Below are 57,671 nucleotides of genomic sequence, written 5' to 3'. Positions count from 1 at the left end.
GTCTGTCCAAAGAATGTATAAAATCTACCTTTTCAATAATATCTTTTACCTTTCTCGTCTGAAGACTACCAATAAAATGCCAGTTTACTTGTTCCTTAAAAGAATTGTATTTTTCCATAAATCCTTCTTGACGATTTTCCCCAAGATTAACAATCCCAGCATCAATTACTTCCTTTGTTCTATCAATTGTAACATATTTCGTTACTGCAATAATGGTAATTTCATCAGGTTGACGATTTACTTTTTGACAAGATTCTTCAATAATAGCATTAATTTCTGCCAAATTTGTTGAGACATCCATTATTACGTATTTCTCCTCCTTACAGTTTAACAACAATAACCAATAAAACCTAACATTCGACCAGTTTTACCATTATCTCTTCGGTGAGAGAAAAAAAGATTATTATCTCTAAACGTGCAATATTTTGTTACATCTATATTACTACGAATTATACCAGATTGTACAAGGATTTCGACATTTAGCTGTTTTAAATCTAATAAATAATGATTATTATTCGTTGGTTCCGTTACTTGATTTCGAAAATCATCAGGAATTTGCTCAAAGACAAAATGATCAATTTCATAATTGGAATAAGTTATGCAAGGTCCTACAACAACAAGGATATCCTCTAGATTAGAGCCAAGTTTTACAAATTGTTTTGTCATTTCCTCAGCTATTCTTTTCACACTTCCTTGCCAACCAGCATGTGCAATACCAATATATTCTGTATGGGGATCAAAGAAAAATAGTGGGACACAATCAGCAAAAAATGCTGTACAGAGTATTCCTTTTTCTTTCGTAATTAATCCATCAATTCCTTTAATAGAAGAATCAATTGTTATCGAACCTCTTCCAGCATCAGCCACATGAACATGATACACTTTATTACTATGTATTTGCTCTGCTGCAACCCACTTATCTAATGGAATAGTCAACGTTTCTGCTAATTTTCTTCGATTTGCAATAACATCTTTATAATCATCAGAAACATGCAGTCCAAAGTTATTCGATTCAAAATCACCTTTACTATTCCCACCATTTCTAGTGGTAAATCCAACTTGTAAATTGGGATTTAACTCTTTCCACTTATTAATTAGAAGTAAATCATTTACATTCAACTGTAAAATATCCTCCAACGATTGTTCCTCCTACGAATTGGTCTATTCAATATATAATTTAGGTCCATCTACATCTTTTACTAAAATTACATCTGATCCAATTGTTACAATTTGCTCCCAATATATCATTAATTCCTCTGGTTTTCCAAAAAAACCACCTTTTTTATCTTTGCCATAAATAACGAGCGCAATAATTCTGCCACGGTCTGGATCAATCTCTAAATCAGAGATGTGACCAAGTCTCCTACCATCATTAACAACGATTACTTCTTTCACTTGTAATTCTGATAATAATATCATTACGGCTCACCTACCCTTATTATCCATATATATGCTTATCTATTAAGGATAATTCAGACCAGTTTAAATCAAAATTTCCTAACCATGTTATCCTTTCAAAGGGCAAAAAGAAAGAGAATAAGCATTCTATGCCTATTCTCTTTCTTGCTATTCAAACATCTGCTTATTCATTTGGCTAATTGCTGCTTTTTCAAGTCTTGAAACTTGAGCCTGTGAAATTCCAATTTCATCTGCAACTTCCATTTGTGTTTTCCCTTGGAAAAAACGCTTATTCAAAATCATTTTTTCCCTTTCATTTAGTCGAACCATTCCTTCTTTTAAAGACAACTTGTCAACCCAGGAATCATCTTTATCCTTATCATCACTAATTTGATCTACTACATATATAGGGTCTCCACCATCATTATATATCGGTTCGAATAATGATACTGGATCTTGAATAGCATCCATTGCAAACACAACATCAGAATGCGGAACACCCATCTCTTTGGCAATTTCTGCTGGTGTAGGCTCTTTCGAAGTTTTATTTATTAATTTTTCTCTTACTTGCAATGCCTTATATGCAATATCCCTTAACGAACGTGATACTCGAATTGGATTATTGTCACGTAAATACCTACGTATTTCACCAATAATCATCGGTACTGCATAGGTGGAAAATCTAACATTATGGCTTAAATCAAAATTATCAATGGATTTCATTAGTCCAATACAACCGACTTGAAATAGGTCATCTACATATTCTCCTCGATTGTTAAATCGTTGAATAACACTTAATACTAATCGTAAATTTCCATTTACTAATTCTTCTCTTGCAGATATATCGCCACCTTGCATTCTTACAAATAATTCCCGCATTTCTTCATTTGTTAAAACGGGTAATTTTGATGTATCGACACCACATATTACTACTTTATGTCTAGTCATTCTATACCCTCCCATTGGAGATGCTGTTCATGGTCAGTATCTCCTAGGAAGGAAAAATTTATGCAACACTCATTAGGAATTTAAGGAGTAATATTTATTAAAAAGCTATTTAAATACATGCTACACCATTTTATTAAATTCTTTTTTTAATCGACGAATTATTTTCTTCTCTAAGCGAGAAATGTAAGATTGCGATATTCCTAACATATCTGCAACGTCTTTTTGCGTTTTTTCTTCTTCTCCAACTAATCCAAATCGAAGCTCCATTATCTGTTTTTCCCGAGCATTAAGTTGGGATAATGCATTTTGTAATAGATGCTTATCTACTTTTGTTTCTAAGTTTTTTGTAATGATGTCTTCCTCTGTACCTAAAACATCTGATAATAATAGTTCGTTACCATCCCAATCAATGTTCAATGGTTCATCAAATGAGATCTCTGATTTTAATTTATTATTTCTTCTCAAATACATTAATATTTCATTCTCAATACATCTCGATGCATATGTAGCAAGTTTAATTTTCTTTTCTGGGTTAAATGTATTAACAGCTTTAATTAAACCTATTGTACCTATACTTATCAAATCTTCAATATTAATTCCTGTATTTTCAAATTTACGTGCAATATACACTACTAATCTTAAATTTCTTTCAATCAATACCGATCTTGCAGCACTATCCCCTTTTGTTAGAAGTACTAATAGTTTACTTTCTTCTTCTTTTGATAAAGGGGGTGGTAGAGCTTCACTTCCACCAATATAATAAATCTCATCCGATTTTATTCCTAATTTTATTAGTAACTTATACCACCAAACTTTTATTTTTAACATCATTTTTTTCATTCCTATCGCTCCTTTTTTAGACAGCTAATTAATATAGTTAAGTATTTTGAAAATATAGTTTTGAACGTACCATATGTGAATCGTTTTCCATTAAGCTGAGTGTATTGTTGCTAGTTGAATAATTTGTGGATGAAGGAGACAGTGATATCGATTGTCCTTTGTTAACTCAGCAAACTGTATTCCGATTAATATTTTTGTAGAGATAATTCTTTGTTCGCCATAGAAAATTTCTATTTTATCTGGTTTAATGCTAAACAAGAAATTACTTTTCCCCTCCACCCCTTGAAAAGGAACTATTTGAATTAAGTCCACCCAATTAGTAGGGATGTCATCAATATTAAAGTGATTATAGGCCTGTTTTAAACTCTGCCATTCCTTGCTAGTAAACCATTGTTGTAAAAATTCCTCATCACAGATAACAACAGGCCGTTTCGTTAAAGGGTCAACTAACTGATTACCACTATCAATGTATCCTGTTGTAGAGTAACTTTGGTTATTAATTGTAATGTTAACGTTATATATTTCGTTGTATCGAATCTTTTCTATTGCGTGCTTGTCCATACGATTCTTCGTAAACCAAAATACAATCGGAAATCCAATTACAACAAATACCCAACTTATCGGATCACCATAACCTGTGTTAAAAGATAAAAATCCTACAGGTGATAGGGCAATTGGATTCTGTAGCAAGTAATGTAGTGCAAATAACCCACCTCCGATGGCAAATGAAACAAAATAAAAGATGAACCATTGTTTTAACATCCGGTTTACTGTTTTAAAGCGGAATGTTATAAGGATAATGAGAATAGAATATATTAACTTACCAATTACAGTTGTTAAGTATGAGTTTGGAAAATATAAAGTTAGCGGGACAATTAATGATGCAAAGAAAGCACCAAATATCAATCTACTTTTTGATGTAGCTTCTCTACATAGGGCTTGTGTTAACATTAATAGCATGAAATCAAGAAGAAAGTTCAACACCCATACTGCATCAAGGTAGATAGTCATTCTATTCTTCCTTTCTAGTACATTGCAAATCTGTATTTATATGCATGGAAGGAATTCACTCCTTGCTATGTAAGTAATTGTTAGAACTGATATAAACTATAAAATGAAGTATATACTAGTTATCAAGCGAAGTCTGTCACTTCTTGTATGCAAAAATATGCTAATTTCAACTAGTTATGTCGAGGAAAAATTAGAAGGAAAAAAGGTAATAGTAGAAAGTTTAATTAAAGAATAAAACATAAGCAAACAAAAAAACGTACAGTCTACTTTCGACTATACGTTTTTATATGTTCTCTTAACGATTGCGATTTCTATTTCTTAAAAATGTTGGTATATCTAAAATATCTTCTTCTTGTTTAGGGCGAGAAGTTTGTGTGTGTTGTTCTCTAGTATTAATATCTTCATTTACTCTTGTTGCAGCATGTTGAGTATGTCCAACAACAGGGCGTCTTGCAGTTGGTTGTTCTACCTTTTTACTTTCGTCAAAACCAGTAGCAATTACCGTTACGACAATTTCATCTTTTAAATCTTCATTAATAACGGAACCAAAGATTACGTTCACTTCTTCATCGGCAGCATTCGTCACTAAATCAGCTGCTTCTTGTACTTCGTATAGACTCAAGTTTGTACCACCAGTAATATTCATCAAGATACCATGAGCACCATCGATTGAAGTTTCCAATAAAGGAGAAGAAATAGCTTTTTTTGCAGCCTCAGTAGCACGATTTTCACCTGTTGCTACTCCAATACCCATTAATGCGGAACCTTTATTAAACATAATTGTTTTAACATCGGCAAAGTCAACATTAATTAGTCCTGGCTTCGCAATTAGATCAGAGATACCTTGTACACCTTGTCGTAAAACATTATCTGCTTCTCTAAATGCTTCAAGCATTGGCGTGTTTTTGTCAACAATCTCTAATAAGCGATCATTCGGGATGACGATTAGTGTATCTACACTATTTTTTAATGCTTCAATGCCTGAGATTGCTTGAGTAGATCTTCTGCGTCCTTCGAATGAGAATGGACGTGTTACAACACCTACAGTAAGTGCACCTAAGTCTTTTGCAATTTGAGCGATTACTGGTGCAGCTCCAGTACCAGTTCCACCACCCATACCAGCAGTAACAAAAATCATATCTGCACCTTGAAGAATTTCTTCAAGTTGCTCTTTACTTTCTTCAGCAGCTTTTTTTCCTACTTCTGGATTAGCACCTGCACCTAATCCTCTCGTAAGTTTACCGCCAATCTGAATCTTTGTTTCAGCTTTTGATAAATTTAATGCTTGGGCATCCGTATTTGCAGCAATAAATTCTACACCCTCAACTCCATGCTCAATCATCCGGTTGACAGCGTTATTTCCACCGCCACCAACACCAATAACTTTTATAGTAGCTAATTGGTCAATACTCGTATCAAACTCTAACATTTTCGTTCCTCCTATATGCAAAATACAAGATTTCTAGAAGCTAATTTTCCGAGTGGGAACGCTGATTAATCGAAGAAATACTTGAATAAATTAGCAATTCCAGATTCTTTTTTATCTTTTTCAGTTCCAGTAGTTTTTGTTGGTTGTTTTTTTATCCGTTTAGGCTTTTGTTCTTCCATTGTTGCGGTTATTGCAGGAGAAAATTCCTTGCCTTGAATTTTAGCATTATGATAAGCGAATTGTAATATTCCAACTCCTGCAGTAAATTGAGACTCTCTAACACCAATATAATCTGGTATAGCATTTCTCACATTAGCTTGAAAAACATCTCTAGCAAGTTCTAAAGCACCAGGCATTTTCATCGTGCCACCAGTCAGAACATATCCACCTGGTAATTCATGGTAACCCATTCTGCGGATTTCTCTTTCTGCATAAGCATAAATTTCTTCAAGCCTTGCTTCAATCATATCTGCAATTTGAAGTTGATTAAACGTCTGTTTCGCATTGCTACCTATTGTAGACGCCTCAAAAACTTCATCTTCCTGTGCATCATTATAAAAAGCATGACCATGATTTAATTTAATATCTTCTGCTTCTTCCGTTGTTGTACGAAGCCCAATAGATAGGTCCTTAGTAATATTGTCCCCTCCTAAAGGGACAACACTTGTTGAAACGATATGGTCATTTTCAAAGATGGATACCGTTGTACAGCCGCCACCAACGTCAATTAATGCAACTCCAAGTTCTTTTTCATCTTTTGATAAAGCAACTGTACCTGAAGCTAGGGGCTGTAGACAAATATCAGTGACATTCAAGTTAGCTCGCTCTACACATTTTAAAATATTATGTAATACAGTTTTCGAACAAGTAATGATTGTACCTTCCATTTCTAGTCGGACACCAATCATCCCTCGAGGGTCAGTAATCTCGTCTAGGCCATCCACAATAAATTGCTTAGGAATGACATCAATAATTTCTCTTTCAGGAGGAATTGAAATTACTTGTGCCCCATCGATTACACGTTTAACATCTTCATTTGTAATTTCACGATTTTCACTTTGAACAGCTACAACACCATGACATGGCTGAAGTTGAATATGATTTCCACTAATTCCAACTACTACACTATCAATTTGCATACCTACCATACGCTCTGCCTGTTCAACCGCACTACGTATAGAATGTACTGTTTGATCTATGTCAACGATAGCACCTTTTTTCATGCCATTTGATTTTGCTGTTCCAACACCAATAATGTTTAAGGAATCATTTAATACTTCACCAATAATTACTTTAATTTTTGTCGTACCTATATCAAGACTGACAAGTATGTCATTGTTGTTCAACAAAGGCACCTCCAATTTCAAAAGCATCGAAGAAAATGATAAATTTTCTTTATGCACAATATTATTTTCTCTAACTATCTATTACTATACTATAATCTACTATTTTAAAGGATTTTTTAGAAAAAAGAAATATATATTAGTTATTTCTTTACAAATATCACATTTAGCTTAGTAGTAACGGTAAAAACACCGATTTAGATACTAATAAAATGACTATTCAATGTCTTCATTTTCTTGATTGTACGATGCTTCTAGTTCTTCTTCTGTCATCTCTTCATTGAACGGTTTAAAATAAGCTCCAATTCCTATGTGGATAATCCCTTCCTTACTTGGATCTAATTGAGCTGCAATAGAGGGATATACTGTCATTTTTTCTGAGAAATCACGGATAGAAGATTCAACCATATTACCATCGCTCATGTAAAGAGTTATTGTATTTTGATTCTTTTCCGTAGGATTCCAGTGAAGTTCAGAAATAATGTTAAATATTCCTTTTGGGAGTTTTGAAAGTTCCTTAGAGATTTCAATCAACTTCTCTTCGTCTGTGAAATTAACTAGTAATGGCGCATCTCCATCTAGATATTCTTTACTACTTTCAGTAAACAAACTGCCATTTGCTAGTATTGGATAATACGCTTGACCTTTTTTTATGTAACCAATTCGCTTATGTTCCGTAATATGAATTGCTACTGTAGAAGGTAATTTTGTTTCAATTTCAACAGTATCAATTATCGGAACTTCTTCGAGAGCTTGTACAATTTCTTCCTTCTTGATTGTCCAAATGTTTGTATTTTGATGAAGGCCAGATCGATTGATAAGTTCTTCATCTTCATAGAATGAGTTACCATTTACAATAATAGATTTCACATGACTTAGTGGTGATTGAAGATAGACAATGATAGATATTAAGAAGAAAAAAATAGATAAATAGAAAATGAGACGTCTATTCGCCTTTTTTTTGCGGGCTTGTTTCAATTTAGGAATTCGATCCTCTATCGAAACAATTTTTTCTTTCGTCATTCTATTTCTTCCTTTTTAAAAAATTCACATAGTAAAACGGCATACCAGATGCCGTTTCAACTGAGTTATTTTTAATTATACCATATCATGCACAAAAACATATAGTACACAAGCAAAATGTTTAATGATTAATTTTTACCAAATTTAACACATTTTTATTAGAGATTACTAGATTCTACTACTCTTACTAATATTTAGTAATATTCCGACCGAACATAAAGTTAATGTTAGTGACGAACCACCATAGCTCAAGAATGGTAATGTTATACCTGTAACCGGTATCAACCCAATTACAACACTTATATTTATCATCACTTGTACGGTTAACATAGACACAATACCAAGTGCTAGGAACCGACCAAATAAATCAGCTGCTTCAATGGCAACCCGAATGCCTCGCCAAAATAACAAAACAAATAAAAGTAATAGTAATGTACCACCAATAAAGCCTAATTCTTCTCCCAATATCGCAAAAATAAAATCTGTCTGTGGTTCAGGTAAATAAAAATACTTCTGTAAACTATTACCTAACCCAACACCCATTAATCCACCTGGTCCAATAGCGTATAAAGATTGGATAATTTGAAATCCATCACCAAGCGGATCTTCCCAAGGGTTAAGAAAAGCAGTAATTCTACTTATCCGATATGGAGCAGAAGCAATTAAAAATACAAACCCAACTATCCCTAACAACCCTAATCCTACAAAATGAGATATCCTTGCTCCTGAAACAAAAATCATAATCATACATGTTAATACTAGCACCATACCCGTTCCTAAATCTGGTTGTAGCATAATTAATCCGAAAGCCGTAAAAATAAGCAGTAGTGCAGGTAGAAACCCTTTTCGAAATGATGTTATATACTTTTGATTTGTTGATAAGTAAACAGATAAAAAAATGATTAGTCCTAACTTCATAAACTCAGATGGCTGGATACTAAACGCTCCTACACCGATCCAACTTTGGGCTCCACCACGCGTTAATCCAACACCTGGAATTAATACTAGTAGTAGCAAGCTAAAACAAACAAATAAGATTATTTTGGAGTACTTGGCCCAATTGCTATAAGGTATGTACATAAAAAATAACATCCCTACTACTCCAACACCCGCAAAAAGCAGCTGTCGTTTCACAAAGTATAGTGAATCTGCATATTTATACTCCGCCCATATATATGAAGAACTATAAACCATTACGATCCCTATAAGTAATAACATAATTATTATCGTAAATAAAAAATAATCTGGCTTGTCCTTTAAGGAAGCTTGCTTGTTAAACAAAAAAAACACCCCTTCTTACAACAGTAAATTAGGGGCGTTAATCTATATTAATTTAGTAATCTTCTACATTACAAGCCCCTACTTTATTGTATGCACGGCCTGTACAAACATGTCTCCTCTTTCTTCAAAAGTCTTATATTGATCCCAACTAGCACATGCAGGGGATAATAATATAACATCACCTGGAAGTGAAGTGTCATATGCTTTGTATACTGCATCAGTTACATTCTCTGCTTCTATAACAGAATTAATGCCTGCTTTCTTCCCAATTGTTTTTAATTTTTCAGCTGTTTCACCAAACACAACCATACTTTTAACATGATTTAAATAAGGAACTAAATCATCAAATTCATTCCCACGATCTAATCCACCAGCAAGTAGTATTGTCGGCTGATGAAATGAAGATAATGCTTTTTGTGTAGCTAAAATATTCGTTGCTTTTGAATCATTATAAAAAGAACGTTCATTAACAGTAGCAACAAATTGTAAACGATGGGAAACCCCTGTAAAAGTGGACAAAACCTTGTAAATCCCTTCATTATTTGCACCGGTTAATTTTGCAGCACTAACAGCAGCCAGAATATTTTCTAGATTATGGGATCCTACTAATACGATATCATCTAGATCCATAATTTTCTCTTCTTTAAAATAAATTGATTTACTATCAGCCCATGCACCATCTTTTTGTTTACTCGTAATAGAAAACGGTATTTTTAATGATTTCGCTGTCTGGATAAGCTTCGTAACATGTTCGTCTTCAGCATTGTAGATTAAGTAATCATCTTGCTGTTGATTAAGAAAAATATTAGCTTTTGCTTGGTAGTAATTATCAACAGTCTTATGATAATCAAGATGGGCCTCAGATAGGTTTAATAACACTGCTACTTTTGGTCTAAAACTTTCAATACCCATTAGTTGGAACGATGAAAGTTCGACAACCATCTTTTCATCTTCCTTTAATTCTCTGGCTACTTCTGTTGCAACAATTCCAATGTTTCCTGCAAGTTGGACAGAAAGGTTGCTCTGTTTTATCATCTCGTATATTAATGTTGTAGTTGTTGTTTTCCCATTGGAACCTGTTATTCCAATAATATCAGCAGAAGTTAATTTACTAGCTAATTCAATTTCTGTAATAATTGGAATATCCCTTTTCATCGCTTCAATTAAGATAAAATTTTCATATGGAATTCCAGGATTTTTTACAATTAAATCGATATCATCTAGAACTTCTAGTGGATGTGATCCTACGACAACTTCTGCTCCTAGACCACGCAAATATAAAACTTCTTCATCATCTTCGGACGCTTTTAAATCATTGATACGAACGTTTTTATTATTTTCAAGTAGAATTTTTGCTGCAGCAGTTCCACTTTTTGCAAGTCCTAAGACAAGCACATGAGAATAAGGAAAATCATCTAATTTATTCAACTTAGCCACACCTCAATGTATATACCAAGAGCAGCAAAAATAAGTCCTACAGTCCAAAAAGTAGTTACTACACGCCACTCAGACCAACCAACTAACTCATAGTGATGATGTAATGGACTCATTTTAAATACCCTCTTACCGGTAGTTTTAAATGATATAACTTGGATAATTACAGATAGAGTCTCCATTACAAACACCCCACCTATAATTACGAGTAAAATTTCTAACTTAGTTAATATGGCTACTGTGGCTATCGCACCACCAAGTGCTAATGAACCAGTATCCCCCATGAACACTTTTGCTGGATGAGCATTAAATACTAAAAATCCTAATAAAGCACCTACAACCGCTAATGAAAAAATAGCAACCTCAACTTGAGGTGTACCATACCATGCAAGGATACCAAATGCTCCAAAGGCGATGGCAGCAGTCCCTGCTAGCAAACCATCTAGGCCATCAGTTAAATTTACAGCATTCGATCCCCCTACTAGCATAAATATGATTAGTAATGCATATCCAATTCCTAAATCCCATTGAATGTCTGTTCCTGGGATTTGAATGTATGTTGGGAATCCTTGATTCTTTAGTATGATAAAAATAATAATTGCAATTACAAGTTGACCAAGTAATTTCTGTTTAGAAGTTAATCCGAGATTTCTTTTTAAAGCAACTTTTATAAAATCATCTAAAAATCCTAATAATCCATAACCTAATAATACGAACAATAATAGCCATAATTCATAGCCTATTGATCCATTTACAAGCTTACTAGCCATAATAATCGAAGTTATGACAATACTACCTATTATCATTACTCCACCCATTGTAGGCGTTCCTGATTTCTTCAGATGAGATTTCGGTCCTTCTTCTCGTATACTTTGTCCAAACTTTAAACGTCTTAAAAACGGAATTAAAATTGGTGACAAAAGGACGGTAACAAGAAATGCTATCGCTATTGTTATAATTAAACTAGTAATATTCATATATATCCTCCTCCAATACAAACCGTCCAAAATATTATTGTTCTTATAATAGTTTTCTCTAGAAAGTTGTATAGAATTTAAATAGTCAATTTTCATTTTATATTTCAGACCAAATCAAAGTTAGCTTATAATCTAGAGGGGAGCACCCTCTAGATTTAGCTCCACATTATTGTAATTGTCTAATGACTGTTTCTAATTCCATTCCCCTAGAACCCTTAAATAAGATCAAGGTTTGATTGTTTAAATAATCTTGTAATTCGTTTGGAACATCTTCCTTATTCTCTATATGTTTAACCGTCATATTAGGAAACTTTCCCTTAACTGCATCTGAGATAGCCTTCGAATCGTTTCCAACAGTATAAAGAACTGAAATTTGTTCATTAATTACGTTTGCTACATTTGCATGTAATTTTTTAGATTGATCACCTAATTCATATATATCCCCTAAGACAACTACTTTTGTCTCGAAACCATCCATTTGTTTTACAACTTCAACAGCAGCCATCATAGAGGTTGGAGATGCATTATAGGCGTCATTTATTAAAGAGACATCATTCCTCCCTTTTAATAGTTCAAATCGCATCCCAGTTAATTGTAATGTTTCTAAAGCTTTCTTAACTTTTTCTTTAGGTATTCCGAGCAACTTCCCAATTATAATACCATAACCACTATTTTTTGCATGATGGGAGCCAAGTAAAGATACAGTATAGTCTTCTCCATCAGATCCAGTAAACGTTGTTTTATGATGCAAGATTTCAACATTTGAAATAACGAAATCATTTTTTGAACTAAATCCTACTTTTACTACATTATCTTGTTGATGAACATGATTAAGTAATGATTCATCTCCATCAATAATTAGTTTACCTGTATTACTTAATCCAGTTATAATTTCTAATTTCGCTTTAGCAATTCCTTCACGTGAACCTAAATACTCAATATGAGACTCCCCAATATTTGTAATTACAGCATAGTCTGGCTTTGCAATATTGGATAATAGTTCAATTTCTCCAAAACTACTCATACCCATTTCCAAAACTAACACTTCTGTCTCGCGCGGCATGGATAGAATAGTAAATGGTAAACCGAGTTCATTATTTAGATTCCCATTAGTAAAATGAGTTTTATATTGCTCTTTAGCAATGGATGCAACAATATCCTTTGTTGTTGTTTTACCATTTGAACCTGTAATACCTATTACTGTAGGATTTATTTCATGACGATAAGCATTAGCTAGAAATTGTAATGCCTTTATCGTATCATCTACATAAAAAACAAGAAAACTTTCTGGTAATCCTTCTGGTTCCTTTCTTCCTTTTTCCCATAGTGTCGCTATCGCACCATTTTCGTATGCTTGATTGATAAATTCATGACTATCAAAGTTTTCACCGACAATCGGAATGAATAAAGAATCTTTAGCTTTTTTCCTACTGTCGGTTAAGATACTGTCAATCTTTTTATCCGTTACTTCTCCTTTTACATTAGGGAAAATTTTGTTCAGCCAATTCACAGTAAATAACATATTATATCTCCTTATTGTCTAGTGCTTCCTTTGCAATTTCTCTATCATCAAAATGATACTTCGTATGGCCAATTTGCTGATATGTTTCATGGCCTTTTCCTGCAATTAATATAATATCACCTTCGGTAGCTTGCTGAATTGCGTAATTAATTGCGTTTTTACGATCAATAATAACTTGATATTTTTCTTTCAAATTATCTAATCCTTGAATCATATCATCAATTATCACTTTTGGATCTTCCGTCCGAGGGTTATCAGATGTGAAAATTGCCTTATCTGCGTAGGTTAAAGCAATATTAGCCATCAATGGTCTTTTTGTCCGGTCTCTGTCTCCACCACAGCCGACAACAACAAATACTTTCTTTTTAGCAAACTCACGAATAGTTGTAAGTACATTCTCTAATGAGTCAGGTGTATGAGCATAATCAACAATAACAGAAAATAAATGGTTATGCGTTACTAATTCAAATCTACCATCTATGCCTGTTATTGTTTCCAACGCATCTTTAATTACTGGTAACGGTATACCATCTGATAATGCCGCTGCACTTGCAGCTAACATATTAGATACATTAAATTTCCCAATTAATTTACTATGGATAACAGTATTCCCAACTGGGCTACAAAGTAAAAACTTGGTTCCTGATGGTGTTAGAGTTATAGATTTAGCCATTACCATAGCCTTATTGTCAATACCATACGTAACTACAGATTGTGCTGTTGAACGTAGTAATCGATCACTTGCTGGATCGTCTTTGTTAATGATAGCAAATTTCTTCTTCGCAGAATGATATTCATTCCCTAATTGAGCAAATAGCAAGCTCTTAGCACGCAAATAATCATCCATAGATGAATGATAGTCTAAGTGATCTTGAGTTAAATTTGTAAAAACTGCAATATTATAATCACATCCATATACTCTACCTTGGTCCAGTGCATGAGAAGATACTTCCATAATAACTTGATCCACTTTCTCGTTTACCATCTTGCGAATCATTCGTTGTAAAAACAAAGTATCTGGTGTGGTGTTATCAATTGGATAAATATCATCATCAATTTTCATCTGGATGGTCCCTATGATACCAGTTCTCTTTCCATTTTTATTGTAGATTTTATCAAGCAAATAAGTAATGGTCGTTTTTCCATTTGTCCCAGTTACTCCAATTAATGGTACTTGATTCGTAGGAAAATGATAATAAACACTTGCAGCCATAGCTAGAAATCGAATAGTGTCCTCCACTACAATTACTGGTACATTTACTTTAATCTCTTTTTCTGCAACAATTGCTACTGCACCGTTTTCGATCGCTTCATCTACATAATCATGTCCATCGACCGTAAACCCATTAATGCATACAAATAAATCCCCATTTGTAATCTCTCGAGAGTCCATTTTAATTTCATTAATTTCTATATCATATAGTGTAGAGAATTGTTTAGAAAATGGATGAAAAGAAAGAATTTCCTTTAATTTCACAAAGACATCTTCCTTTCTCCAACATAATATTATTCTCTTTATAATTACATTTTTCGAGGGTGGGCATACCATTTCTAGGTACACCCACTATTAAAATGCAATCACATCCAATTTATTATATCAAAATAGTTTTCTATTCTGAACGTTTTTCTTTTGTATTTTCATTTTTCTTTGATAAATATATTCTAACTTTAGATCCAGGTTCAACTTTTGTACCAGCAACAGGATCTTGATCAATAATAATATCTCCATCGCCACTTGTTTCAATGGATAGATCGGTCATCATTTGCATTAATTCATTTTTTTCCATACCAATTAAATCTGGGACTTCCACTTTTGGCTGTTCCGGCCACAAGTACTCTTTTTCTAATCCATCTTTTCTTGGTTCAACTCCCATAACTGGTAGACTGTCACCAATAATATTCCCGACAATTGGTGCTGCGACAGTACCTCCAAATTGTTGCACACCTTTCGGATTATCAACAGCAACATAAACAACAATTTCTGGATCGTCAGCAGGTGCAAAGCCTATAAAGGATACAATATGATTATTTTGCAAATAGCCACCATTCGGTCCAACTTTTTGTGCAGTACCAGTTTTACCACCCACTCGATACCCTTCAACATATGCCGGCCTACCTGTTCCTTTTGCGACAACACTTTCCAGTGCATTTCGAATTTCCTTTGAAGTAGCTTCAGATATAACTCTATTTTTTACTTTTGGTTCTTTTGTCGAGACTACTTCATTTGTTCGTGGGTCAACCCATTGTTTTGCAATAAATGGTTCATATAAATAACCTCCATTAATTGCTGCTGACACCGCCATCACTTGTTGAATAGGAGTTACAGACACACCTTGACCAAATGCAGTTGTTGCCAATTCTACTGGTCCAACATTTTCAGGTTTAAATAGAATCCCAGTTCCTTCTCCTTGCAAATCAATCCCTGTTTCTGAACCAAACCCAAACTCTTTAATGTAACTAAATAATTTTTCTTTTCCAAGTTCTTCCCCCATATGCACAAAACCTGGGTTACATGAATTCTGGACAACTTCTAAAAAAGTCTGCTCCCCATGTCCACCTTTTTTCCAACAGCGAAGTCTTGCACCACCAACTTCGACATGGCCATGGTCATGAAAATGGTCTTCCAATAAATCTACTTGTTTTTCTTCAAGGGCAGCTGCTAAAGTTATTATCTTAAACGTTGAACCCGGTTCATACGTACTCCAAATTGGAAGATTACGGTTATATATTTCAGGGTCTACCTCTTGGTAATTTTCCGGATTAAAATTAGGTCTTGTTGTCATTCCTAATACTCCGCCGGTTTTAGGATCGACCGCTATCGCTAGTGCACCGTCTGGATTATATTTTGCTACTGCTAAGTCAAGCTCACGTTCCATTATTGTTTGAATTCTAGAATCAATTGTAGTTACTAAGTTATAACCATCTTTCGGGGGCGTATAAACATCTGCAAGTTGGGTTAATCTGCGCCCTTTCGCGTCTGAATAAAAAGATAAACTTCCTTCATTCCCATTCAACATATCATCATAATATAGCTCTAAACCCATTAATCCCTGATTATCAATACCAGCAAACCCTAACACATGTGATAAATCATCACCAAATGGATAATGTCTAATAGAATCTTTAGCTAAGTAAACTCCTTCTATATTTAAAGTTCTTATTGCCTTCTCTTGCTCTTCTGAAATTTTCCTTCCTTCTGGATGAATATTTACAGACATCTCCGATTTAGTAACATATTCATATGCCTTCTCTTTTGTGATGCCTAGAATCTCAGCAAGTTGTTGTGCTGTTTTCTCTGGATCTTTTATTTGTCTAGGCACGAGTACAATGGATGGGGCTGTTACATTTTCAGCTAGGATTGTCCCATTAACGTCCAAAATATTACCCCTCTCAGGTTGAAACTTTATATTTCGGCTCCATGATTCGTCTGCCTTTACCATCAATTGATCACCTAGAATAAACTGAACATAGCCTAAGCGAAATACAATAATCCCAAAGACGATAATTCCAAAAAGAAAAACAGCGACTAATCGTTTTCTAACTGTAACAGTTGATACACGTTTCATCTTCCATCTCCTTTACATAGGTAGGCTTGTATCAACTATATGTTGTTAAAAAATTGATTAGAACACTGTTTTTATAAGTGATGTTTACATTCATTCAAAAAATTCTTCTGTATCCTCTTCTTGTTCATTAGATTGAGTTTCTTGCATTTCCTCTGGAGTTTTTAATTCAATACCAAGATACGAACCTTTTGATAATGCCGTTCCTTCCTCTATGCTTTGCGAAACTACATATCCGCTACCTATAGCTTCAAGTTTTAAGTTCAACATACTACTTAGTTTTGTTACATCTCGTAATGACCAATCAATCACATTAGGCATGGTAGGATTATCAGTTATTAGAATAACTTTTTCATTTGGTAATACTTTTTCACCTACTTCAGCACTCATTGCAATAATTTTAGCCCCATCTCCAACGATGGAGTAATTTGCATGATGCTCTTTCAAGAATTCCTGAGCACTTTCAGTAGATTTATCTATAAAATTAGGTATCTCATATGTTGTCACTTCTTCGTATTCACCTTTATCCGGAACGATGTTTAAATAATGTAACGCATTTTCCATGACATTATTAAAGATAAAAGCAACTGGGGCAGAACCAGGTTCAAGACCTGTCTCAAATTCTAATGTAGGCTGTTTTACTGATACATACATCATTAATTCTGGATTATCAGCAGGAGCCATACCAAGAAATGAGAACACATAATTTTCTCGCCCTTCTAAATACCCACCTTCTGGATCAGGTATTTGGGATGTTCCTGTTTTACCACCGACTGAATAGTCATCTAAATTGAATCTTTTCCCAGTTGCATATTCCGACTGAACACCATCTACTAATAATTTTCTCACTTGAATTGCAGTTTCTTTCGATATTGGTTCTCCTACAACTTCAGGTTTATTTTTTTCGATTACTTTTCCAGTATCTGAGTCTACTATTCTATCAATAATATAAGGTTTAAGCATTTTCCCATCATTAGCGATTGCTGTAGCAGCTTTCATCATCTGGATTGGACTTGCCGTACTCCCTTGTCCAAAAGCAGTCGTTAGCTTTTCAGCTGGGTAGTTGTATAAGATTTCACCTGGTATTTCTCCTGGTAAATCAATTCCTGTCGACTTATCAAAATCGAATGCATGAAGATACTCTAGAAATCGATCAGGCCCTAACTTCTCCCAAACTAATTTTCCTGCTGCAACGTTCGAGGATCTAGCAAATCCTTCATCATAGGATATTATTCCCCAACCTCTTCCATAGTTAAAGTCGTTAATCGGCCTTATATTTTCTTGAATTTGATAACTACCAGACATAAATCCTTCCTGTCCGTCATAGACACCTGCTTCTATAGCTGCTGCCCAAGTAAACATTTTAACGGTTGAACCAGGTTCAAATGGTGCAGAGATTGCATCGTTATACCAATTTTGCACATTCTCAGGATTGTTAGGATTATAACTTGGACGGTTGCTCATCGCTACAATTTCACCTGTTTTAGGATCCATAACAATTGCTGTCATCCGTTCTGGTTTATATTTTTCATCTACTTGTGTTAGTACATCTTCAAGCACAGTTTGAATTTTTTGGTCGATGGTTAAATAGACATCCTCCCCATTGTCTGGGGTATTTAATATTTCATCAGGATGTAGGAGTTTTTTATTATAAATATCCCGTTGATATGAGATAAATCCGTCTTCACCTTTAAGTAAATCATTCATCTCATGCTCAATTCCAGTGATGCCAATGATCTCTTGTATTTCCCCATTTTCTGTTTCTATATCTTTCTTCTGCGCAAAACCTATAATATGTGAGGCAAATTCACCATTAGGGTAATAACGAATATTTTCTTTAATAAATTTTATTCCAGGTAGTTTCATTGCTTCAATTTCATCTTTCACCTGTAATGGAATACCTTTTCCAATAGTTCCAAATTCTACTTGGGACTTATCATTTTCAATTCCTTGATTTATTTGGTTTAATATATACTCTTTATCTGCATCTAGGATAGAAGCAAGACTTTCAGCAGTGTTTACTGGATCTGTGACATGATAATCTTCCTCTAGCCCTTCGGAAAATTTTTCATCGACAATTGCATACATTCTAAAGGTTGGCATATCATATGCTAATGTCATTCCGTTTTTATCATAAATCTTTCCACGTTCTGACTCTAATTTATAGGACGTTGTTCGCACTTCTTTTGCCCATTCATCTAAAGATACCCCATCGACCACACCTGAAGCTTGAATATATAAAAACCTACCTGTAACAAGTAAAAAAGCCATGACGAAGATAACCATAAGAACTCCGGCCATGACATGGGTTGTATTATTCTTTTTCATCCATTATCACCTGCATTATTGATTAAAAGAGTTAGCATGTTTCACTTCTGCAGCTTGAATCGTAAAGCCATTTTCTTTTGCAAATTGAGTAATTCTTTCCGGTCTACTTAATTCCTTAATTTCAAATAGTAAACCTTCATTTACTAATTTTTGATCAGCAATGTTTTGCTCCAAAACTTGTATATCTCGATTTAACGTATCCATAGAAGAGGAATAAGTTACAACAAAGAAACCTATTATTAATAGACAGGCAGCTACACTAGTATATAATATTTTTTCTCCTTTTGTAATCCAACTTTTTCTCTTGTAGACTACTTTTTTCTCAACTTGAGGTTGATAAGATGTATACGATTGTTCCCAATTTCTTGCATGATTTGCCGCCATTATTTACTCCACCCTTCTTCAAAATTAAATTCATTTGATATTAAATTAATCTTTTCGACTACACGAAGTTTTGCTGATCTTGATCTTCGATTTTCTTCTAATTCATTTTCATCTGCAACGATAGGCTTCCTATTAATCATTTTAAAAGGTGCTTCATATTCTTTCGGAATAACTGGTAAATTTCTAGGAGTTTCTTTAGGTGTACTCCATCTTTTAAAAGCTTGTTTACAAATTCTGTCCTCTAGAGAATGGAACGTAATCACTGCAATTCTTCCATTCAAATCTACAACACGAGCAGCTTGGTTTAATGCATCATGAAAAGCTTGTAACTCATCATTTACTGCAATTCTTATTGCTTGAAAGATACGTTTAGCAGGATGACCACCTTTTCTTCTAGCTGGAGCTGGAATTGCATCTTTGATAATATCAACAAGTTGGTATGTAGTTTCAATGGACTTTTCCTTGCGGTATTCTTCAATTTTTCTTGCTATTTGTTTAGAAAATTTTTCTTCTCCATACTTGAAGAAAATAGACACCAGGTCATTATACGGCCATTCATTAATAATTTCAAAGGCAGATAATTCCTGTTCTTGATTCATACGCATATCTAGTTTTGCATCATGCTGATAGCTAAATCCTCTTTCTCCACGATCAAGCTGAGGTGAAGATACACCTAAGTCAAAAAGAATACCATCCACCTTGGAAATTTGATGTTTTTCTAATTCCTGTTCTAAATATCTAAAATTACTATGAATAAATAATATTCTATCCTTATATTTTGAAAGTCTTTCTTTTGCAGCTTTAAGAGCATCCACATCTTGATCAAATGCAATTAACAACCCATTCTCATCTAGCTGAGAAACAATTCTTTCAGAATGCCCTCCACCACCTAATGTACAATCTACATATGTACCATTCGGTTTTATATTTAATCCAATAATAGATTCTTCTTTTAATACTGTGTAATGCTCAAACATATTGCACCTTCTTTTACGATTTTCAGGTTATATATCAAAATCCATTAAATTCTCTGCTATTTCCGCAAAAGATTCCTCAGATTCATTGAAATAGTCTTCCCAATTTTCACTAGCCCAAAATTCAATTCGATTCGATACTCCGATTACAACACACTCTTTATCTAATCCCGCATAATTTCGAAGTGGTTGTGGTATATTTATTCTTCCCTGTTTATCAACTTCACATTCTACAGCGCCAGAAAAGAAAAATCGTGTGAAGGCTCTAGCGTCTTTTTTTGTTAGGGGGAGTTTCTTAAGCTTTTCCTCAATAATGGACCATTCAGCCATAGGATATGCAAATAAGCATTTATCTAATCCACGAGTAACAACAAAACGTTCACCAAGTTCTTCTCGGAACTTAGATGGGACAATTATTCTGCCCTTCGTATCAAAGTTATGTTGGAATTCACCCATGAACATATAGTCCGCCCCCACTTTCATATCCCTATATTACCACATCCCCCCACTTTCTACCACTAGTTGATGAAAAATAGTAAAAGAAATAGTTCAATTAGTTATTTTTACCTAAAAAAAACTATCCTCTCGATAGATACAGATTGTTAAAATGCCGTAGATCAAGGCATTTCTGTACCTACCAAAAGGATAGTTTATAAATTGTGGTGAAATGTGGTGAACTAAATATATACGATAAAGTGATCTTGTTGGAAAGATAAATTAAAATTGTTTACTTCTTGAAAGAAGTTTATTCCATAACAGTTAATATACGGAATTGGATTCCAAATACGTTCTTGTAATCCATTAGGGTATAAGTTCATTTCTAAAAGGGAGAAGTCAGATAATTCTTTTTCATAACGTTCTTCCAGTGCCCGGATTATTCTTTTTTCTAAAAATTCTATATCCTTAATCAGATAATCTAAATTTTTATCTGCCATTTCTTCTAAATCAGCACGCACTATTTTTGCAATATTGCGGAGTGGTTCATGTAATTGTGCGATTTTATTTTTAATCTCATCTGCAGTATCTTCAATTGGTGGATTTACTTTCTCTTTAAACCATAGCTTCCTTATACTTGAAATTTCACCATTAATGGCTGACTCTAGCGATATATTATATTTATTAAGTAATTTGTTTATCTTTCGATCAATGTATGTTAAAGATAGTCTCGGTACAACAGGGGGCATTTTAATATTTAACGTGTGAAATGCACCTTTTAAAACCGACCAATAACTAATTTCACCTGGTCCGCCAATAAATGCTAACGTTGGAAGTAACAAATCTTGCATTATTGGCCGAGTTACCACATTGTTACTTAATTTTTCAGGAAAATCTTTGGCAATTTGTAATAGTTCTTCATTTGTTAATATCACTTCTAATTGTTTTCCTACCCAATTGCCTTCTTCATTTCTATTTAAAAGAATTCGCTCGTCATCTTTACAATAAAAAAGGTGCCCATTTTCATGATTTACATCTAAAGGGATAGTATATCCTTGTTTCATTAAGTCATTTTGGGTATTAAAGACACTTTGACTTATCTTCTTCTGATTTTTAATCATCTCAATGAAATAATTACTCTCTAATTTTCTAATTCGTTTATCACCAGAATCAAGTAATACTAATCCGTCCTGATTAAATAATTGGAAAATAAGTCTAGCAAAAAAATCAACATATGTAGAAGATTTTTCTAGACAGTCCTGTACGATAAGTTTGATTTCATTTGTGTACTGGGTCTCTGGCAGTTGATTTAATATAATGGAAATGAATGCATTAACTTCATCATCTTGAAGTGCAATATCTGAGATTGAAGTTTTACTAGGATTAAATTGATTAACACGATATTTTTTAAGTCTAGCTTTTGTCATCATATACACATGATTAATTTCCTCAAAATCATGGTCCTCACCTGCTATCCAAAATACTGGAATAACTGGTATATTTAACAGTTTTTCTTGTTGTTTTGCCAATTGAATAATGGATATTACTTTATTTACAGAATATAACGGGCCAGTTAATACACCAGCTTGTTGTCCACCGACCACTACTACACTTTCTGCAGCTTTTAACCTTTCAATATTTTGTAACGTACTTTCAGGTGCTCCCCATTCTTTATTTAAGGAATAGAGTACGTTGACAAGGTTTTCTCTTTGAAAAGTTCGGCCTTTTAACTCCAATAAGCGATCACTAAAATCATTATACGTATAATCAAAGTAATTTAATAAATTATCATTTTGATTTCGATAATCTTGTATTAATTTATTTTCGTTGGTAATTTGGATTGATTCGATTCGCATTCAGTATGTACTCCTTTAGAAGTAATAGTCTATGAGTATTGTACAAGAAAGTATTTCTTTTTTCATGTTTCATGATTCACATTTTATAAATTCATGTTTAATTGAGAATTTCAGAAACTATACCGTAAAAAACTAATGCTATATATAATAGGAAAAATATTAGAAATGATATCCTCCAAAGGAATTTAATTGCTTTATATAAATCTACATCGATATATTTTTTCCACTGAACGATCACTACAATTGTAAGAATAAGTAATAATAATACAACTATGTATAAAATAAATGAGTGGTTAAATAAATCTGCAAGTACAGTATGAACAGCTAAAATATATAATAATGTTGTCCAATTCACAGATTGATGGAATGCCTTTATTTTATTTTGATAAATAAATTTAAAAGCATAATATAGTCCTATTGTAATTAGAATTGGAAAACTAACCATAAATGCTATAACGTACAATATAATTTCAAACATTATTCAATTGTTCCCCTTTTTCGACGACTTGTTCCTCTCTTTTTCTAATTGTAACAGAATTCACATATTTTTGTACGACTATCAATAATAAAATATTCCCAACACACCAATATTTTGATTCTTAATAATTTTATATTATAATTAGATAAAATACTAAAACTATTTATTTTTCTGACAACTAAGGAGGGGATAACTATGGGGGATGTTAAAGTTGAAAAACTATTAAACAATTATAAAACGTTAGATGAATTTAAACGATTTAAAGAATATGGAAATCAAGAATTATCAATGTTAGAGGATCTACAATCTAATATTGTTGAAAACAACAGTGAATCACCATTCTATGGTATTTATTATGGTGGATCGCTCATTGCTAGAATGAGCTTGTATAAAGTTGATAAAAAATATGACCAATACTTCGACCCACAACATGACTATTTAGAACTATGGAAATTAGAAGTATTACCACACTATCAAGGAAAAGGGCACGGGAAAAAATTAGTAGATTTTGCGAAATCATTTCAACTTCCCATTAAAACGAATCCAAGGATTAATTCTCATGGTTTTTGGGAAAAGATGGATTTTCAAAAAGCAAATTATAATATGGAGAGGGATTTTGGACAGAATCCACTAATCTGGCTTCCTGAAGGGATTATGGAAAGAACGGAATAGAAGTAGAATAAAAGAGGCTAAACAACGTCTATGTAGCCTCTTTCTTCTTGTATTATATAATTGCTATAGAATGAGAATGGAATAACTCAATTTTTCTCTTTAATCCACTTCCATAGATTCCCCATTTCTTCCCAAGCATTCTCGTAGCGTTGTAATTGCAACTTTAATCTTTTATTTTCTTCCTCGAGTTTATTAACTAACTTTTCTTGTTCTTTTTTTGCTAAATCTTGATGTTCAGCAAAGTTAGTTTTCATTCTTTCTAACAACATAATCGCAGACTCGATTGTATCTTTTTCCAAATTTACCTTTACATCTTCCAGATCCAAGACTGCTTTTCTTCCACCGAGCTTTCTCTCTTCTTTTGCACGTTGTATTTGTTCTTGATATTGTTTTCGTATAGTTGCATTCCACCTAAACCCGCAAGCAGCAGAAGTTCTGGATAGTTGCTTAGCTACCTCTTTAAACGCTTCCAGCTGTGTTCTACCTTCTCGAATATACCGAATTACGGTTTCAGCTAATATGATATCTTCATCTTCGGTCCAGGCATCTTGCCGTGTAGCATTCATATCATCACTCCTTATCTATTTGCTATCAATGTATGCACAAACTAGGAGTGATAGAATACCCTTCTTATAATTTTGTAAAGTTTCCTTTCTAGCTTTTGTTTAAAAATGCTTGGACAGCTTCTTTATGCTCATTCGTTTCCCATAAAGTTGCGCAATGTTGCACTTCATTCATCATCATCTCTTTTAAAGATTGGACGTTAATATGTTCTTTAAATAATCCTTTTAATATTTTCATTTGATGAAATGATTTATTTATGTATGGTTGAAGTGTCGTTTTCATATCTCCAAACTCTTTAATTGGAACAACTCTATGAACCCAACCTTTCATTTCTAATTGTTCTACTTCTAAAATATTCCCTTCCATAATCCACTGATTGGCGAAACTTGGATGGACACGTTTTGACAACAATATGCCTCCCCCCCAACCAGGAATAATTCCTAAATTAGATTGAACAAAACCAAATTTAGTACCTGTTTTAGCAATACGTATATCACATGCAGAGGCAATTTCACATCCTCCACCAACAGCACTACCATTAAGCAAAGCAATGGTTGGAACTTTAAAAATAGCTATACGATATAAAACTTCCATCATTTTTGATAATCTTTTTTCCGCTTCTTCCTTCGACAATTCACCATGAAAATCATTCAAATCACCACCAGAGCAAAACATTTTTTCACCAGCACCAGTTATCACTAAAAATTTGATAGGCTCCTTTTCTGCTCTATCCATTATAGTTATTAATTCATTTGCCATCTCTAGTGAAATAGCATTGCGTTTTTCTGGTCTATTGATTGTAATTACACTAAAATTATCAGGAAATATTTCATATCTAATTAACTTTGTCATTACAATCCTCCTTCATATTTATGAAATTTTAAAGCTTTCATATGTAAAAAAAACAGACCACAATTAAGATGTGATCTGTTTTTTCCTTGCTGTTAAAGTGACATTTCATTTATGAGAAATTAATTACTTACAACTTCTTTCCCATCATATTGCCCACAAGATTTACATACATGGTGTGGCTTTGTTAGTTCTCCACAATTTGAACATTCTACCATGCCAGGCACGTGTAATTTGAAATGAGTACGACGTTGTCTTTTCACTTTTTTAGAAGTTCTTCTTTTAGGTACTGCCATGACTTACACCTCCTTCAAATACGAAAGCAAAAACTTGAATATCATTCTTATTTTTCTTTCTCTGTATCTTTGAATAATGACTCCAGTTTTTTCAAACGTGGATCAATTGTCATTTCTTTTGGTTTATCAGAAAGTACTTCCCAATCTTTTCCCTTTTGGAGAAACTCAGTTTCTTCTACATCTTTAGCAAAAACTCGGAAAGGAACCTCCAATAAAATATTTTCCTTTATAAACGGCATTAAGTCAAGTACTTCTCCGTGAATTGGATGGATTTCTGATTCATCTTCATCATTATAATAAGGAGACGATGAAAATATTTCCTTTGTTTCAATCTCAAAAGAATAAGGCACATCTACAAGTGTACGAGCACAAGGTAAAATCATTCTACCAGTAATTGTAAATGTAAAGAAAAACTGATCACCGTGCATGTTACAAATTCCTTCTACATGTACAAGTTCAATCTCTCTTATATCATTATTCATTGATTCAAGTTCTGAAACATCCACTTCTCCAGAGAATGAAAAAGGCTTATTAAAAGCATCTTTCTTTAATTGTGCTAATGTAAATTTCATTTATTTCACCTCAAGGCAACAAGAGTAATTTTAAAAGGAAATTCCTCTTTTGTCAATATTTTTTCTTTACAGTCTAAAAAAATGTTATTTCTAGCATTCCCAGTACTTTTTTTCTATAATCAAACTTAATAAGAATTAGGAATCTGAGGGTGGTAAAATGAATGTCTGTGGCTTAATTGTAGAATATAACCCTTTTCATAATGGTCATGTATACCATGTTAACCAAGCTAAAGAACAAACAAATGCAGATATTATAATTGCAGTTATGAGTGGATCTTTCCTCCAACGAGGTGAACCTGCTATAATCGATAAATACCATCGAGCCAAGGCCGCAATTACATCCGGTGTTGATATTGTCGTTGAATTACCATATGTATTCGCTGTACAAAGTAGCAATTTGTTCGCAAAAGGCTCTATCTTGACGTTAAATGAGCTTGGAGTAAATTCCATTTGCTTTGGAAGTGAATCTGGAAACATCCATTATTTTACCGAAGGATATCGTAAATTAAGTACTCACGAACATGCTTATAAAAAAGAATTAAAGCAGCAATTGAACAAAGGAATTTCTTTTCCTACTGCAAGTAAAATAGCATATGAAACAATTGGCTTGGATACGAGTAACTTTAACTTATCACAACCAAACAACATACTAGGTTTTAGCTATGTAAAAGCGATACTTGATAACAATCTATCAATAACCCCACATACAATTACAAGAATTAACAGTGGCTACCATGAAACAGAAATTACTAGCTCCATCGCTAGTGCAACAAGTATACGGAAACAATTATTTGAACATCATGCAAATATCCAGCAATTAGAGCATACGATGCCACAAATCACCTTAAACCAACTACGTACATATCAAGAAAATGCTACCTTGTTACATAATTGGGAAAAATACTTTACACTTCTCCATTATCGGGTAATGACGATGTCAATACAAGAATTATCTCTAATACACGATATAGAAGAAGGTCTAGAATACCGAATTAAGAAAACTGCTCAAGAAGCAACATCATTTTCAGATTGGGTAAAGAGAATAAAAACAAAACGCTATACTTGGACAAGAATCCAACGTATTTTTGTGCACATATTAACAAATACAAATAAAACAGAAATCTCCCAACACACTTCTAATAGCTCTGTACCTTATGTAAGATTATTAGGAATGAATAATAATGGAAGAGCGTATTTAAATCAGCAGAAAAAACAAATGGAGGTCCCTTTACTTACCAAACTTAGCCATAATCAGCATCCAATGTTAACAATCGAAGAAAGAGCCACTCATGCTTATTATAGTATACTGCCAATAGACAATAGATATTCTTTATTAAACCAAGAGATGAAAGGGCCAGTAATTGTCAATAAGTAATTAAAGAGGCCGGGACAAAACTAAAACAAAGGTAATAAAAAACGAACAATCACCACATTAGCCCCGGAAATATACGGAGACTCCTGTGGGAGGAAAGGCATCGGTGAGACCCCGCAAGAGCGTTAGCTCTGAGGAGGCTCACCAGCCGCCCACGGAAAGCGCAGTATATTTCCGGGGCGGGTCTGATGCTCTAACTTTAATGTTCGGTTTTTCCTATGTTAGAAATAGTTTTGTCTCAGCCTCACTCATTGTTTGAGTTATTCCAATTCCTCTTGTAAATAGCGTAATGCATCTTCAAACGTATCCACCGGAACAATAATCATATCTGTATTAATCTCTTCAGCTGTTTTTCTAGCAACTTCATAATTTGAATTTCCGCCTCTTCCTCCTTCATTAGGCGCGAAGAATACATCTACCCCTTCTCGGTCTGCGGCCACTACCTTTTTATCAATTCCACCAATTCTACCTACATTTCCTTCATAATCAATCTCACCAGTTCCAGCAATCTTGTAACCTTTTGTCAAGTCACCATCAGTGAGTTGATCATATATCTCTAATGAAAACATTAAGCCTGCACTTGGTCCACCAATATTCCCACTAGAAAATGTTACAGGGGGATCAACATGAACATCTCGATCCGTTACTAGAGTAATACCAATCCCAACTTGTCCTGTCTCCTCATTGATAATCCCTAAAGTAACTGGTTTAACGAATTCTTTCTCTTCGCGTAGAAAAGTTACATTAACTACGTCCCCAAGTTCTTTTTGTTCAATATAAGAAATGAGATCATTTGATTCCTTAATTTCGTTATCATCAATTCCAATAATTCTATCTCCCATTTGCAGAATACCATCAGCTGGTAATTCTTTCGCAACGTTAACTACATAGACTCCATTATATTCAATCGTAATTTCCTTCTCAGCAGCTGTATAGGCAACAACCATCGATGCCTCCTGCGAATTCTCCATCATCTGCAATTGCGCCTGAAAATATTCATCATCAGAAATTCCTTCTGGTCGAACTAAGTGAATATCCATAATTTCGTGATGTGGCAAAATTTTAGCTAAGACGAATTGAACTGGGGTTGCCTGCCCTCCTCGAACAGTTACAAGATGAAACTCACCTTCACTTTTATCACCATTTTCCACTTGTACAATTGGATTTAAAGCATCGGCATCTCCGGGTTTTTGAATATAGTAAGGCAATTCATAAGTAGATAGGAAAAGTGCAATTAAAATAGCAGCAAGAAAAGATATGACTTGCCCTTTTGAAACCTTCATGTATAGACCCCTTTCGTCATTCTGTATCAGGCCATTATTATACCTACATTTGTAATAATAGTTTCAGTCTGTAAAATTGTATGGCATATTAAGGCATTGTATGAGCGTATATTGGTATAGATATCTAGAACTTGTCTCATGTAGCACAAAATTCTACCAGAAATATCAAACTAGTTTTATTTTACTACTATAAAAAAAATAAGTACAGTAACGAAATTAATAGGAGGAAGACTTTTGAAGCAACTACTTAAAACATTTATATTTGCAGCCGTTACCATTTTCTTCGCTTTTACGCTAATAAAATTTCCGAATGATGCTCTTGAAGCAAGCATTCGGGGTATCGATATGTGGTGGGAAGTTGTATTCCCTTCCTTACTTCCATTTTTTATTACTGCTGAATTGTTGTTAAGTTTTGGCGTAGTAAAATTTTTAGGTGTCGTTTTCGAACCAATCATGAGACCTTTATTTAATGTTCCTGGTGTAGGGAGCTTTGCATGGATTATGGGTATGGTCAGTGGATACCCTACAGGAGCAAAAATTTCCGTTCGATTGAGGGAGCAAAACCAAGTTACACAAGTAGAGGCCGAACGTCTTGTAGCATTCACAAACGCATCAAGTCCTTTATTTATCTTTGGGGCAATTTCAATTGGATTTTTCCATGATCCTAAATTAGGAGTACTTCTAGCTATCTGTCATTATCTTGGAAATGCTATAACGGGAATTTGTATGCGATTTTATGGAAGGAAAAAGGATAAGCCCTATCAAATGAACAATGGTAAGTTTTCCATTAAAAGAGCATTTTTAGCTATGCATGAAACTAGAGTTAATGATAAACGTCCTATTGGGGAAATATTAGGTGATGCTGTATTAAATTCCATAAAGACTTTAGTGATGGTTGGAGGATTTATAATTTTATTTTCTGTGTTAAATAAAATGCTTTTTTTAATAGGATTAACACCTTTTATAGCAACTATATTTCAGAGCGTCTTTCACTTGATATACTTACCTATTGAGTTAGCATTACCCTTCATTTCAGGCTTATTTGAAATTACATTAGGGGCCAACTTAATATCAAAAGAAAATATAGATCCTTTTCTTGCTAGTGTAATAGTTGTAAGCTTTATATTAGGTTTTAATGGATTTTCCATTCAAGCCCAAGTTGCCAGTATCATATCCAAAAGCAACATACAATTTTATCCATATTTTTTAGCTCGTATATTACATGGAATAATAGCTAGTTTACTCACTATTATCTTATACAAACCACTATACTTGGACAGAAAAAATATAAACATAGAAGATATGCCTGTATCTAATCCAGCAACAGAAAATAATTGGATTAATATTTTACTAACTTTAGAACAAATCGGACCACTAATTACAATTCTTTCTTTCGGAATTGCTTTCATCATCTTGTACCGTCGACAAAAGAAGTACAAATAATAAATGAGGCTGTTTTCTCCCAGATTACGAGACAAGACAGCCTTATGATTACTTCTTAAATTTATTTTTTAATGCCTCTGCAACTACAACTGGAACTAAATCAGTTACATCCGCTTTATATTTCGCAACTTCTTTCACAATACTTGAACTTAAGAAAGAGTATTGATTATTAGTCATCATAAATAAAGTTTCTATTTTTGAATCTAACTTTCTATTCATTGACGTAATTTGCATTTCGTACTCAAAATCACTCACTGCTCGCAAACCTCTTAATATGACTTGAGCATTTTTTTCATATGCATAATCAATTAATAGCCCATCACTAGCATCAACTGTAACATTCGGAAGATGCTTAGTAGCTTCTTTAATTAACTCCTTTCGCTCTTCTACAGAAAACAATGGAGATTTTGATTGATTATTAAAGACTGCAACTATAACTTGATCAAATATTTTAGAACCTCTTTCAATAATATCTAAATGCCCAAATGTTATTGGGTCAAAACTTCCAGGACAAATGGCTAGTCTATTCATATTGATACTCCTTATTTGTAATTAGTTTTTAACTTTATTGATAGATTGTTACTCCAATAGTTCCACCATAATTAAGATGTTTAATAATTGCAAGACCGGAAATTTCCTCTGGTAATGCATCTCTTAAATCATGTTCACAATAAATGATTCCATTTTCATTTAATAATTGCTCCTTCATGATTACACCTATTAGTTCTGTATAACTTACCTTATTGTATGGAGGATCCAAAAATATTAAATCAAAACGAAGTTCCCTCTTACTTGCAGCATGTAACGCTCGATATGCATCTGTACGAAATATTTCAACATGGCTGTCTAACCGTAACAAAGAAGTATTCTCTTTAATTGTTTGAATTGCTTTTGGATGTTTATCCACAAATATACATGAATCCATTCCCCGACTCAAAGCTTCTATTCCAAGTGAACCACTACCGGCGAACAAATCAAGGGCTGTTCCACCATCAAAAAACGGCCCCATTATTTGAAAGACTGCCTCTTTTACTTTATCTGTAGTTGGTCTCGTATTATTACCTGGGACTGCTTTAAGTTGTCTTCCTTTATGTATACCAGCTACTACTCGCATTATACTCACCTCAAGTTACTAACTAGTACAATCCTACCATAAAGGAAAAAGATATTGAAACAGATTTAATCGGTAGAAAAAAATTAATGATTCGTGTATATTATTTTTTGCTTTGTACATAATAGCTTAATGGAACAGCTAATGCGTAGCTTGGTTGTTTCAAAACACGGAGAAGACTTACACTTCCCCATAAGTTCTCCTCCGGTTTCTCCTCTCCCTTTGCCTTTTTGTTTTCTAGCAAGAAAACAAAGGGACCTGCAGAATTATTTTCTGCAGGTTTTTTTATTCAAGAACCAAAAAAACACCTCCTAATATAGTAAGAGGTGTTATATTCCCATTTTATAATCATACTGCTTTGCCTTATCAGGCTTCGCGTTTTCATATTCTGTACGGATAAATGGTTTATAGGAACGATCAACTTTTGAAACAAAAGAATACTTCATCAATTTCGCTTCAATTTGATCAATATTTTCTTGATTAACATACATAACTGCATATTTCATCCTTTTAGATGTATAGATGATATGTCCTAACCGCTTCAATTGTTTAATATTTTTTTGATGTTGGAACCAAATAATGATTCCTTGTCGTTTCGTTCTCATCTAAAGTCCTCACATTTTTTTATTGTTTTTAATAGTTTAACAAATTATAACTGAGACTTCAATGATACACGGGTTAGGATGCATTACACCCACAAGCTCCTCCATGTCCACAACCATGATCTGTAAGTGCTGCACCGTCTTTTGGTACTTTAATTTGATCACTGACACTAAATGCTATATATTGACTAATTTCATCTAGTAATCCTTGGAATTTTCTTTCAGCAATTTTATATGTTGCTACTTTATCATTTAAATCCATTGCACGTTTCTTCACGCGAACAGATTTCATTATTTCAGAATAATCTGGATGATATCTACCAAATCGTTGCACATCTTCATAGTGTTCTTTAACTGCAGCAAATTCACGGATCAGCCGCTGTGCTTCTAGGTCCGTATCCATCGCTAATTTAGCATTCTGGAATTCTTCATACACTTCCGAATTAAGGACCATTTCAGCTAATAACTCAGATTTATCTAATATTTCTACAAATTCTAAGGTAGCTATCATTATATATTCACCTCCACTATTAGTTTATCACTTTAGAGGTGAAAAAGAAAAACAATTAATCTTTCATCATATCGGCAAATTGCAATAACATCCCTACCATTTGAACATTCTGGTTTACCTTTTCAATTTTTTGAGTAATTGTTTGACCATAGAAAAGTTTTGCTTCTTTCTCTAATTTTTGAATTTGATTTGGATTCCTTGATAAATATCGATACCATTTCGGATTATGTCTTATAAAATTTAGCAATTCTGGTTTAGCTTTTAAATAATTGTACAACTCTTTATCCATTTTAATCACTAATCCTTAAATAGACTAAATAAGTGTCGTTCATTCTCTTTTGACCCCTTCTTTGAGCCTTGAAATTGATCAATTAACTCCTGAATCGTACCAATTGTACCGCTTAATTGATGTACTTGCTTTTGAACTTTATCAATATCTACTTTCTCCATATAGTTCATAAATTGGTTAAACAATTCACTTTTATTATCCTCGTTATTGTTACTTGTAGTTGTAGGAATCTCTTCTTTAAATTTATCCCAATAGGAATCTTCTTCGCCTAGTAATACCCATTTTTCATAATATTCTTGCCATGACCTACCCGTTTTTCGAATTTCTTTTCGAAGTTTCGGATGATCATTGATGAATTTGCGAAATTGGTGAACTGTTGGATGTAGGTTATTCTCACTCATGTACTCACCCCATTTTTAAATATCGATTTTGACAGTAATGGATAGTATAGAATATGCGCTAATTCATTATCCTGTGCTTTCATCTAGATATCCAAAAGGAACTGATCCTATTATTAGAATCAGTTCCTTTTCTAAAATGGTTTTGTTAAGAAATTTTGGGTATAGTATAGGCGGTATACTCCTACACCAAGATGAGTATATTCGTCGTGTAACAATGCCTCTCTGTGCCCTTTACTATTTAACCACCCTTCTACTGCAGCAGGTGCATCAATATATTGAGCAGCAATGTTTTCCCCTGCAGCAAAATAATACACATCTTTTCCCTGTAAACGTTCCTTTAATCCCTCTCCATTAGGACTAAAATGAGAGAAATAATTATTTTCGGCCATATCTTTACTATGCAGAAAAGCTACTTCACTAACATTTTCTTCCCAATCTAACTTGTTTTTATTAAAAGTTTGTCTAATCACATTTGTAATATCAAATATTTGACGTTCCATACCAGCCTCTACTTTTTCCCACTCAGATTCCGATAAATAAGGCGGTTCAGGAAGACTTCCTCTATAACGTAAACCATAGGGTCTTTGAACTAACAATATATCACCTGTCATTAATCGGACAGATGAAAGTTTCTCTGTAAACGTATCAAAATACAACTGTAAAAACAGATTCTCTGATAGTTTTACTAGAGGTGTCATTTGAATATCTTCTTCATTTAAGAAAAAAGTATAAGATGAAATCCCCTCTGAATATGTCACTGAATCTAAAAACTCCAATTGTTTTGCTACATCATTATAAGAACTACCAATTTGTAATGGATTTATTTCAATTTCTTCACCAGTCGCAAATATAGTTTCTACTTTACCATCTAATACACCAAATTGGATATACTTTGTATCGTTTTGTGGATATATCCACCAAGTATAGCCATAACTACTAAGATCTTTCCGCTTAGGTTCTCCATATGCTTCTACCAATTCCTCTGTTGACTTACCTACCCATCCGAACATTTCCCCTTTATATTTTAGGGAAGTGATAATATTTTCAGGAAGATGCTTTCTATTAATATCAGTTTTCTTCCCTATTAATTGATGACTATCATTTGCAGCTAGTTTATCAAAGTTTACATCACTTTTCTCTAAAATGACGAATGCAATTGTAGTAATAACAACAGAAATCACGAACCATTTTATTATTCGCATATTTTCTAACTCCTTCTATCATTTCTAATAGTAAACTATATGTTTTAGTATAAAAGTTCATGCATAAAATCTATAAACTATATGAAAATAACTATATAATATATATTTAATTTCGATTCTGAATCTATTTTCTAAAATAGGAAATTTTACAAATTAATGACGTTTCTTATCATAGAAAATATGAAAAGTTCCCATATTCATTGCAACTTATCTCAAATAATACTATTATTAATTTAGTGAGCATAAATGAGAGGTGTAGAGAAGATGAAATTTGAAAACTTAGGAATTGAAGATACAGTAGTTGATTTAAAAATCTTAGATCGATTAATGGGAAACCATGCTTTTATTCGTGCAGGACAATGGGATTATGAAAGAGTTACATATGATTATAAAATAGGCTCTAACGAAGAAAACGTTACATATTATATCCGTATATTTGGACATGCAGTTGAAGGCGATGTTGACAGAGGAGATGCAATAATTAAATTATTAACTCCAGTACTCGGAAAACACTATTATCCTCATGGTGTAGAATATGGTGAGCAAGAAAACTTCCCAGAAAACCTGGTTGAGCGAACAAGTAAAATTTTAGAGAAACTAAGTGAAGAATTAAAACAATACAAAGCTGAGTAAATTAACTTAATAAAAGGCTGACTCAAATGAGTCAGCTTTTTTATTGTACTTTTCGAATTTCTAATAATTAAGAACTATCCAGATAGTAAAATTCGTGATATATTTTGAATAGATGTAAATGGAAATTTCTGCTCGTTGAAAGGAGAAACTGTTTTGTTTCGAAAAATTATAATATTTTTAATTATTATTATCGCAATAATTGTAAGTTATTATCTTCTTACATTATCTATTCCTTTAGTCATTGCCCTCTTAACTGCTTTATCTTTAAATCCACTTGTAAGGCTTTTTGAAAATCGGGGTAAAATTAATCGAAAGTTATCCGTAATTATTGTTTTTCTCTTATTCTTATTAGTCGTTGGGATAGCTGGTACATTTTTAGTTACTAAAGCTGTTGGTCAGGCAGTTAATTTTGTAGAGGATGTACCTTCTCATGTAAACAAGATTAATAGAGTTTACGGGGAATGGGAAAATAAAATTAGTGAATACGGGCGTGATTTACCTGATGAATTTGTTGATTCTGTAACAGATAGCTTTGATAATTACATAAACCAACTGAGCACGACGTTAAAAGATAACTTGACAATTAACAGGATTGCAAACATTTTTTCATTAATACCTCAATATATTGTAAGTATACTAGTCTATCTAATTGCTTTATTTTTATTTATGTTGGAATTACCTTTACTTAGAGAGAAAACATACAATTTATTCACAACAGAGACTGCAGCTAAAGTTAGTTATATGAATAGCAGAATTAAAAGTGTAATTGTTGGATTTTTCAAAGCACAATTCTTAGTAAGTCTAATCATATTTGCAGTATCATTGATAGGACTTTTTATCATCGCACCAGAAGTCGCATTAATCATGTCCTTAATTATATGGCTAATAGACTTAATCCCAATAATTGGATCGATTATTATACTTGGACCATGGGCGCTAATTATGTTCATGGCTGGCGATATCCAAATGGGAATAGAGCTTTCCATTTTAGCAATTATCCTTCTAGCAATAAGAAGAACTGTAGAACCAAAAGTAATGGGCAAACATATGGGATTATCCCCACTGGCTACTTTAATTTCCATGTTCTTAGGACTAAAATTATTCGGTTTATTAGGATTTATTATCGGACCATTAATTATCATTATTTATATTTCAGCAAGAGAAGCTAGTATTTTGAGATTTAAGATAAAAGTATAAATATCGATTTACAATAAAACATATATAAAAAAAGGTGATAGCATCATGCTACCACCTTTTTTATGTTCCTAAAATTGCTTTTATTAAACTGGTTGTTTGACCACCATCGAAGAAAACATATAACAATAAGTAAACTGCGATCCCAGTTATCGCTGTACCAAACCAGATAACTGATGTAATAGGTCCAATTTTACGATGTTTTGTAATATTTCGTTTGAATGCTAATGTTAGTGTGATTATGCCAAACACAGCACCTGTTGTAGCTAAAATAATGTGAAAGATTAGAAATACGGTATAGTATATTTTTAACTCATCTGGACCACCAAAACTTGTATTTCCTACAAAGATTGTTCTCGACATATAGATGATAAAAAAGAGTAATGCACTAATCGCTGCAGTAATCATTGCCTTCTTATGTGCTTTTGGCTTATCTTTAATAATTAATCGCCAACCAATGGCTACAAATATCGCACTTAGTAAAATAAAAAAAGTACTAATTGTTGGTAATAAGTTCATCTAGCTTTCCTCTCCTAGTAAATCCAAAGGATAAAATATAATTTTTTCCTTTGGATTTAAATTAATTAATCATTTGATACCGTGCTTGGAAGTGGGTCAACCTTTAATGCTTCCGGACTAAACCATGCGAAGAAAATTCTTGCTAACATTACCCCATATGCTATTTCTTGCATGATTTTCATAATAATTCCACCTAGCTGTTGATCCTCAAGTGTGCTCATTGAAGTGAACAATTCTGGACCAGTAACTTTAATCGTCGCAGCTAATCCATCGAGAACATCTCCAGGTACACATAGTGCTAATGCTTGTAACCAAGCACCTGTAGAACTATATGCAGCAAATAATGGAGTATCTGCAAATATGATTAACACACAGGCTGGTGTAATTAATAAACCATTACCGAAAATATAAAATATTTTCCAAAGTGGTTGCTTGATTTGTTCAAATTCCTTAACTGGTGACATAATAGGAAACCAAACTAAAAATCCAAAGATTAATAAGATTAGATGTATTGTAGCGTGAGCGATAGGAGACGACTTTGAAAAATCAAAGATAAACGGTATATGATAAAGTGAAAATAGCCCATTAAAAAGAACAATAGAAACTAAAGGAAAAGTAAGTACTTTTAAAATTGGTCTAATAACAGGTTTCAACAAGACTTTTTCCCATATCCAAGTTGGTATTCCCTTCACCATAAAGATAGGAAAGACAATTAAATATATTGCCATCTGAATCATATGTGCAGTTAACGTTATATGTGTCATTAGGTCTACAGGAGACCCCTTAACAATATATAACAAGATTAATCCACCATAAAAGAAAAATTGTTGTTTAACAGTTGGTTTATCCTGACCTCCAAATTTATATCGCAGTGGTCCAGTAATTAAATAATATAATACTCCTATTCCTACAACAAAAATTAAGAAATAAGGACTCCATAATGCGCGAAAACCAAATAGTTGTAAATTAAGCCACATAATATTCACTCCATAGTATTCCAATTATCTAACCTTCATTATAACCCGACAATGACAGTTACACACAATGATTTTGTGACAACTTCTTTAAATCTTATAAAAAATCCAAAAAAATAAGGATCAGGATGTAAATCCCTGATCCTTAAATTTTACCACCAAATAACTAGTGTAAGTGCAGCTACAGTTAATATAGCAGCCCATACTCCACCATAAATCATGATTGATGCTAATTCATGTCCTTTATCTTTCATATGCATGAAGTAATAGAATTGGAATGCAACTTGAATTAGTGCCATGATTAATAATAATGGAATTGCCATCATTTTACTCATTATCCCTGTGCCTACGATCAAAAATGCAATAACAGTAAATATGATCATAGCTGCAAAGGTGATGAGTTGTTTTTTCATTTCTTCTTTATTTTGTTCTTTATGAAATTCATTGGTTTTGGTGTTATTTGCCATAATTTACGCCACCTTCCCCATTAGGTATACTACTGTAAAAATGAATACCCAAACAACATCAATAAAGTGCCAATATAAACTAAATGTATTGAACTTTGGTGCGTTATATAGATTTAATCCACGCTTCGCATTTCGAATCATAATTGCAGATAACCAACAAAGACCAAATAATACGTGTCCTCCGTGGAAACCAACTAGAGTATAGAATGCTGATCCAAATGCAGACGAACGGAAAGTAAATCCATATTCATGAATATAGTGATAAAACTCATAGATCTCGCAAGCTAAGAATCCAATACCTAATAGACCAGTTATACCAAGCCAGAGTTGCATTTTCTTAAAATCATTATTTTTCATATGATACATTGCATATACACTTGTTAGAGAACTAGTTAATAGCAACATAGTCATAACGAAAACTAACTCTAAACCGTAAAGTTCTTGAGTCGTTGGTCCACCTGCAGTTGAGTTCTTTAATGCAAGATAGGTACCAAAAAGGCTGGCGAATAATACTGTTTCCCCACCAAGGAAGAACCATAATCCAAGAAACTTATTTTTCCCTTCAAGTGTTGCTTTCTCAGGATGCTGTGGCATTGTTTCTGGATTTAAGGAATGATCGTGACTCATATTACCTAGCCTCCTTTTCTAACTCTTCTTTAGTGATATGGTATCCATGATCATCTTTCAATGAGCGGATTAGCATACATACTAACGCCATTCCCATACCACCATATAATAAGATATACGCTAAATCAGAAGTAGTCTGATAAATGAAACCAAATCCTGCGATAAAGAATCCTAATGAGATTAGGAATGGTAATATAGATCCATTCGGCATATGGATATCACCTACTGGTTCAGCAGGAGCTAATTTCCCATTTCCTTCCATTTTTTCAAGCCATAATGCGTCAAGTCCACGTACTAATGGAAGTTGCTTAAAGTTATAGTATGGTGTTGGTGATTCAACAGCCCATTCTAGTGTACGGCCATCCCATGGATCTTGTGGTGCAGGACCTTGTTTGAACCAGCTATAAAATGCATTATATAAGAATACAATAACACCAGCTGTCATAAAGAAAGCACCTATTGTACTTATGAAGTTACCTAAATCTAGCCCTTGGTCTTCTAAGAATACCCAATAACGACGAGGCATACCCATTAGACCTAAGAAATGTTGGATAAAGAATGTTAAATGGAATCCGATGAAGAATAACCAGAATGCCCATTTACCAAGTTTTTCGTTAAGAATTCTATTGAACATAAGTGGCCACCAGTAGTGACATGCTGCTAGAATTCCAAATACAACTCCTCCAACGATAACATAGTGGAAGTGAGCAATTACAAAGTACGTATCATGGTACTGATAGTCAGCAACAGATGTTGCAACCATGATTCCTGTCATACCACCGATTGTAAATGATGGAATGAAAGCTAATGACCAAAGCATTGCGGAATTTATAGTAATGTTACCGCCCCATAATGTTAATAACCAGTTAAATATCTTAATACCTGTTGGAACAGCTATCGCCATTGTTGCAACAGCGAAGATTGAGTTTGCAACTGGTCCCATACCTACTGTAAACATGTGGTGAGCCCAAACCATAAATCCTAAAAATGCAATTAAGATTGTAGCAAATACCATTGCCGTATATCCGAATAAACGTTTCTTAGAGAATGTTGCAAAGATTTCACTAAAGATACCGAATGCTGGCAAGATTAGAATATAAACTTCTGGGTGTCCAAAGATCCAGAATAAGTGTTGCCAGATTATACTGTTTCCTCCAAGTGCAACATCAAAGAATGCTGAATCAAACATACGATCAAACATTAATAAGAATAGACCAACTGTTAGAGCTGGGAATGCGAACAGGATAAGCACACTAATTACGAATGTTGTCCAAGAAAATAGTGGCATACGCATATATGTCATACCTGGTGCTCTCATATTAACGATTGTAACTAGGAAGTTAATACCCCCCATTAACGTTCCGGCACCGGATATTTGTAAACCTAAAACATAATAGTCAACACCATGACCTGGTGAGGTAGTTGATAATGGTGCATATGCTGTCCAACCAGCATCAGGAGCAGCACCTGTTAGCCAACTCACATTTAACATAATCCCACCAAATAAAAACAACCAAAAACCTAATGCGTTTACGAAAGGAAACGCTACGTCACGAGCTCCAATTTGAAGAGGCATGACGGCATTCATTAACCCCAATAATATCGGCATGGCGGCAAAGAAAATCATTGTTGTACCATGCATTGTAATCATTTCATTATAAAGCCCAGCAGAAATAAAATCATTTTCTGGCTTTATTAATTGTATACGAATAATAACAGCCTCTAATCCACCGAGTAGGAAGAAGAATCCTCCACCATATAAGTAAAGTTTACCTATCTTTTTATGGTCAACTGTAGTTAAGTAATCCCATAGTACGGCAGCGAAGCTATTTCTTTGAGCAGTTGCTGAACTCACAAAATAAACCTCCCTTTTAATCTATCAGGTCCTATTTTAATCCCCCATCAGCATTTTCAATGGTGATCTCAGATGGACTTAATTGCATTAGATATTCTGCGATTTTCGCAGCATCTTCTTCATTTATTTTTGGATAAGCACCAGTCATTTTATTTCCTGGTTTGATTAATTCAGGATTAACAATCCACTCTACTAGTTTATCTTTTGTCATTTCTTCAACACCCGCAAGTTTTGTACGGTCTGCAAAGTTAGTTAAGTTAGGACCTACTGCAACAGGTGAAGAACCAATCGCATGACATGCCATACAATTATATTGATCAAATAATTCTCTACCTTCAACTGCAACTTCTGAGTCTAGTTCCACAGTTTCCGGATCAAAATTCTGCATATCTGCTACCCATTGATCAAATTCTTCTTGACTCACTACAACTACTTTAAAGTCCATTAAGGAGTGTGAAGGACCACAGAACTCCGCACATTTACCCCAGTATACGCCTTCTTCATATGCTTCAATATAGAAAGTGTTTACGTTTTCAGGGTTAACATCTAACTTACCAGCAAGAGTCGGAACCCAGAATGAATGAATAACATCAGAAGATAACATGTTAAAGTAAACTTTCTCTCCTACAGGAATGTAGACGTCTTGACTAGTTTGAATGTCTAGACCTTCATAATTGAAATGCCACCAATATTGATTCCCTGTAACCTCAACATTTAAAGAATCGGCTGCATCTGCTTCATCCGCTAAATTAAACTCATACATAACTGTTGGTACTGCAATAATGATCAGTAGCAAAATCGGAATTACTGTCCATACAGTCTCTAGTGTATGGTTACCTTCAACTTGTTTTGGAATAAAGTCTTCACGACCTTTTTTCTTACGAAACTTAATTAGCGCCACTGTTAGTAGTACCATTACGATAAGTAAAACAAATGACATAATAACAGTAGGTAAAATAATAAGATCGAAAGACTTCTCTGCACCATACCCCTTAGGATCTAGCGCTGTGAGGTTTTCTTTACCACAGGCTGAAAGTACTAGTGAAACAAGACCCATCAGGAATAATACTTTGATTTTTCCCATCCAACCTTTCATGAATTCATACCTCTCTTTCTATTTTCCCTTCCTTATATATAAGAAATTAATAAGGGTTTTCACTGCAAAAAAACATGTTAGTAATTAATTACTATTCCCAGTTCATTGAGATACAATCCTTTTAATACAAAATCTCATATCAAATTAATTGATAAGAGTGTTTTAAAGGATGATTATAAAAGGCAAAAACTATTTATTGTCAAATACATACAATAAAAACTTAATTAATAATTTCTAAATCCCGTATGTAACAACAGCATTTCCCTTTATCCTGAGGAAGTTGTCTCTATTTTTCTCCATGTGAATCCCCCCTTTAATCCTCATTGTAAAAGGGTTTTCAAAAGCTGCATACTTAAAACAATGTAATATATCATTTAGTATGTTAGCTTCCATGCTAATTGTATCACGGTTTAACTTTCCATTCCATTTGCCTTCGGGTAAATTCTCTAAATTTCGACATAATAAAATTTGACATTTTTGTGAACGTTTTGTTTTCAAACAAATAAAAGGCCAAAATGCCTTCTATCATTCACTGATTTATGTATTTTTTTTACTCGTTTCTATTATCTCGAGTGTCAGCTGAATCTCCCCTATATTATTTCTAGCAGACAATGAAAAACTTTGCAAGGTTTTTACCTTTGTAAAAATCGCCCAACAACCAAAGTGTAGCGATGTCTTACAATTATGTGTCATTTTTGTGTCATTTGGTGTTTTACTATATTAATTGTTTGATTTATACTAGTGATAAAGATTATCATTGACTGTGATATAGTACACAACAAGAAGGTAAAGTGAGGATATTAATAGTATGATTAAAACTTTAAAATGGCTTTCGGTCTTAGCTGTCATCGGGATGACGTTTGTATTAATAGGTGGCGCATTAGTTACTAAGACTGAATCAGGGGATGGATGTGGCGATAGTTGGCCACTATGTAAAGGGGAACTCATTCCATCAGAAATTTATATGGAATTAGTAATTGAATTAAGTCACCGAGTAGTATCTGCATCGGTAGGTATAGTCGTCTTATTATTAGCATATCTTGCTTGGAAGCATATTGGAAATATACGAGAAGTTAAATTCCTTTCGCTTTTATCTATTATTTTCCTCGTAGTTCAAGGTTTAATAGGAGCAGCTGCCGTAATGTGGGGACAATCTGATTTTGTATTGGCTGCCCATTTCGGTATTTCACTTATTTCATTTGCTGCTGTATTCTTGCTAATGCTACTCATTTTTGAAATAGATCGTAAATTCGACGCTGACTCACTATATATTAAGAAAAAACATCGAATTGAGATCTATGCATTAACAATTTATACATTAATAGTCGTTTACACCGGTGCGCTTGTAAGGCATGTAAATGCCAATCTAGTATGTGGCGATTGGCCGTTTTGTACAAACTCTACACCTTTGGATGTAAGTTATTTTACATTTGAACAATGGGTGCAAATGGGACATCGTTTATTTGCAGGGTTGTTATTTATATGGACACTTATCTTATTTATACGTATCTTGAAGGATTATCGACATAGTAAAGTTATGGTCTGGGGTTGGATAACTACATTCTCATTAATAGCTTTCCAAGTAATATTCGGCGCGTTAATTATCTTTACATTATTAAATCTTGCTGTAGCTTTAATGCACGCTCTTGTTATAACCTGTTATTTTGGAATGCTAAGTTATTTCATTTTATTATCATCAAGAAGTGCTAATATGGAAAAGAAACAGATGAATACAGATTCAAATGTAAAAACTAATATAAAATAGAGGCTTCCAATTGGAAGCCTCTATTTTATTCATATTCAATTAATAAGTCGTTTACTTCAATACTATCCCCGTCTTTTACGTAGATTGTTTTAACAACTCCACTGAATGGCGCCTGAACAGTTGTCTCCATCTTCATCGCTTCAGTAATGATTAATTCATCACCTTTTTCTACTTTTTGTCCTTGTTGACAAACAACTTTTAAAACCGTTCCTGGCATGCTTGCACCAATATGTTTTGCATTGTTTTTCTCTGCTTTTATACGTACATTAACAGTTGATTTAATATTTTTGTCACGTATAACTACTTGACGTGCTTGACCATTCAACTCAAAATAAACAACTCTAGTTCCATCTTCTCTTGGTTCAGTTATAGAAACTAATTTTACAATTAACGTTTTCCCTTGTTCAATTTCTATTTCAATAACTTCACCGATATTCATCCCATAGAAAAATGTCGGAGAATCTAATACAGATACATCGCCATATGTTTCATAAAACTCATGATAATCCATGTAAACTTTAGGATACAGTGCATAGGAAATCATATCAAAACTATTCACTTGACGATTTAGTTCTTTATATAACTGTTCTTTTAAGTGTTCAAAGTTAACTGGATCAAGTAACTGCCCCGGTCTTACTGTTATTGGCTTTTTACCTTTTAAAATTATTCGCTGAAGTTCTTTTGGAAAACCTTGATATGGTTGACCAATATAACCACTTGCAAATTCAACAACAGAGTCTGGGAAGTTAATAGTCTCCCCTTTTTCGTAAATGTCATCTTCTGTTAGATTATTTTGTACCATAAATAATGCCATATCTCCAACCACTTTAGAAGATGGAGTTACTTTAACGACATCTCCAAATAAATCGTTAACTCTACGGAACATCTTTTTTACTTCATCCCAACGTTCACCGAGTCCAACTGCTTTTGCTTGTTGTTGAAGATTACTATACTGACCTCCAGGCATTTCATGCTGATAAATTTCAGAATGCGGTGCATTCATTCCACTTTCAAAATCACGATAATACGTTCTAACACCTTCCCAATAAGCGCCTAATTTTTCATAATGTTCAATATTAATATTCGGTTGTCTTTCTGCACCCTCAAGAGCGTGATATAGTGTTTGCGCACTTGGTTGCGATGTTAAACCAGCCATCGGTCCATTAGCCACATCCACTATGTCAACTCCAGCATCTATTGCTCTAGCATACGTGTAAATACCATTTCCACTTGTATCATGTGTATGTAAGTGGATTGGAATACTTATCGTTTCTTTAAGTTCGGAAATTAATCGATAAGCTGCTTCTGGTTTTAATAATCCAGCCATATCTTTGATTCCTAAAATATGTGCACCAGATTGTTCTAACTCTTTTGCCAAGTTCTTATAGTATGATATGTCATATTTAGTTCTTGTAGGATCTAAAATATCACCAGTATAACACATCGCAACCTCAGCAATTTTGTTATTGTCACGAACTGCTTTTATCGCTGGTATCATGCCCTCTACCCAATTTAAACTATCAAAAATTCGGAATACATCGATCCCACCGTTTGCACTCTTCTCAACAAATTCTTCAATTAAATTATCTGGATAATTTTTATATCCAACTGCATTACTTGCTCTTAATAACATTTGTAACAAGATATTAGGCATTTTTTCTCGGAATTTTAATAATCTTTCCCAAGGATCTTCTTTTAAGAAACGGTAGGCAACATCAAATGTTGCACCTCCCCACATTTCTGCTGAAAAAAGATTTGGTAATAGTTTTGCGGTTGGCTCTGCAATCCGTACAATATCTTTCGTACGAATACGTGTCGCTAATAATGACTGATGCGCATCACGAAAAGTAGTATCCGTTAATAGTACTTCTTCTTGTTTATTTAACCAATCAACAACACCCTCTGGGCCCTTTTCCTCAAGAATTTGTTTGGTACCATTTTGAAGATCAATATGCTCATATTTTGGAACAAATAGATTATCAAAATTAGGCTTCTCTTTCTTCTCTACACCATCAAATCCATTAACTGTTGTCTCACCAATAAACGTTAACATTTTAGTTCCACGGTCTTTACGTTTCGGAAATACAAATAATTCAGGTGATTCATCAATAAATGTTGTATTATATTCGCCTGTCATAAATTGGTTATGTAACATGACGTTTTCTAGAAATGGAATGTTTGTTTTAATACCTCTTATGCGAAATTCCTTTAGATTACGAACCATCTTTTGAACCGCTTGTTCAAAAGTAAGTGCCCAAGTAGATACTTTGACAAGTAATGAATCATAATGTGGTGTTATTTCAGCACCTTGAAATCCATTCCCAGCATCTAAACGTACTCCAAATCCACCACCAGTTCGGTATACATTAATTCTACCTGTATCAGGCATGAAATTGTTTAAAGGGTCTTCTGTCGTAACTCGTGATTGTATTGCATATCCTTGGGTAGTAATATTTTCTTGATTTGGAATACCAATGGATGGTTCATGCATATTTTGTCCATCAGCTATTTTTATTTGAGTTTGAACGATATCTACACCTGTAATTAATTCCGTAATCGTATGCTCAACTTGAATTCTTGGATTTACTTCAATAAAATAGTATTTATCGTCCTTTACTAGAAATTCGACAGTGCCGGCATTTAAATAACTTACTTTTTTCATTAATTGAACTGCCGCATCACAAATTTGATTTCTTAACTCTTCTGGTAGCGATAAACTAGGTGCAACTTCGACTAACTTTTGATGTCTACGTTGAATAGAGCAGTCACGTTCAAATAGATGGACGATATTACCATGGTCGTCACCAATAATCTGTACTTCAATATGTTTAGGATGTTCAATTAATTTTTCAACATAGACTTCATCACTACCAAAAGCTGCTTTTGCCTCCGATTTTGCACGCTCATAATTTTCACGTGCGTTTATGGGATTTCTAACAATACGCATACCGCGTCCACCGCCACCTAATGCGGCTTTAATAATAATTGGATAGCCATGCTCCTCTCCAAATGCCTCTACTTCTTCAAATGAGGAGACTGGTCCATCTGTACCAGGAATAACTGGTAATCCTGCTTGAATAGCTTGTGTTCTCGCTCTTACTTTATCTCCAAACATATGTAAGTGCTCACTTTTAGGACCAATAAAAATAATCCCTTCTTCTTCACAGCGTTTTGCGAATTCTATGTTCTCAGACAAAAATCCATATCCTGGATGGATTGCGTCTACTCCAACTCGTTTTGCAATTTCAATAATACCCTCAATATCCAAGTAAGCATCTATTGGCTTTTTTCCTTCTCCAATTAGATATGATTCATCTGCTTTATAACGATGATACGATCCAAGATCTTCTTTAGAATAGATCGCAACCGTCCGAATATTTAATTCTGTACAAGCTCGGAAAACTCGAATAGCTATTTCACCGCGATTTGCAACTAATACTTTATTAATTCTATTTAACTTGACCATTTTCTCCCTCCAACGAAAGTTCTATTTATTGGTTGCTTGGTTTTATCATTAGGGGGCTGTGTAAGTTCTTTCTTCTTTACTGTCATAGCGATATTGTTTAATATACCTACTGATGCTAATAACACTAAAAGTGATGATCCCCCATAACTTACGAATGGCAATGTTACACCTGTTATTGGTAATATCCCACTAGCGGAGCCGAGATTGATAAATGCTTGAATACCAACCATGGAAGAAATTCCGATAGCGAGAAGCGCTCCAAAACTATCTTGACATTTACGAGCGATAAAAATTCCTCTCAAAACAATTGCGGCTAATAAGCTTATTACAATAATAACGCCAAAGAATCCTAATTCCTCAGCAATTATGGATATAATAAAATCTGTATGCGGACCATATAGATATCCAAGTTTTTGAACACTTTGCCCAAGCCCTTCACCAGTTAGTCCACCAACACCAATTGCTACATATGACTGAATTAAATGATAACCATCATCTTTAGGGGATTCAAAAGGAGCATATGCACCTGTAAAACGGCTAATTCTTTCATCTGTAACCATACTAGGTATTGCAATAGCTAGTACAATCAAGCCTATTGCAATTAAGCCAAATAAATGTTTAAAATGAATTCCTGAACTAAAAATAATAGAACATGCAATTAAAAAAATGATTGATGCAGTCCCAATATCTGGTTGTAGTACTACTAAACCGACAATGAATCCAGTTAAAATTAGAGGTGGCAGTACTCCCCTATTGAAATTGTTAATATATGATTGTTTATTAGAGTAAACAGAAGCGAGATACATTATTATACCTATCTTCGCTATTTCAGATGGTTGTAAATTCAATGGACCAATACTGATCCACGATTTGGCGTTATTCCTTGCATCACCGAATAACATAACTGCTACTAATAATACAATAATCCCAATAACTATTATTTTAATTAATTTCTGATATTTTTTATATGGGAAAAAAGTACAAAATAAAAAGGCTATTAATCCAATGATAAACCATTGTAATTGTCTATACATATAATAAGTACTTTCCAACCCGTCACTAACTACAGCAACAACCATGCTTGCACTATATATCATTAATATACCAAAAGCAGTTAGTAAAATTGGTGTAATTAGAAGCGTAAAATCATAGTGTTTTAATTTCGATAACATCTTGTCCCTCTCCAATATAACAACATAAACTGCTTGTTTTTTCTCTCCTATTAAGTGAAAAGATAATATTAAACAAAAAAACCTTGCCATTTCATATGCAGGCAAAGTTTTTACCACAAAATCCTACCACACGAAATTGGTGTGTAATTACACCGATTTTTGTGCTGCTTCATGAAGAATATTTAGACGTCTTTCTAAATTCTCTAGAAGTGATTTTCCTTCTTCTTCACTAATTAAGTTTAATCGAACTGCAAAGTCAATCTCCCTTGAAAGACCAAACATTTGCGTATCCAATACTTCTTCATATAATGGACATTGCGGCATCGTTAAATTATCAATTTGCACTTCAATAAGCCGCAATATTTTATCAGCATCAGCCTTTAGAAGGGCATAGGCTTTTTCTCGATGATCTATCGTTACCTTATGTATCATCAGTATATCCCCTCCACAAAACAAACCTATTTTACCCAATGATAAGCTTGTTTTTTTCTTTGATCATAGATACAATTCCTCTAACATTATATTATCGTTTACTATAATAAAATGCAAATGTTTGTTGACAATCTTAAAATTATTTTAAGTCTTTGTCATTTCATTTATTTACGTTGTCTGATATTCTTATAAGGTGATGTTTTAAATTTAGAAAGGCGTGAGAGCATGATTGTCCCAATATTAGGTAATGTTACATATCAAATTACTTTAGATCCTACTGTGTGGATCTTCGATGATCGTAAAATTATATTAGAAGAAGCATTTTCTAACCAGGAGACAAACGAAGAAATTGATGAGGCAAAATTAGCTGCTGAAAGATGGGAAAAAGCTATTACTACAAGTAGACAAGCAAGACCACCTGTCAATAAAAGTTTAACAAAACACGAAAGAGAAAATATTTTAAAATACTCTTATGTTATGCCTATTAACGACTTCTTAGACTATGCTGAAATAAAAGACGGATCCAATACAGTTTCTCTTAAAACAGAAACAGGCGATGTTAATTTAACGTTAGAAGAATTATACAATAGTTATCTTCTATTTGCCATTGATGGGCAACCATTAAAGGAAGATGGTCCAGTTCATCTAATATTTAAAGATGGTTCGAATAAAAAGACGCCAATCAAAGGAATTAATAAAATCATTATTAACTAATTTTAAAAACATAAGTAATACATTTTAGAGGAGATATGAAATATTATCTCTTCTTTTTTAATCTACTGTATAATTTACTTCCTACTACTCAAAATAACAGTAACGTTTTCTTTTATCCTTAATAATTAGGAGGAGTATTACATGTTATTTCGAATAGGATTTATTGCAATTTGTATAGCATTTCTTGTTGGTTGTGGTAATAATGACAATGAAGATCACGCCCTATCATCTGAGAAACAAGATTCTGATGACAGAATAATAAATGTGAAAAATTCAGCACCAAAAGAGGATAAAGAATTCTCTAGTAATGAAATTGCCGATCATCTTGCCCATGTTGCTAGCGATGTCCCAGAAGTAAATGATGCTGTAGCAATTGTAATTGGCCCATATGCAGTAGTCGGAATCGATGTAGATAAGGAATTAGACCGTTCTCGAGTTGGCACAATAAAATTTTCTGTTTTAGAAGCATTGCGACATGATCCTTACGGGAGAACAGCAGTAGTTGTAGCTGACGGAGATATAACAGAAAGAATTAGAGGTATGAATGATAAAATTAAACAAGGGTATCCAATTCAAGGAGTCATTGACGAAGTTGCCGCTATTGTTGGAAGGTACATGCCTGATATCCCATTACCTGAAGACCAACCTGAAGAACCAAATCAAAACAAGGAAATTTTGGACGATGAAGAACAACAAAATCTAGATAATATTCAAAATGAACAATCACAACATAAAAAAGAGAAGAGAGAAGATTAAAATAAAAGCTAACACATTCTAGAAGAATGTGTTAGTTTTTTATTACAGTTATTCATCTTCCTTTAAATTATTATAATATTGTACACCAAATTGAGAACCTTCCGACACCATCTTAGCATTTTCTATTTGATCTAGTTCATATTCATCTAGTTGATCAGGTTTCCCAGCGTTGTATAGTGTTCTGTCCTCACCTAACTCTTCATGCTGGTTCTGTGAATTTCGTTTACTTAATAAATATCCTGCAGCACCTAAACCTAATGCCGAAAGAACATAACGTTTCTTCAATAAACTCACCCTTTCTCCTATTTCTATTAATTTTCCTCTTTAATAAATAATTAAACATAGAATGCCTAGTTGTGATATAGTAAAAAAGAATAGTCCAATTCGAGGTGGTAATTATGCAAGTAAAATGTGTACTATGTGATAAAGTTGAAAATATAGAAGATTATTCCCTAAAAGCAAAAAAACTTAGAAATAAGAAAAATCATATGTATTTATGCAATAATTGTCATGGGCGCATAGAGGAAAAAACGCTTCAACGTCATGCTACTGGAAATTTTCAATTATATGTAGAAAAGAAAAATGAAGATGAATTAATATAGTAAAAAAAGGCTGACTCCATCTAGAGTCAGCCTTTATACTATGCACTTTTAGTTTTTCGTTGGAAGTATAGTCTAGTTCGATAGATAGCTAAGACGATACATATAATCAGTAGACTTTCTGTTAATGGTAAAGGTTTTCCACCTGTTGCTACAGACCACATAATAAACAATAAATAAAGAACGAATATTCCAACAGCTAATAAAATATAAACAATGATTGATTTTAATAGTGGTAACTTTTTAGCAAAACCTAGCTTATATGCTATTGCAGCCAGAACTAAGTTAACCGGATAAAGTATATTAAACATATTTTCAATGCCAAAATTCTCTAATATAAAATTATATACCATGTACTTTCCCCCAATATGTATGTTCAAGACTAATCATACTAAAATTACAAGCAACTTGCTAGTAATATAAGTATAAATACTTGGATTATATGGCTAAAAAGTTTTATACTGAAGTGGAACATAAAAGGGGTGGCAGAAATGAAACCGATTAATATCCAAGCATTGGTTCTAGCAGTATTAGTTGTAACAATGTTTATTGGAATAGGATTTGCAATTGCACTTAGAAGTTTTTGGCTTATATTATTATTCCTTCTACTAGGATTTGGAATTATGGGTGTAGGTATTGCTAATAAAAAGAAAAAAAGTGACTCAAGTATTTGAGTCACTTTCTTCCTTTTGAGAGGAAATTAGTAATAATTTGTTTGTGAACAGTTGGGTTTCCAGCAAATACTGAATTTCTTTGTAACATGTCAATTGATCCTCCATCAATATTTGTTGTAATCCCCCCTACTTCTTCAATAAGAATCATTCCCGCAGCAAAGTCCCAAGGGGAAAGGCCCATTGTTAAATAACCTTCTAAAATCCCTTCGGCTACGAATGCAAGTTCCAATGCAGCGGATCCATACGTTCTTGAACCTCTTGCTGTTTTTATTAATTTCTGCATATACTTTTCATCAACTAATTTATTTTCACATAACCAAAGATGATTAAGCCCTATAACGGATTCTTCTAGAACCATGTTTGTATTTAGAGGAGGAAGTTTATATTCATCTTTATATGCACCTTCTCCGCGTTTAGCATGGTATAAAACATCTTCCATTACATTATAAATTAAACCAATTTCACCAATTCCATCATGATAAATACCTATTGAAATGGCAAAGTTTCTTTTTTGCTGGACAAAATTCATTGTCCCGTCAATCGGATCAATAATCCAAACAATACCATCTAACGTATGTAACACGTCTCCGAAACCTTCTTCAGATAATAAAAAGTGATTAGGATAATTAGTTTTTATCTTTTCTAAAAAGTATTTTTCTGTATTTTTATCCATTGATGTAACTAAATCATTGGGATTTGTTTTTGAACCAACTTCAATTGGCTTATCAATATTTTCTCTTATTTGTTTCCCAGCCTCTAAGATCCATTTTTTTGCAGCCAAATAAATATTCTCTCTCGTAGCACTGTCCATATAAATTCCTCCACTATTTCTACTTATATTAATAGTATCAGAATATCATTTACTAGTCATACATATAGATAATCACAAATAACTCAAGGACATCCATTTTCCTTGAGTTATTTGTAATTACATATCTAATAGTTCAAGTAATTTTTGTCTTAACTGTTTTAGTCGTTCTTTTGACTTAATCATCTGTACATTATCTTGCTCCTGCATTGCATCATATAAAGTCAATAATTCATAATCTATTTCCATTTTTATAACAGGTATTTTCTCTTTTTCTTCTTGTCTACGTACCTCTTCTAATATATATTTCAAAAGATCCACACCCTTTCATAAAAAATGTTTTCCCCATTGTCCAAAAAATTATGACTCTCTCTGTTTCTTTATTTATATGTGATATTTCCTTTTTTCGTTCGTGTTCTTATATTGTATAAACCTTTTAATCTTAATACATCATACTTGACTCCATTTAGCCCTAGTGTCCATAATAACAATATAATAATTTAGAAAGGTGTTTTTTTTATGGGAGTAACGGGATTTGTACAAGCAGATTTTCAAACATTTGATATAGATGGATTAGAGGAAAGAATGGAAGCAATTCAAGGGCGAATTCAACCAAAGTTTCGAGAAATTGGTCAAGAACTCGTTGATTACTTATCTATTGAACTAGGAAATGAAGTGTTTCTTCATATAGCCAAACATGCTAGGAGAACAGTAAATCCACCGAAAGACACTTGGTTAGCCATTTCAAACAATAAACGTGGATATAAAAAGCACCCTCACTTTCAAGTAGGTTTATTCGATGATCATCTCTTTATATGGTTAGCATGTATTTATGAACTTGATAAGAAAAGTGAAATAGCTAAAAGTTACTTAAATCATTTTGACAAACTAAAGCAACTACCATCTGATTTTGTTATTTCATTAGATCATATGAAAAAAGATTCCTTGAGTATTGTAGATTTAGAAAAAAAACATATAGAGCGTTTCAGAGACGTAAAAAAAGGAGAATTTCTTATAGGCAGACACCTGTCTCCAAACGATCCAATTGTTTCTGATGGTGATAAATTATTAACTGTTATTAAGGAAACATACGAATCCTTAATCCCATTTTATCAATTAGCTATTTATGCATAGTATAAAAGAGGCGCACCTTGGTACGCCTCTTTTATATTATTTCATCTTAATTATCCCAGACTCCACTTCACGAGCTTTTTTTATCGTTTGATAACCAGAATATCCGGAGTCCCGTTCAAATTCTGCAAAATATTTTTTTCCTCACTCTTGGAAGGTACTACTTGTTTAAACTTTCGGTATCCAGCAAGTAGGATATCTCTGTCCATTCCTTTTTCGTAAGCACTTTCTATTAATGAAAAAAATTGCACGACATCTATTATTTCTTGTTTAGACCAACTTATATCAAATGGATATGAATAACTCAACTTTGTATTCCTCCCGCATTCCATTTCTTAATAATATCTTGGCATTCATTATTAATTCTATTAAATAATTCATTGACAGATGGTACATCTTGAATCCCTGCTACACCTTGTCCTGCCCATCCAAACCCATTTTTGCAATCACCTTTATGAATATAGTTCCTATTTGCATTTCCACTTATGTAATCTTTTAACCCTTCATAGCCTACATCGATTTCTTCTAATTCTAATATTTTCTTAGTCCACTCATTTTTAAGTGCACGTGCAGGTGTACCAAGCGAACGTTTTATGACAACTGTAGAATTCTCATCAGCATCTATTAGATCTTGTTTGTAAACAGCGTGAGCATGAACACATTCCTTTGTAGCAATGAAACGTGTACCCATTTCAATTCCATCTGCTCCCAGAGCAAGAGCAGCCATCATCCCTTTTCCATCAATTATTCCGCCAGAAGCAATGACAGGAATTGAAACACTTTCAACAACTTGCTGTGTTAGCACCATCGTTCCAGTATCTGAACGACCTAAATGTCCTCCACCTTCATGACCAACTACAATAACAGCATCTGCTCCTAATTGTTCTGCTTTTTGTGCTTGCCTTTTTGCAGCTACTAACACTAATATTTTTATTGGATGGGGTTTTAACATATCTATTACAGCTTTTGGATTTCCTCCAGTCACAGATATGACCGGTACTTTTTCATCGATTGCTACTTGAACCATATCTTCAAAAGGACGGTTATGTTGTCCAATTGCGAAATTTACTCCAAATGGCTTACTTGTTAATTCCCTAACTTTTATAATTTCATTTCTTAACTCTTCTGGTGTAGCAAGACTCATGGCAGTGATTTGACCTAAACCTCCAGCATTTGAAACCGCAGCAGCTAACTGGGCATATGCTAAATGTGCTAATCCCCCTTGAATGATAGGATATTTTATTTTAAATAGTTCAGTTACTCTAGTCTTCATTCTATTTCTCCTTTCCATTCATCTAAAAATAATCGTATCATTTCTGTCTATAAAATTACTAACAAAGTGAAATTCTTTTATATTATGACTTATGAGCAAAAAATAGCAGACTTGCTTAATAAAAAGCAAGTCTGCTTATTCATTTTTATACACTTCTCACAATACTAGAGGATTACATTCATTTATTTGGGCTTGATTTACATTCCGAGCAAGTACTATAGTGCACAACAACTTTCTCATTTTCATAATGTTCGATCGTTCCATGACATTGTCCACAAATAATTATGCCCATCATCAACTCTCCCTCTGATTATTGTATAACATTATAAAATATAGTATGCATTATATAGCAAAAACTACACAAATAGTATAACATAATTAACAAAAAAATAACCAGTGATTACACTGGTAAATTGAAAATTTATTCAATTGTTTCGATAAGATTTGGATCTAAAATCTCATACCCTTGTTCACGTAGACCAATTACTATTTCTTCAAGAGCCGCACTTGTCCATTCTCGGTCATGCATTAAAAGATTTGCACCAGGCTTAAGTAAAGAATAAGGAACGTCTACTTCTGGTCCTTCACCAGTAACCATCGCAGTTACAAGTTTATCTTTATCCATGTAAGGTGCAAAATAATCATATCCATAGGACCAGTTCATGAGTACCATCTTATCTTTTGTAACTATTTGTTTAGAGAAATCTGTATTTACCCCATGTGGAGCTCTAAAAAATTTTGGCCTTTCACCAATGATCTCTTCGATTTTATCACTCAACCCAATAATTTCTTCCATTTGTTTATCTTGATCATTTTCCAAGTCCTTCAGATTAACATGGTTATAAGTATGGTTACCAATTGCAAATCCCATTTCATGAATCTCTTTCAATATTGCTGCTTCTTCTGGAGTATCGATAAAATGACCATTCACAAAAAAGATAGCACCGGCATCTAATTTTTTCAAAGTTTTTGCCATCTCAAGTGCGTATTCATCTGGGGCATCATCAATTGTCAAGAGGACAACTTTTTCATTAATGCCTTCTTTTATTGGTACTAATGACCAATTTTCTGTTACACGATACTGGGCTTCCATTTGAGCATCTTCCATTATTTCTTCTTCTTCATTAGGTTCTTCACCTAATTCTTCGTCATTCGTTTCATCTACATTGCTCTGTTCATTATTTTCTTTATCATTGATTGATTCATTATTGGTAATTTCATCATTCTCATTTATTGAACTTGAATCAGAATCATCCTGTTGACATGCTGCTAGAAACAAAATTAAAAAAACAGTAAAAATACTAATCAATAATCTCATGTTTTCCCTCCTGATGTTTAACTAAATTTTAGTTTAAACTACCTAATTCATGAAGACAACTTTTATAACATATTTCAAATTAAAATAGTTATCGGAAGAATGGGAGATAGTAAATAGAAGAATATAAGAATGTATCTAATATGGGAAAGGATTTTTCATATGAACAAAGTGACAAAGGTGTTTTACATCTCTGTAATTGTAAGTATACTATTTATTATTTGGGGTGTTATTCCTGATTCTGTCCTCCCAAATAGTAATTTAGATTATGTAACAGGGCTTATTCAAAATTATATAGTCGATACGTTCGGATGGTTCTATCTTATCAGTGCATCACTTTTTTTACTATTTGCACTATATCTGATCTTTTCAAAATACGGGCGTATAAAATTAGGAAAACCGAACGATGAACCTGAATATTCGTATATCACATGGTTTGCAATGCTTTTTAGCGCAGGTATGGGAATAGGTTTAGTATTTTGGGGTGCAGCGGAGCCACTATCACATTTCCATGATCCACCATATGGAGAAGCTGGAACGAGTAATAGTGCAAAAACAGCAATGCAGTACAGTTTTTTTCATTGGGGATTCCATCCATGGGCAGTATACGCAACGATAGCATTAGCTTTAGCTTATTTTAAGTTTCGTAAAAATTCTTCAGGATTAGTAAGCGGTATTTTAGTTCCTTTATTTGGAGACAAAGGAAAAGAAATTTGGGGAACAATAGTTGACTTCATCGTCGTGTTTGCAACCGTTTTTGGAGTAGCAACATCTCTTGGATTCGGGGCAATCCAAATTAGTGGAGGACTTTCCTTCCTATTTGGAATGGAACAGACATTTTTACTTCAGTTAATTATTATTCTTATCGTAACGATTCTATATATGTTATCTGCGTCAACCGGATTAAACAAAGGTATTAAATATTTAAGTAATACCAATATAGTATTAGCAATATTATTAATGCTTTTCCTTTTATTTCTTGGACCAACAAACTTTATCTTAAATTACTTCACTACTAGTTTTGGTTCTTATATCCAAAACTTACCTAGTATGAGTTTAAGGATGACACCTTTTAATGAGGATAACACAGATTGGATAAAAGGATGGACAATTTTTTACTGGGCTTGGTGGATTGCATGGGCACCTTTTGTTGGTACTTTTATTGCTAGGGTTTCTCGTGGTAGAACGATTAGAGAATTTGTATTAGGAGTACTTTTAGTTCCAACGATTTTTGGTGCTTTATGGTTTACTGTGTTTGGTGGATCAGCAATTCATTTAGAATTCTTTGATAATCAAGATATTTATAAGTACGTAACGGAATTAGGGGAAGAAGTAGTATTATTTGCTGTTTTAGAACACTTTCCTTTAAGTACATTTATGTCTCTTTTAGGCATACTATTAATCAGTACATTTTTTGTAACTTCAGCAGATTCAGCAACTTTTGTTTTAGGAATGCAAACAACCGGTGGCCGATTGGAACCTCCAAACTCAGTAAAACTAATATGGGGAATTATCCAATCTGGTGCTGCAACAGTATTATTATGGCAAGGTGGGCTAAATGCATTACAAACAGCATCCATTATTGCTGCATTCCCATTCACCATTATTTTATTACTGATCGTCGCATCTTTATTGAAATCGTTTAAACAGGAAGCTAAAGAACTAGAAATGAGAAGAAAGAATTAAATCAAAACCACCAGTGTGAACTGGTGGTTTGCTCTGCGGCTTGAAGCCTCTGTTACCGGCCTTGGCCTTAAAGGCCCACTGAATGGTTTCCCCTTACGCACCACATCCACACACTGATTCTAAA

General features: G+C 33.5%; 61 protein-coding genes and 1 pseudogene (1 of these 62 running past the window's edge). 12 read left to right on the top strand and 50 right to left on the bottom strand.

Features of this window, described 5'->3' with window-relative positions; all coding sequences use genetic code 11:
• From IEV35_RS14490 to IEV35_RS14390, 21 genes are all read right to left on the bottom strand, one after another.
• Positions 1-301 carry the 5' end (the start) of a YggS family pyridoxal phosphate-dependent enzyme gene (locus IEV35_RS14490; RefSeq protein ID WP_188385383.1) on the bottom strand. It extends 377 nt beyond the left edge of the window, so 301 of the gene's 678 nt are visible here — the first part of the coding sequence; its start codon is at positions 299-301; the stop codon falls past the left edge of the window.
• 26 nt (positions 302-327) lie between these two features.
• A complete protein-coding gene (gene pgeF / locus IEV35_RS14485) occupies positions 328-1,137 on the bottom strand; it encodes a peptidoglycan editing factor PgeF (RefSeq protein ID WP_188385382.1) in 810 nt (269 codons plus the stop codon).
• Between the two features lie 24 nt (positions 1,138-1,161).
• Positions 1,162-1,419: a YlmC/YmxH family sporulation protein gene (locus IEV35_RS14480; protein ID WP_188385381.1), complete on the bottom strand. Its 258-nt coding sequence runs from the start codon at positions 1,417-1,419 to the stop codon at positions 1,162-1,164.
• A 147-nt stretch (positions 1,420-1,566) separates the two neighbouring features.
• The gene (gene sigG, locus IEV35_RS14475) at positions 1,567-2,346 is read right to left on the bottom strand and encodes an RNA polymerase sporulation sigma factor SigG (RefSeq protein ID WP_188385380.1); all 780 of its coding nucleotides are present in this window, start codon (positions 2,344-2,346) and stop codon (positions 1,567-1,569) included.
• Between the two features lie 120 nt (positions 2,347-2,466).
• On the bottom strand, positions 2,467-3,186 hold the full coding sequence (gene sigE, locus IEV35_RS14470) for an RNA polymerase sporulation sigma factor SigE (RefSeq protein WP_188385379.1): 720 nt from the start codon (positions 3,184-3,186) through the stop codon (positions 2,467-2,469).
• Positions 3,187-3,276: 90 nt separating this feature from the next.
• Positions 3,277-4,197: a sigma-E processing peptidase SpoIIGA gene (gene spoIIGA, locus IEV35_RS14465; RefSeq protein ID WP_188385378.1), complete on the bottom strand. Its 921-nt coding sequence runs from the start codon at positions 4,195-4,197 to the stop codon at positions 3,277-3,279.
• 295 nt (positions 4,198-4,492) lie between these two features.
• Positions 4,493-5,626 carry a cell division protein FtsZ gene (gene ftsZ / locus IEV35_RS14460; protein ID WP_188385377.1) on the bottom strand — a complete coding sequence of 378 codons (1,134 nt, stop codon included), beginning with the start codon at positions 5,624-5,626 and terminating at the stop codon, positions 4,493-4,495.
• A 65-nt stretch (positions 5,627-5,691) separates the two neighbouring features.
• A complete protein-coding gene (gene ftsA, locus IEV35_RS14455; protein WP_188385376.1) occupies positions 5,692-6,972 on the bottom strand; it encodes a cell division protein FtsA in 1,281 nt (426 codons plus the stop codon).
• A 213-nt stretch (positions 6,973-7,185) separates the two neighbouring features.
• Positions 7,186-7,992, bottom strand: coding sequence for a cell division protein FtsQ/DivIB (locus IEV35_RS14450; protein WP_188385375.1), 807 nt, complete (start codon positions 7,990-7,992; stop codon positions 7,186-7,188).
• Positions 7,993-8,160: 168 nt separating this feature from the next.
• Positions 8,161-9,273: a stage V sporulation protein E gene (spoVE, locus tag IEV35_RS14445; RefSeq protein ID WP_188385374.1), complete on the bottom strand. Its 1,113-nt coding sequence runs from the start codon at positions 9,271-9,273 to the stop codon at positions 8,161-8,163.
• Positions 9,274-9,351: 78 nt separating this feature from the next.
• Positions 9,352-10,701 carry a UDP-N-acetylmuramoyl-L-alanine--D-glutamate ligase gene (gene murD / locus IEV35_RS14440; RefSeq protein WP_188385373.1) on the bottom strand — a complete coding sequence of 450 codons (1,350 nt, stop codon included), beginning with the start codon at positions 10,699-10,701 and terminating at the stop codon, positions 9,352-9,354.
• Positions 10,698-11,684, bottom strand: a complete 987-nt coding sequence (gene mraY / locus IEV35_RS14435; protein ID WP_188385372.1) for a phospho-N-acetylmuramoyl-pentapeptide-transferase — start codon at positions 11,682-11,684, stop codon at positions 10,698-10,700. Before mraY ends, murD begins: the two co-directional genes overlap by 4 nt.
• A gap of 166 nt (positions 11,685-11,850) precedes the next feature.
• Positions 11,851-13,206, bottom strand: coding sequence for a UDP-N-acetylmuramoyl-tripeptide--D-alanyl-D-alanine ligase (locus tag IEV35_RS14430; protein WP_188385371.1), 1,356 nt, complete (start codon positions 13,204-13,206; stop codon positions 11,851-11,853).
• Position 13,207: 1 nt separating this feature from the next.
• Entirely contained in the window at positions 13,208-14,683 is a 1,476-nt protein-coding gene (locus tag IEV35_RS14425; RefSeq protein ID WP_229740759.1) for a UDP-N-acetylmuramoyl-L-alanyl-D-glutamate--2,6-diaminopimelate ligase, read from the bottom strand.
• A gap of 133 nt (positions 14,684-14,816) precedes the next feature.
• Positions 14,817-16,772 (bottom strand): stage V sporulation protein D, encoded by a 1,956-nt coding sequence (locus IEV35_RS14420; protein WP_188385369.1) that lies wholly within the window; start codon positions 16,770-16,772, stop codon positions 14,817-14,819.
• A 90-nt stretch (positions 16,773-16,862) separates the two neighbouring features.
• The gene (locus IEV35_RS14415) at positions 16,863-19,097 is read right to left on the bottom strand and encodes a penicillin-binding protein (RefSeq protein WP_188385368.1); all 2,235 of its coding nucleotides are present in this window, start codon (positions 19,095-19,097) and stop codon (positions 16,863-16,865) included.
• A 15-nt stretch (positions 19,098-19,112) separates the two neighbouring features.
• Complete coding sequence (ftsL, locus tag IEV35_RS14410) at positions 19,113-19,481, bottom strand: cell division protein FtsL (RefSeq protein WP_188385367.1); 369 nt, start codon at positions 19,479-19,481, stop codon at positions 19,113-19,115.
• Positions 19,481-20,458, bottom strand: coding sequence for a 16S rRNA (cytosine(1402)-N(4))-methyltransferase RsmH (rsmH, locus tag IEV35_RS14405; RefSeq protein ID WP_188385366.1), 978 nt, complete (start codon positions 20,456-20,458; stop codon positions 19,481-19,483). The genes ftsL and rsmH overlap by 1 nt, the downstream gene beginning before the upstream one ends.
• A 27-nt stretch (positions 20,459-20,485) precedes the next feature.
• Positions 20,486-20,917 carry a division/cell wall cluster transcriptional repressor MraZ gene (gene mraZ, locus IEV35_RS14400; protein ID WP_188385365.1) on the bottom strand — a complete coding sequence of 144 codons (432 nt, stop codon included), beginning with the start codon at positions 20,915-20,917 and terminating at the stop codon, positions 20,486-20,488.
• Positions 20,918-21,132: 215 nt separating this feature from the next.
• Complete coding sequence (bshC, locus tag IEV35_RS14395; RefSeq protein ID WP_188385364.1) at positions 21,133-22,746, bottom strand: bacillithiol biosynthesis cysteine-adding enzyme BshC; 1,614 nt, start codon at positions 22,744-22,746, stop codon at positions 21,133-21,135.
• Positions 22,747-22,843: 97 nt separating this feature from the next.
• Complete coding sequence (locus tag IEV35_RS14390; protein ID WP_188385363.1) at positions 22,844-23,224, bottom strand: DUF3397 domain-containing protein; 381 nt, start codon at positions 23,222-23,224, stop codon at positions 22,844-22,846.
• Between the two features lie 195 nt (positions 23,225-23,419).
• Between IEV35_RS14390 and IEV35_RS14385 the strand changes: the two genes are divergently transcribed.
• Complete coding sequence (locus IEV35_RS14385; RefSeq protein ID WP_188385362.1) at positions 23,420-23,896, top strand: N-acetyltransferase; 477 nt, start codon at positions 23,420-23,422, stop codon at positions 23,894-23,896.
• An 86-nt stretch (positions 23,897-23,982) separates the two neighbouring features.
• Here IEV35_RS14385 and IEV35_RS14380 read toward each other — a convergent pair whose 3' ends face one another.
• The 4 genes from IEV35_RS14380 to IEV35_RS14365 form a co-directional block, all read right to left on the bottom strand.
• On the bottom strand, positions 23,983-24,462 hold the full coding sequence (locus IEV35_RS14380; RefSeq protein ID WP_188385361.1) for an RsfA family transcriptional regulator: 480 nt from the start codon (positions 24,460-24,462) through the stop codon (positions 23,983-23,985).
• 88 nt (positions 24,463-24,550) lie between these two features.
• Positions 24,551-25,312 carry an enoyl-CoA hydratase/isomerase family protein gene (locus IEV35_RS14375; RefSeq protein ID WP_188385360.1) on the bottom strand — a complete coding sequence of 254 codons (762 nt, stop codon included), beginning with the start codon at positions 25,310-25,312 and terminating at the stop codon, positions 24,551-24,553.
• Positions 25,313-25,431: 119 nt separating this feature from the next.
• Positions 25,432-25,605: a 50S ribosomal protein L32 gene (gene rpmF / locus IEV35_RS14370; RefSeq protein ID WP_010096803.1), complete on the bottom strand. Its 174-nt coding sequence runs from the start codon at positions 25,603-25,605 to the stop codon at positions 25,432-25,434.
• Positions 25,606-25,652: 47 nt separating this feature from the next.
• Entirely contained in the window at positions 25,653-26,177 is a 525-nt protein-coding gene (locus IEV35_RS14365) for a YceD family protein (RefSeq protein WP_188385359.1), read from the bottom strand.
• Between the two features lie 157 nt (positions 26,178-26,334).
• Here IEV35_RS14365 and IEV35_RS14360 point away from each other — a divergent pair, with 157 nt between their 5' ends.
• Complete coding sequence (locus IEV35_RS14360; RefSeq protein WP_188385358.1) at positions 26,335-27,552, top strand: nucleotidyltransferase; 1,218 nt, start codon at positions 26,335-26,337, stop codon at positions 27,550-27,552.
• A 257-nt stretch (positions 27,553-27,809) separates the two neighbouring features.
• On the opposite strand, the gene IEV35_RS14355 is transcribed toward IEV35_RS14360, so the two are convergent.
• Positions 27,810-28,832, bottom strand: coding sequence for a SepM family pheromone-processing serine protease (locus tag IEV35_RS14355; RefSeq protein ID WP_188385357.1), 1,023 nt, complete (start codon positions 28,830-28,832; stop codon positions 27,810-27,812).
• Between the two features lie 234 nt (positions 28,833-29,066).
• Here IEV35_RS14355 and spoVV point away from each other — a divergent pair, with 234 nt between their 5' ends.
• Positions 29,067-30,275: a dipicolinic acid transporter SpoVV gene (gene spoVV / locus IEV35_RS14350; protein ID WP_188385356.1), complete on the top strand. Its 1,209-nt coding sequence runs from the start codon at positions 29,067-29,069 to the stop codon at positions 30,273-30,275.
• A 48-nt stretch (positions 30,276-30,323) separates the two neighbouring features.
• Here spoVV and coaD read toward each other — a convergent pair whose 3' ends face one another.
• The 7 genes from coaD to IEV35_RS14315 form a co-directional block, all read right to left on the bottom strand.
• The gene (coaD, locus tag IEV35_RS14345; RefSeq protein ID WP_188385355.1) at positions 30,324-30,806 is read right to left on the bottom strand and encodes a pantetheine-phosphate adenylyltransferase; all 483 of its coding nucleotides are present in this window, start codon (positions 30,804-30,806) and stop codon (positions 30,324-30,326) included.
• A 34-nt stretch (positions 30,807-30,840) separates the two neighbouring features.
• Entirely contained in the window at positions 30,841-31,389 is a 549-nt protein-coding gene (gene rsmD / locus IEV35_RS14340) for a 16S rRNA (guanine(966)-N(2))-methyltransferase RsmD (RefSeq protein WP_188385354.1), read from the bottom strand.
• A gap of 326 nt (positions 31,390-31,715) precedes the next feature.
• Positions 31,716-31,991 (bottom strand): YlbG family protein, encoded by a 276-nt coding sequence (locus tag IEV35_RS14335; RefSeq protein WP_188385353.1) that lies wholly within the window; start codon positions 31,989-31,991, stop codon positions 31,716-31,718.
• A 73-nt stretch (positions 31,992-32,064) separates the two neighbouring features.
• Positions 32,065-32,499, bottom strand: coding sequence for a YlbF/YmcA family competence regulator (locus tag IEV35_RS14330; protein ID WP_188385352.1), 435 nt, complete (start codon positions 32,497-32,499; stop codon positions 32,065-32,067).
• A 55-nt stretch (positions 32,500-32,554) separates the two neighbouring features.
• Positions 32,555-32,788, bottom strand: coding sequence for a YlbE-like family protein (locus IEV35_RS14325; protein WP_188385351.1), 234 nt, complete (start codon positions 32,786-32,788; stop codon positions 32,555-32,557).
• Positions 32,789-32,796: 8 nt separating this feature from the next.
• The gene (locus IEV35_RS14320) at positions 32,797-33,189 is read right to left on the bottom strand and encodes a YlbD family protein (protein ID WP_188385350.1); all 393 of its coding nucleotides are present in this window, start codon (positions 33,187-33,189) and stop codon (positions 32,797-32,799) included.
• A 131-nt stretch (positions 33,190-33,320) separates the two neighbouring features.
• On the bottom strand, positions 33,321-34,391 hold the full coding sequence (locus IEV35_RS14315; protein ID WP_188385349.1) for a CAP domain-containing protein: 1,071 nt from the start codon (positions 34,389-34,391) through the stop codon (positions 33,321-33,323).
• A 264-nt stretch (positions 34,392-34,655) separates the two neighbouring features.
• Here IEV35_RS14315 and IEV35_RS14310 point away from each other — a divergent pair, with 264 nt between their 5' ends.
• Complete coding sequence (locus IEV35_RS14310; protein WP_188385348.1) at positions 34,656-35,024, top strand: YugN family protein; 369 nt, start codon at positions 34,656-34,658, stop codon at positions 35,022-35,024.
• Positions 35,025-35,177: 153 nt separating this feature from the next.
• A complete protein-coding gene (gene ytvI, locus IEV35_RS14305; protein WP_188385347.1) occupies positions 35,178-36,221 on the top strand; it encodes a sporulation integral membrane protein YtvI in 1,044 nt (347 codons plus the stop codon).
• A 60-nt stretch (positions 36,222-36,281) separates the two neighbouring features.
• Here ytvI and IEV35_RS14300 read toward each other — a convergent pair whose 3' ends face one another.
• The 6 genes from IEV35_RS14300 to coxB all read right to left on the bottom strand — a co-directional run bounded on the left by IEV35_RS14300 (position 36,282) and on the right by coxB (position 41,756).
• A complete protein-coding gene (locus IEV35_RS14300; RefSeq protein ID WP_188385346.1) occupies positions 36,282-36,737 on the bottom strand; it encodes a DUF420 domain-containing protein in 456 nt (151 codons plus the stop codon).
• 65 nt (positions 36,738-36,802) lie between these two features.
• The gene (ctaG, locus tag IEV35_RS14295) at positions 36,803-37,714 is read right to left on the bottom strand and encodes a cytochrome c oxidase assembly factor CtaG (protein ID WP_188385345.1); all 912 of its coding nucleotides are present in this window, start codon (positions 37,712-37,714) and stop codon (positions 36,803-36,805) included.
• Between the two features lie 149 nt (positions 37,715-37,863).
• On the bottom strand, positions 37,864-38,178 hold the full coding sequence (gene ctaF / locus IEV35_RS14290) for a cytochrome c oxidase subunit IVB (protein ID WP_188385344.1): 315 nt from the start codon (positions 38,176-38,178) through the stop codon (positions 37,864-37,866).
• Between the two features lie 3 nt (positions 38,179-38,181).
• Positions 38,182-38,805 carry a cytochrome (ubi)quinol oxidase subunit III gene (locus IEV35_RS14285; RefSeq protein WP_188385343.1) on the bottom strand — a complete coding sequence of 208 codons (624 nt, stop codon included), beginning with the start codon at positions 38,803-38,805 and terminating at the stop codon, positions 38,182-38,184.
• A gap of 1 nt (position 38,806) precedes the next feature.
• Positions 38,807-40,660 (bottom strand): cytochrome c oxidase subunit I, encoded by a 1,854-nt coding sequence (gene ctaD, locus IEV35_RS14280; protein WP_188385342.1) that lies wholly within the window; start codon positions 40,658-40,660, stop codon positions 38,807-38,809.
• Positions 40,661-40,691: 31 nt separating this feature from the next.
• Positions 40,692-41,756, bottom strand: a complete 1,065-nt coding sequence (gene coxB, locus IEV35_RS14275) for a cytochrome c oxidase subunit II (RefSeq protein ID WP_188385341.1) — start codon at positions 41,754-41,756, stop codon at positions 40,692-40,694.
• An 808-nt stretch (positions 41,757-42,564) separates the two neighbouring features.
• Between coxB and IEV35_RS14270 the strand changes: the two genes are divergently transcribed.
• Positions 42,565-43,521: a COX15/CtaA family protein gene (locus IEV35_RS14270; RefSeq protein ID WP_188385340.1), complete on the top strand. Its 957-nt coding sequence runs from the start codon at positions 42,565-42,567 to the stop codon at positions 43,519-43,521.
• A 25-nt stretch (positions 43,522-43,546) separates the two neighbouring features.
• Here the strand turns inward: IEV35_RS14270 and pyc are convergent, their stop codons facing one another.
• From pyc to IEV35_RS14255, 3 genes are all read right to left on the bottom strand, one after another.
• Positions 43,547-46,987, bottom strand: coding sequence for a pyruvate carboxylase (gene pyc, locus IEV35_RS14265; RefSeq protein WP_188385339.1), 3,441 nt, complete (start codon positions 46,985-46,987; stop codon positions 43,547-43,549).
• Complete coding sequence (gene ftsW, locus IEV35_RS14260; protein ID WP_188385414.1) at positions 46,975-48,159, bottom strand: putative lipid II flippase FtsW; 1,185 nt, start codon at positions 48,157-48,159, stop codon at positions 46,975-46,977. The genes pyc and ftsW overlap by 13 nt, the downstream gene beginning before the upstream one ends.
• Before the next feature lie 147 nt (positions 48,160-48,306).
• Complete coding sequence (locus IEV35_RS14255) at positions 48,307-48,591, bottom strand: Fpa/YlaN family protein (protein ID WP_373284760.1); 285 nt, start codon at positions 48,589-48,591, stop codon at positions 48,307-48,309.
• A 225-nt stretch (positions 48,592-48,816) separates the two neighbouring features.
• Between IEV35_RS14255 and IEV35_RS14250 the strand changes: the two genes are divergently transcribed.
• Complete coding sequence (locus IEV35_RS14250; protein ID WP_188385338.1) at positions 48,817-49,305, top strand: hypothetical protein; 489 nt, start codon at positions 48,817-48,819, stop codon at positions 49,303-49,305.
• 141 nt (positions 49,306-49,446) lie between these two features.
• Entirely contained in the window at positions 49,447-50,061 is a 615-nt protein-coding gene (locus IEV35_RS14245) for a YhcN/YlaJ family sporulation lipoprotein (RefSeq protein WP_188385337.1), read from the top strand.
• A gap of 48 nt (positions 50,062-50,109) precedes the next feature.
• Here IEV35_RS14245 and IEV35_RS14240 read toward each other — a convergent pair whose 3' ends face one another.
• On the bottom strand, positions 50,110-50,346 hold the full coding sequence (locus IEV35_RS14240) for a YbyB family protein (protein WP_188385336.1): 237 nt from the start codon (positions 50,344-50,346) through the stop codon (positions 50,110-50,112).
• Between the two features lie 113 nt (positions 50,347-50,459).
• Here IEV35_RS14240 and IEV35_RS14235 point away from each other — a divergent pair, with 113 nt between their 5' ends.
• Positions 50,460-50,663 carry a YlaI family protein gene (locus IEV35_RS14235; RefSeq protein WP_188385335.1) on the top strand — a complete coding sequence of 68 codons (204 nt, stop codon included), beginning with the start codon at positions 50,460-50,462 and terminating at the stop codon, positions 50,661-50,663.
• A gap of 38 nt (positions 50,664-50,701) precedes the next feature.
• Here the strand turns inward: IEV35_RS14235 and IEV35_RS14230 are convergent, their stop codons facing one another.
• Complete coding sequence (locus IEV35_RS14230) at positions 50,702-51,013, bottom strand: YlaH-like family protein (protein WP_188385334.1); 312 nt, start codon at positions 51,011-51,013, stop codon at positions 50,702-50,704.
• Between the two features lie 138 nt (positions 51,014-51,151).
• On the opposite strand from IEV35_RS14230, the gene IEV35_RS14225 reads away from it, so the two are divergent.
• Positions 51,152-51,334: a DUF5325 family protein gene (locus IEV35_RS14225; protein WP_188385333.1), complete on the top strand. Its 183-nt coding sequence runs from the start codon at positions 51,152-51,154 to the stop codon at positions 51,332-51,334.
• A 1-nt stretch (position 51,335) separates the two neighbouring features.
• Here IEV35_RS14225 and IEV35_RS14220 read toward each other — a convergent pair whose 3' ends face one another.
• Both IEV35_RS14220 and IEV35_RS14215 read right to left on the bottom strand, forming a co-directional pair.
• A complete protein-coding gene (locus IEV35_RS14220; protein ID WP_188385332.1) occupies positions 51,336-52,145 on the bottom strand; it encodes an inositol monophosphatase family protein in 810 nt (269 codons plus the stop codon).
• A gap of 117 nt (positions 52,146-52,262) precedes the next feature.
• The gene (locus tag IEV35_RS14215; RefSeq protein WP_188385331.1) at positions 52,263-52,454 is read right to left on the bottom strand and encodes a YkzI domain-containing protein; all 192 of its coding nucleotides are present in this window, start codon (positions 52,452-52,454) and stop codon (positions 52,263-52,265) included.
• Between the two features lie 207 nt (positions 52,455-52,661).
• Between IEV35_RS14215 and IEV35_RS14210 the strand changes: the two genes are divergently transcribed.
• Positions 52,662-53,276: a YktB family protein gene (locus IEV35_RS14210; protein WP_188385330.1), complete on the top strand. Its 615-nt coding sequence runs from the start codon at positions 52,662-52,664 to the stop codon at positions 53,274-53,276.
• 36 nt (positions 53,277-53,312) lie between these two features.
• Here the strand turns inward: IEV35_RS14210 and IEV35_RS14205 are convergent.
• From IEV35_RS14205 to IEV35_RS14190, 4 genes and pseudogenes are all read right to left on the bottom strand, one after another.
• Positions 53,313-53,581 (bottom strand): annotated as a pseudogene (locus IEV35_RS14205) (UPF0223 family protein).
• Positions 53,578-54,546 carry an NAD(P)H-dependent flavin oxidoreductase gene (locus IEV35_RS14200; protein ID WP_188385329.1) on the bottom strand — a complete coding sequence of 323 codons (969 nt, stop codon included), beginning with the start codon at positions 54,544-54,546 and terminating at the stop codon, positions 53,578-53,580. The pseudogene IEV35_RS14205 and the gene IEV35_RS14200 overlap by 4 nt, the downstream one beginning before the upstream one ends.
• A gap of 178 nt (positions 54,547-54,724) precedes the next feature.
• A complete protein-coding gene (locus IEV35_RS14195; protein WP_188385328.1) occupies positions 54,725-54,838 on the bottom strand; it encodes a GapA-binding peptide SR1P in 114 nt (37 codons plus the stop codon).
• A 129-nt stretch (positions 54,839-54,967) separates the two neighbouring features.
• Positions 54,968-55,864, bottom strand: a complete 897-nt coding sequence (locus tag IEV35_RS14190; RefSeq protein WP_188385327.1) for a polysaccharide deacetylase family protein — start codon at positions 55,862-55,864, stop codon at positions 54,968-54,970.
• 159 nt (positions 55,865-56,023) lie between these two features.
• Here IEV35_RS14190 and IEV35_RS14185 point away from each other — a divergent pair, with 159 nt between their 5' ends.
• Entirely contained in the window at positions 56,024-57,547 is a 1,524-nt protein-coding gene (locus IEV35_RS14185) for a glycine betaine uptake BCCT transporter (RefSeq protein WP_188385326.1), read from the top strand.
• Positions 57,548-57,671 lie beyond the last annotated feature (124 nt).

Source organism: Ornithinibacillus halotolerans (genome assembly GCF_014637405.1).
Classification (GTDB): Bacteria; Bacillota; Bacilli; order Bacillales; family Amphibacillaceae; genus Ornithinibacillus; species Ornithinibacillus halotolerans.
The sequence above is the reverse complement of the archived record's forward strand: the minus strand, read 5'-3'. Positions and strand labels throughout refer to the sequence as shown.

What these genes read in the sequence shown, in the direction of transcription:
- IEV35_RS14480 (WP_188385381.1), bottom strand. Translation starts at nt 1,419, where the DNA reads ATGATATTATTATCAGAATTACAAGTGAAAGAAGTAATCGTTGTTAAT.
- sigG (WP_188385380.1), bottom strand. Translation starts at nt 2,346, where the DNA reads ATGACTAGACATAAAGTAGTAATATGTGGTGTCGATACATCAAAATTA.
- sigE (WP_188385379.1), bottom strand. Translation starts at nt 3,186, where the DNA reads ATGAAAAAAATGATGTTAAAAATAAAAGTTTGGTGGTATAAGTTACTA.
- spoIIGA (WP_188385378.1), bottom strand. Translation starts at nt 4,197, where the DNA reads ATGACTATCTACCTTGATGCAGTATGGGTGTTGAACTTTCTTCTTGAT.
- ftsZ (WP_188385377.1), bottom strand. Translation starts at nt 5,626, where the DNA reads ATGTTAGAGTTTGATACGAGTATTGACCAATTAGCTACTATAAAAGTT.
- IEV35_RS14450 (WP_188385375.1), bottom strand. Translation starts at nt 7,992, where the DNA reads ATGACGAAAGAAAAAATTGTTTCGATAGAGGATCGAATTCCTAAATTG.
- mraY (WP_188385372.1), bottom strand. Translation starts at nt 11,684, where the DNA reads ATGAATATTACTAGTTTAATTATAACAATAGCGATAGCATTTCTTGTT.
- IEV35_RS14430 (WP_188385371.1), bottom strand. Translation starts at nt 13,206, where the DNA reads ATGTTATTTACTGTGAATTGGCTGAACAAAATTTTCCCTAATGTAAAA.
- IEV35_RS14420 (WP_188385369.1), bottom strand. Translation starts at nt 16,772, where the DNA reads ATGAAACGTGTATCAACTGTTACAGTTAGAAAACGATTAGTCGCTGTT.
- IEV35_RS14415 (WP_188385368.1), bottom strand. Translation starts at nt 19,097, where the DNA reads ATGAAAAAGAATAATACAACCCATGTCATGGCCGGAGTTCTTATGGTT.
- ftsL (WP_188385367.1), bottom strand. Translation starts at nt 19,481, where the DNA reads ATGGCGGCAAATCATGCAAGAAATTGGGAACAATCGTATACATCTTAT.
- rsmH (WP_188385366.1), bottom strand. Translation starts at nt 20,458, where the DNA reads ATGTTTGAGCATTACACAGTATTAAAAGAAGAATCTATTATTGGATTA.
- mraZ (WP_188385365.1), bottom strand. Translation starts at nt 20,917, where the DNA reads ATGTTCATGGGTGAATTCCAACATAACTTTGATACGAAGGGCAGAATA.
- bshC (WP_188385364.1), bottom strand. Translation starts at nt 22,746, where the DNA reads ATGCGAATCGAATCAATCCAAATTACCAACGAAAATAAATTAATACAA.
- IEV35_RS14390 (WP_188385363.1), bottom strand. Translation starts at nt 23,224, where the DNA reads ATGTTTGAAATTATATTGTACGTTATAGCATTTATGGTTAGTTTTCCA.
- IEV35_RS14385 (WP_188385362.1), top strand. Translation starts at nt 23,420, where the DNA reads ATGGGGGATGTTAAAGTTGAAAAACTATTAAACAATTATAAAACGTTA.
- IEV35_RS14380 (WP_188385361.1), bottom strand. Translation starts at nt 24,462, where the DNA reads ATGAATGCTACACGGCAAGATGCCTGGACCGAAGATGAAGATATCATA.
- IEV35_RS14375 (WP_188385360.1), bottom strand. Translation starts at nt 25,312, where the DNA reads ATGACAAAGTTAATTAGATATGAAATATTTCCTGATAATTTTAGTGTA.
- rpmF (WP_010096803.1), bottom strand. Translation starts at nt 25,605, where the DNA reads ATGGCAGTACCTAAAAGAAGAACTTCTAAAAAAGTGAAAAGACAACGT.
- IEV35_RS14365 (WP_188385359.1), bottom strand. Translation starts at nt 26,177, where the DNA reads ATGAAATTTACATTAGCACAATTAAAGAAAGATGCTTTTAATAAGCCT.
- IEV35_RS14360 (WP_188385358.1), top strand. Translation starts at nt 26,335, where the DNA reads ATGAATGTCTGTGGCTTAATTGTAGAATATAACCCTTTTCATAATGGT.
- IEV35_RS14355 (WP_188385357.1), bottom strand. Translation starts at nt 28,832, where the DNA reads ATGAAGGTTTCAAAAGGGCAAGTCATATCTTTTCTTGCTGCTATTTTA.
- coaD (WP_188385355.1), bottom strand. Translation starts at nt 30,806, where the DNA reads ATGAATAGACTAGCCATTTGTCCTGGAAGTTTTGACCCAATAACATTT.
- rsmD (WP_188385354.1), bottom strand. Translation starts at nt 31,389, where the DNA reads ATGCGAGTAGTAGCTGGTATACATAAAGGAAGACAACTTAAAGCAGTC.
- IEV35_RS14335 (WP_188385353.1), bottom strand. Translation starts at nt 31,991, where the DNA reads ATGAGAACGAAACGACAAGGAATCATTATTTGGTTCCAACATCAAAAA.
- IEV35_RS14330 (WP_188385352.1), bottom strand. Translation starts at nt 32,499, where the DNA reads ATGATAGCTACCTTAGAATTTGTAGAAATATTAGATAAATCTGAGTTA.
- IEV35_RS14325 (WP_188385351.1), bottom strand. Translation starts at nt 32,788, where the DNA reads ATGGATAAAGAGTTGTACAATTATTTAAAAGCTAAACCAGAATTGCTA.
- IEV35_RS14320 (WP_188385350.1), bottom strand. Translation starts at nt 33,189, where the DNA reads ATGAGTGAGAATAACCTACATCCAACAGTTCACCAATTTCGCAAATTC.
- IEV35_RS14315 (WP_188385349.1), bottom strand. Translation starts at nt 34,391, where the DNA reads ATGCGAATAATAAAATGGTTCGTGATTTCTGTTGTTATTACTACAATT.
- IEV35_RS14310 (WP_188385348.1), top strand. Translation starts at nt 34,656, where the DNA reads ATGAAATTTGAAAACTTAGGAATTGAAGATACAGTAGTTGATTTAAAA.
- IEV35_RS14300 (WP_188385346.1), bottom strand. Translation starts at nt 36,737, where the DNA reads ATGAACTTATTACCAACAATTAGTACTTTTTTTATTTTACTAAGTGCG.
- ctaG (WP_188385345.1), bottom strand. Translation starts at nt 37,714, where the DNA reads ATGTGGCTTAATTTACAACTATTTGGTTTTCGCGCATTATGGAGTCCT.
- ctaF (WP_188385344.1), bottom strand. Translation starts at nt 38,178, where the DNA reads ATGGCAAATAACACCAAAACCAATGAATTTCATAAAGAACAAAATAAA.
- IEV35_RS14285 (WP_188385343.1), bottom strand. Translation starts at nt 38,805, where the DNA reads ATGAGTCACGATCATTCCTTAAATCCAGAAACAATGCCACAGCATCCT.
- coxB (WP_188385341.1), bottom strand. Translation starts at nt 41,756, where the DNA reads ATGAAAGGTTGGATGGGAAAAATCAAAGTATTATTCCTGATGGGTCTT.
- IEV35_RS14270 (WP_188385340.1), top strand. Translation starts at nt 42,565, where the DNA reads ATGATTAAAACTTTAAAATGGCTTTCGGTCTTAGCTGTCATCGGGATG.
- pyc (WP_188385339.1), bottom strand. Translation starts at nt 46,987, where the DNA reads ATGGTCAAGTTAAATAGAATTAATAAAGTATTAGTTGCAAATCGCGGT.
- ftsW (WP_188385414.1), bottom strand. Translation starts at nt 48,159, where the DNA reads ATGTTATCGAAATTAAAACACTATGATTTTACGCTTCTAATTACACCA.
- IEV35_RS14255 (WP_373284760.1), bottom strand. Translation starts at nt 48,591, where the DNA reads ATGATACATAAGGTAACGATAGATCATCGAGAAAAAGCCTATGCCCTT.
- IEV35_RS14250 (WP_188385338.1), top strand. Translation starts at nt 48,817, where the DNA reads ATGATTGTCCCAATATTAGGTAATGTTACATATCAAATTACTTTAGAT.
- IEV35_RS14245 (WP_188385337.1), top strand. Translation starts at nt 49,447, where the DNA reads ATGTTATTTCGAATAGGATTTATTGCAATTTGTATAGCATTTCTTGTT.
- IEV35_RS14235 (WP_188385335.1), top strand. Translation starts at nt 50,460, where the DNA reads ATGCAAGTAAAATGTGTACTATGTGATAAAGTTGAAAATATAGAAGAT.
- IEV35_RS14230 (WP_188385334.1), bottom strand. Translation starts at nt 51,013, where the DNA reads ATGGTATATAATTTTATATTAGAGAATTTTGGCATTGAAAATATGTTT.
- IEV35_RS14225 (WP_188385333.1), top strand. Translation starts at nt 51,152, where the DNA reads ATGAAACCGATTAATATCCAAGCATTGGTTCTAGCAGTATTAGTTGTA.
- IEV35_RS14220 (WP_188385332.1), bottom strand. Translation starts at nt 52,145, where the DNA reads ATGGACAGTGCTACGAGAGAGAATATTTATTTGGCTGCAAAAAAATGG.
- IEV35_RS14210 (WP_188385330.1), top strand. Translation starts at nt 52,662, where the DNA reads ATGGGAGTAACGGGATTTGTACAAGCAGATTTTCAAACATTTGATATA.
- IEV35_RS14200 (WP_188385329.1), bottom strand. Translation starts at nt 54,546, where the DNA reads ATGAAGACTAGAGTAACTGAACTATTTAAAATAAAATATCCTATCATT.
- IEV35_RS14195 (WP_188385328.1), bottom strand. Translation starts at nt 54,838, where the DNA reads ATGGGCATAATTATTTGTGGACAATGTCATGGAACGATCGAACATTAT.
- IEV35_RS14190 (WP_188385327.1), bottom strand. Translation starts at nt 55,864, where the DNA reads ATGAGATTATTGATTAGTATTTTTACTGTTTTTTTAATTTTGTTTCTA.
- IEV35_RS14185 (WP_188385326.1), top strand. Translation starts at nt 56,024, where the DNA reads ATGAACAAAGTGACAAAGGTGTTTTACATCTCTGTAATTGTAAGTATA.